Consider the following 55,549-nt stretch of genomic DNA (forward strand, 5'->3'; position numbering starts at 1 on the left):
ATGCCTAGGATTCTAAATAGTTCGTCGACCGCTTGGTCAGCAATTAATTTAGTTTTACATTCGGGATTAAAAGAATTTAAGCCAAGAAATAGTAGAGTATTATCAATCAATACTACATTACATAATAAAGATAAAACCGGATCGATTGCTGTTTTTCGAAGCAAAGATGCTATGAGTAATGCTTGTGGCTTTGTGATTACTTCTAAAGAAGCATTACGAGAGAATGGAAATCAATTAACTCATTGGACACCAAATATTTATAGTTATCTTGGTTACGATGAAAAGCGCAAACATATTAAAGGACATATAGAAACTAATTTGAATCAAATCAATACGTTTGTAGTTGATATTGATTTTAAAAATGCAGTGGAACGTGATCATAACTTAGAAAATTTAAAAAGTAGCATTGTTTTGGGGGATCGTATTTTACCGACCCTGATTTTAAAAACGGATAAAGGGTATCAAGTGTATTACATACTAGATAAGCCTGCTTTTTTAGCGAAACATAAAAATGGGACAATTCCTGTATTAACAGCTGCTAGAAAAATTGCTGAAAATATAAAAAGAAATATCCAGGATAAATTAATAGCAACAGATGTTGGCTGTAATAATTTTGGTATTTTCAGGATACCGCGTGAAGACAATATTATGTTCTTTGAACCAGATTTAACTAGTTCATTTGCTACTCTTTTAACCTGGAGTCAAGAATATAGTAAACAAGTAGATGCTGATAGAAAATTAAAATTAAAGGTTGTATCTAGCCAGGGGAGCCAGGGAATTTATCGTAAGCAATGTGATCAAGCCTGGTTCAAAATTATGCTAGGTAAGCGAAAAATTATGCCAGGCCAAGGCCTTGGAAGACATAATACAATTCTTACTTTAGCATTAGCATGTTATTCTTCAGGTAAAACAGAAGCTGAGACTTTTGATTTACTAGATGAATTTAATTCGTCCTTAGAAGCACCTTTGGAGCTTCGAGACATGCAAAGATGTGTTCGGGACGCCTTTTCGGGTAATTATAAAGGTGCCGCCAAGATTTACATTGATGAACTTATTGATACGTGGGCGACTTATGCTGAGAAACGCATTGTAAAGCAAGAAAGCCAGGTTAAGTGGTACAAGTATGCGAAGAGCCGATCAGAACGCATCTACAGTCATAAGAATGAATGGCTCCAGGACATTATTGACTTAATTAATCGTATTGGAATTGATAAAGATAGTGTTGAAATTTCCACCCGCAGAATTAGAGAGGAATTAAATATTTCAGCAGCGAGTTTGAATCGAGTACTTAAGCAAGCTGTCAAATCTAATAAGCTTGTGATCAAAAAAGGTAGAGGTAATAAGCCTTCTAAATTAGCAACATTGTCAATGGCATTAAAGGCTCTTTTTGATAAGAATCAGCAGTTAAAGGATCAGTGGATTAGTTACCTAAAGCAACACTTAGGGTTAGAAACAACGAAGTTTATAGAGGAATTATCGGTATTTAATCCGCTAGTAGAGGGCTATGACGAAGATATTGGGAGATGGAGATTTATTGAATAATTTGTGCTCTCAATTGCCATTAGATTTTTTATATATTTCATATATACCTAGTTCTTGAACCTCAGTATGGTCTTATTAGGTATACAATCTTGTAAAAAAAGACTATTAAGTTAGTTTAAACTTATTGATCTTCTTGTTTTTACTTTTTAGGGTTTAGGGTTGAATGTATGTTTGCAGTTTACACACTTGTAGTACATACCATGAGGTCCCTTGAGATGTATAGCGGGCTGCTGACAGGTCGGACATATTTCAGGTAATTTAGCTATGGATTGTTGATATTGGAGTTTGGGTAGGAGCTCTGGACAGAGGTTGTTGATGAAATTAAATAGTTCTTGTCGATCGATCACTTGAACACCGTATGTTAGGGCCAAATCGTAAGCTGGGTAGCGTCAAGAATCTTGTGTAAATGAAATGCCTTCGTACATATAATATGTATCTAACTTAAATAAATGATGCTTCCAAGGTGTCCTGGAGTCCTTTGAACCCTCGTTGGATCCGCTTCAGAGACTTCTCGTTATAAACATTAAACTGAGAAACCAGGAAGCGATCCAGTTAATCTTCCGTTGGAAATTGTTCTTTGTGGTGGGTGGTGCGCTTGAGATGCTTATTAAAGTTCTCAATCAGGTTAGTGGAGTATAGTGATTGCCGGATAGCTGGTGGAAAGTCCATGAAAGTGAGTAAATTCGGCATTTTAAGCAGATCTTTGATTAATTTGGGATAGGTCTGATGCCAGTTGTTGGCGAACTCATTCAGTTTCAGTTCGGCTGCTTCACGGTTGGCGGCCCGATGAACTTGTTTAAAGTCACTGATCACGGCCTTGCGGTCTTTTACGCGAACTTTGTTCATCAGATTCCGCCCAACATGAACCAGGCAACGTTGTCGTTTGGCTTTAGGGAAATGCCGATTCAAGCCTTCATCCAAACCAACTAACCCATAGGCCACAAACAACAGCACATCTTTAACGCCCTGCTTGATCAAGGTTCCCAGCAGTTCAGTCCAGATTACAGTCGATTCTGTTGGCGCCACTTGGTAGTTCAGCACTTCTTTCGTACCATCTGGACGAATGCCAATCGCAAGATGAACGGCTTCTTTTTGAACGGTATCCCGCTTTAACGGCAAGTAAGTGGCATCTAAGAAGATGGCCGCATATTGTGAAGCCAGTCGACGTTGCTGGAAAGCTTGAACCTGTTCATTGACGGCTTTAGTCATGTTGGAAACCGTGGCTTTGGAGTAGTGAGCACCGTACATTCACCGTACATTTTCTCAATGAGTTTGGCAATTTCAGCAGTGGTAATTCCCTTGGTATACAACTGAATGACCGTTGTTTCTAAATTATCACTATGCCGACCGTAGGCTGGCAAGGTATGATTTTCAAACCGGCCATTGCGATCTCGAGGAATGGTTAAGTTAAGTTGGCCGTACTTCGTATCAAACGAGCACTCATAACTGCCGTTGCGGTTATTACCAGTGTTAATCCCAGCGTATGAGTAGCGTTCGTAATCCAAAAATCTGCCAATTCGGTTTGAAGCAGCTGGTTAATCGCAATTTCGAGGTGGTGACGAAAAACTTCGTCCAAATCTTGCTTTTGGGCTAGTGCAGCGATAATTTCTGTGGTGAGTTCATTCATGGGGAATGCCTCCTGTGATGTTTTCTGTGATTACTAAATATCATAAGGGAAGGCATTCCCTATTTCTATACAATTCAGAAATCTTTTATGCATTTACACAAGATTCTTGACGCTACCAAAGATTTTACGAAACTGGTCAAATAATAAAATCAATAAGATTAAACACGAATTAATGGACGCAAACCTTTTGTATCAAAAACATATGGGTTTTAATCCAAGATCAGGCAAAAACGAACCAAATAGATTATATTTGGCAGATTTGGAAGTAACAGCAAAAGACGTTTATATTAAGCGAGAGCCAATAAAATCGCCTAAACCCCTTGGTACAAGCGGACTTCTCAAAAAGAGACAAGATCCAGACTATACTAATAATATAGATACTAATAGATATAATATAGATACTCAAAAGTTGGACTTTTCCACAGCCTAATTCTCACCAGCAGAACTAGAAAAGCAAAACAAGGATTTGGTGAACCATGCTAATGACTTCTTAACTGATGAAGACAGTGGGCTCCCCGTTTTCTTAGAACCCGAAGCCGTGCAACTACTTAGTTTTTGGTGCCGTACCCCGCAACAAATGCGGCGCTTCATTGGCATTATCTTAAATGCTAAGTACCGAGTTGAAAAGGATCATCAAGATATTGGCGTCATAATCCCACTTGACGACGAAGAACTAAAACCTTTGATGACTAAAGCCTTGAGACGCTGCTTTAACGCCCTAAGAAGCAATGAGAAGCATATCAAGAATGTGGAAAACTACTTGTACGGCACCATGCAAAACCTATTTGGCGTTTGGTGGGATAAACAAGCGGCTAGAGAATATGCGGCCAAACACCCCGAAGAACAGAACACTGACAATGGGCGTTCTTGGAATTAAACGTCACATGGACTCATTTAAGCCGTTTTAAGTGTTACATGCATAATTATTAAAATCGTTTTAAAATCGCTTAGAAGCAAAAATAGGCACCTTGAGTGGCTGAATTGGCGATGACTGAACTAAGGGAATGTGAAAGGAGCCTTTTAAATGATCAAACCCAGCGAAGAAGTCGAAAAAATAGAGCAATTGCTGGCTGACCCCTGGGTCGTCGATATTCAAGGCATTTGGGAACAAGCAGCCCATAACCCAGATCCTGATAAACGCAAGCTGTTTGACGCGTTACACACTTAGATAAACGCCAAGAGCAAATTATCAACGAAAAGCATTTTGTGATTTAACATGAGTGAGCCAAAGAGATACATCATCGTGGCTGGGATAAGCGGCGCTGGTAAAAGCACTTTATATCGCGCGAGACCCGAATTGTTTACTCACTTTAAACGATTAAATGCCGATGAAATCCTCCAAAAAATGGGTGGCGATTGGCATAAAAATCGTGATAACTTTAGGGGCAATGCGCGAAGAAATAAAACAACTCCACGCGGCTTTAAATGCTGGGCAGAGTATTCATGTTGAAACAACCTTATCTGGTCAAGGAAAGGCACAATTAAATTTAATCGAGCGGGCTCACCAAAATGGGTTTGAGGTCACGCTTTTATACGTGGCGTTAAAAAACAAAAAAGTAGCAATTAATCGGGTTCATGAACAGGTCAAAAAGGTGGGCACGGTGTACCAGATGAAGTTGTTGAAAAACGTTATAGTCAATCAAATCATAATTTAGTAGCAGTCGCATTCAAAGCTGATAATGTCGTGATCTATGATAATAGCCAAAAATTTGTGTCAGCTTACAGACGAGATCATGACCAGGTGATCAAAAATAATTTGCGTAACTTTCTTTGGATAAATCCAAAAATTACCTTTGAAGCCGCTATACAGAAACAACTAAATGACTTTGTTAAAAACAATCCAGTTCTGACATTGCTTGCATCTTGAGTACGCGCTGTTCACGTGGAATAAACATCCGAATCTCATCTTGGTTAAAGCCGCACAGAAGTCGGTGATCGTCAAAAATAATTGGCCGCCGCAATAATTGCGGTGTTTGGCTTAATACCCGAACAGCTTCGCTTAATGGCATATCTTCAATCGGTGTCGTCTTACTCAGTTGGTGATAAGCATTGGACTTAGTACTGATAAAATCATCAATGCCATTGTACGTGTACTGTAGCAGGTGCTTGATTTCAGTCTCCGTTAACGGCTATGCATTCATATTACGTTCATGAAACGGGATCCGATGTTCGAGTAACCACCGGTGGGCCTTGCGACAACTTGCGGTACTTGGTAACACACATAAGTTTATCATAAAATTATCCCCAATCTTGCTTGCCTAACAATGTAGCCCCCATTATTGTGCACTGTAATAGTTGACGTCATTAATTAATAACATAATCATAGCAAAATTCGCAGCTAATTGCTAGCGTTTTCAAAAAATAATTAAAATAATTCGATGGGCGCAGTTTATTGCAGGCCTAATCCCAATTTCATCTATACCAATATTACGCAATTTATATTAAGCGATTGGTAATTGCCCACTATCCTTCAGGTAATCACGCAGTACCACTGCCTGATTATGTTGTTCATCCTTGGCACCGAACAATAAGATCACATTCGTCTTCGTCAGTTGTTCAGCAACTTGACTAATAAAGCTGGCCGTCAGGGGATTCTCATCCAATTCAGCCCGGTAACGATCGACAAATTCGGGATATTTCGCTGGTTCATGATTGAACCACTTACGTAACGTAGTCGACGGGCCAATTTCCTTTACCCAATTGTCCAACTGAGCGTTAACCTTCGAAATACCCCGGGGCCACAAGCGATCTACCAACACCCGATAACCATCCGTATCAACTGGTTTCATGTAAATCCGTTCTAATTTTAATTGCATAATGAACACTCCTCCTATCGTACGCTGCGGTAAACAATTTATGACCATTTACAATAGCCTATCACATTTCATGACCATAAGTTGACTCCATTATAACGCAGGTGCCGGTATCGTTAAATCGAACCAACACTTTCCCGCAACCACATATTGATCAGTCCTCATGACAGCCACTATCATCAATTCAGTACAAAAAAGGCATCTAAGCCTCCCTAATTTTTCTTAAAATCTTGGTCGTAGCGATTGCGTGAATAGGTCATTTTGAGGACTCCTTTTGGATAAATCAATTCTCTTATGTTTCTGTCCGAAATTCTAGTACAGACCCCAGCCCAAAAGTTCAACCTTTAGATCAACGCCAAGCTCAAGTGATTTGAGGCCAGGGCTTTATCTATTGATAAGGTACTCAAAAGGTAGTATAATGGTAGTAGTAAAATAAAGGAGATGAGACAATCATGGCAGTTAAGGAAAAGAAACGGGTCCAAGTCAAGATTGATAAAGATTTGGCCGATGATACCGAAGCAGTTTTAAGCGAATTGGGCTTAAATCCAACCACGGCCATTAACATGTTTTACAAGCGGATTGTTGCTAATGGTGCTTTACCTTTTAATGCGTCTTTAAGCGAAGAAGAAAGAGCTAATCTACGCTTTTTAAAGGCGACCGAAGGGACACCAGTCACCGAGTTCAAAGACGCTAAAGAGGTCGCTGATTGGCTCAACGATCCAGATGAGGACTAATGACTTAGTCAGCCTATACGTTAGTTTTGTAGAAACTAACGGTGGCAAGTCTCGGCCAGTTTTAATTCGTCGGGTATCAGAACAGACGGTCGAGGCTTTTAAAATTACTAGTCAGTATGAAAAGAAGTCGGCTTATATCAAGCAACAATATTATCCGATTCAAGATTGGCAATCCGCTGGGTTGAAGAAACCTTCCTGGGTCGATCTTGGTAATATCTATCGCTTTCCCAAAGCCAGTTTAAACTTTAAAGAAATCGGTCATTTAAGTAAGCTAGATCAAAATAAAATTTCAGATTTTACGCTTGACCTAAAATCAAAAAGAAGAGGTAAGGGTCAAAAGATAATTCAACAGCGATCAAGTAAAAGGAAGCACAAAGAAAGTAAAGCAGAGCTTACACAAAGAATTCAAAAACAGTTAAAAGACTTTGCTAAACACAATCCATAAATTAAGCCAAAAAACAATCCTGAAAATAAAAACGATCGGCCTAGTTATTAGGTTGATCGTTTTTTAATTTATCCGGTTTATGGGCGTTAACATAGTCAGCAAATGTTTTTAAAAGTTCTTCGGTTTGTTCGACCGAGAGGTTATTAGCTTGAAAGTACTTTTCTAATAAAGCTCCTTTTTGAATTAATCGGCGAGAACGGGCTTTGCGGGCTTGCCGATTTTCATAGTATTTAGATTGCCGTAATTTAAAATCTTCCCGCTCAATTTTTTGTTTTAAACGCGCTTGTTGTTCAATTAGTTTTTCATATTGATTAGGCATGGAATTCCCCATCTCGTATGGCTAATGATCTACGGACTTTTCCTTTAAAAACTCGGATACTTTTTTGGATAAGGACTTGATATTGTCATTAGATAAATTAGCATAATCTAAATTGGCTTGACTGATGATTTGTTTACCTATCCGTTGTTCAATCTTATTTTTTTCGTCCTTAATTTTTTGATTAAGGGCTTTTAATTTAGCTTCTTGTTTTTCTAAGTTACTTTGAGACATAACGATCCCTCCAATAATATTAGAAATAATCACCGAAACTATATCATATAGGAAACGTTAATTCAAAGTATAAAATTTGAAATAGCGAAGCGGAAGGCATACACTAAATTAAAGTTAAGAGAATCAGAAGACCGAGTGAAACGAGGTTAATGCGCACTTACACATAGAATTAATTCTATGTTGTGCTAACCCCAAAATCCTGTATCAGAAGTCGCCTATGGCGACAACAAAAACCAAAAACCAAACCCTCAAAAGAAAGGAGACAACAGCATGGCAATTTTTCATATGAGTTTTCAAAATATAAGCGCAGGAAAAATGCGTAGTGCGGTTGCTAGTGCGAGTTATCGAAGTGGCGAAAAGTTGTTTTCTGATAAAGAGGGTAAGACCTATTCTTATGCAAGAGATGTTAAACCAGAAGCATTTATTTTAACACCAAAAAATGCCCCTGATTGGGCAAAAGATAGGCAAAAATTATGGAATGAAGTTGAAGACAAAGACCGTAAAGCAAATTCACGTTACGCAAAAGAATTTAATGTTGCTTTACCTATCGAATTATCAACGGAAGAACAAAAAGAATTATTGACAGCGTATGTACAAGAAAATTTTGTTAATGCAGGCATGGTAGCAGATGTTGCTATTCACAGAGATAATACAGATAATCCGCATGCGCATGTTATGCTAACAAACCGCCCGTTTAATCCTGACGGAACATGGGGATTAAAGGCAAAAACACAATATATTTTAGATGAAAATGGAAATAAAACATTTACTAAAAGTGGCTTTCCAAGACAGAAGAAAATTTGGTTAGTTGATTGGGATAAAAAAGAAAAAATAACTGAATGGCGTCACAATTGGGCTACCGCTGTTAATAAAGTTTTAGAGTCTAAAAATTTACTAGACCGTATTAGTGAAAAGTCATATGAAGAACAGGGAATAGATGAAGTTGCAACGCAACATGAAGGGGTTAATTCACAGAGAGAAAATCGCCAAGAATTTAACCGTAGTGTTAAGCTACAACGTCAAGCAAAATCAGAAGTAAAAAATGTGAATGATAAAATTCATAATGAACGTCGTATACAAACCCTACAACGTCATTATTCGTTTGATGAGAAACGTATGGTTTCTCAACTAAGTAAAGAATTAAAAACATTTGTTAGCCTAGAAAATTTAGACGAAAAACAACGTATGCTATTTAATTGGAAAAATAGCACTATGATTAAGCAAGCAATTGGACAGGATATGACAAAGCAACTAATAACTATTAATCAACAAGAAAATTCATTAGCAGAAGCTAATCAGTTGCTAGATAAAGTAGTTAATCGAACAGTTAGAAAACTTTACCCTGATATTGATTTTGAACGGGTAACAATGGCAGAAAAACGTGAACTAATTAAAGAAACAGATAGTGAACAAAAGGTATTTGCAGGAAACGAATTAAAAGATCGCTTGGCAATGATAAGAACTAATATTATAAATCAACAAATTCTAACATTTACTAAGCGTCCATTCGTTAGTTGGTTAATGCTTGAAAAGCAAGAACAGCGAGTCAAGGAAAATACTAGCGATATTTTGGCTAAAAAAGGCTACCGCTTTAAAGATATTAAGCTAACAAAAGGTGCTTTACTAAACGGTTTTGAAGAAAATGAACAAAACGTATTAAAGCGAAGCATTAAAGAACTTTCAGCAATTAATGAAGTTAAAAAAGTGGTTGATACACAATACAACAGCGTTCTAACTAAGTCTTTTCCTGATATAGACTTAAACAAAGTAAAAATGACTGAAAAAGAGCGATTATATACGGCAGTTATTTATTACAATCCTGAGCTTCAACCACTGGAGAAACAGGATATAACCCGTCTAAAAAACAATCCACCAGAAAAATTTACAACGCAAGAGCATGTACAAGGACTTGCTTATTTAAGCGGACAGGTTAAACCAGATGAGATTAAAAACGCTAATTTGTTACGTGTGTTGAACAATAGAGGCACACAACAGTTGTTTATTGGTGAAGCAGGACAAGATAAAAATATTTCTGCTAAGCAAATTGAACAGGCTAAGCAGGCAGTAAAACAACATAATTTAAGGAGTGATGATTTCCGAAAAGAGAATATAGAAGGGTACAGAGCCGTTAATTATAATGAAAATACCCCAATAAAGTATATGAGTACATTATTATCAGATGCCTTAACGAGCGTGCTTTATTCAAATACCCAAGATTATGAGCTGAACAAACAAAGGAAAGCACAAGAGGAATTGGAATACGAGTTAGATAAAAAGAAACGTCAACATCATAAACATGGACGTCGTGGTGGTACGCTTCATAGATAAAGTAGTAGGCGAATTCAAAAATGTAAAAATATATAGTTACACCGTAACCATTTTCGTGAAAAAGCCTAGAAATAGGTGCTTTTTTATGTTTTGATGTTTGAGAAACGCATTATAAGCACGCTTTCAGTTAATAGATTAGGTGGTTCTGTTGCAAAGTTTTCCAAAAAATCTATTTTAGTGTAAAATTTAGAAAAAAGGCAGAGAGGACAGAGTAATGAATCATTTTAAAGGCAAACAATTCAAAAAAGACGTCATTATTGTCGCTGTTGGTTACTACCTGCGTTACAATCTAAGCTATCGTGAAGTTTAGGAATTGTTATATGATCGTGGAATAAATGTTTGTCATACTACGATTTATCGTTGGGTGCAAGAGTACAGCAAAGTCCTCTATTATCTTTGGAAGAAGAAAAATAGACAATCCTTCTATTCATGGAAAATGGACGAAACCTATATCAAAATTAAGGGACGTTGGCATTATCTTTATCGTGCAATTGATGCGGACGGCTTAACCTTAGATATCTGGTTACGAAAGAAACGGGATACGCAAGCAGCCTATGCTTTCTTAAAACGACTCCATAAACAGTTTGGTGAGCCGAAAGCAATTGTGACCGATAAAGCACCTTCTCTTGGCTCCGCCTTTAGAAAGTTACAGAGTGTGGGTTTATATACTAAGACAGAGCACCGAACTGTGAAGTATCTTAACAATTTAATAGAACAAGACCATCGACCTATTAAACGACGAAATAAATTTTATCAAAGTCTCCGTACAGTCTCTTCCACGATTAAGGGCATGGAGACCATTCGAGGAATATATAAAAAGAACCGAAGAAATGGAACGCTCTTCGGCTTTTCGGTGTCTACTGAAATCAAGGTATTAATGGGAATAACAGCCTAAGATATTTGGAGTTCAGAGAGGGCGCGTTTGATTTTCAAACTTCGCAACAGAACCGATTATTTTATCATAAAATGAATGAACGTGAAAAAATCTGTATTTTTATGAAAATTATTATCAAATTGGATTAAAGGAAAGTTGAGGTCATATGGAAAATCAGCAACTTGCCCGTAAACTAAAACGCCGTCACGTGCAGATGATTGCGCTTGGTGGCGCGATTGGAACCGGGCTCTTTTTAGGATCCGGTTCAGCAATCAAACAGGCGGGGCCGTCGATCTTGTTGGCTTATGCCATTGGCGGTTTCTTCTGTTACTTGATGATGCGAGCACTGGGCGAGCTATTATTGTCGGATACGTGCTTACATTCGTTTCTAGAATTCATTAATCGATATTTAGGTAAACGTTTCGAGTTTGCCATTGGGTGGACCTATTGGCTCTGCTGGATCAGTTTAGCTATGGCTGACTTGACTGCGAGTGGTATCTACATTCGTTACTGGTTTCCGTGGATCCCGCAGTGGGTGACACCCTTAATAATTATTTTGATTTTATTAGTATTCAATATGCTCTCCGTCAGTGCGTTTGGCGAACTAGAATATTGGTTTTCGATGATTAAAGTGGTGGCTGTCATTGCTTTGATCGTGACGGGGGCTATCTTGATTGGTTCATCGGCCCATGTCGGTGGGCAAACGGTCTCGGTGACAAATTTGGTCAGTCACGGAGGCTTCTTCCCAACAGGTGTCCAGGGCTTCTTGATGTCGTTTTCGCTCGTTATCTTTGCGTTTACGGGCATCGAAATGGTTGGAATTACAGCTGGGGAAGCCGAAAACCCAGAAAAAGAATTACCACGGGCCATCAATAGCTTACCTATTCGAATCTCATTCTTCTACGTGGGCGCTTTATTCGTGATCATGGCAATTTATCCTTGGGATCAGATCACGACCAGTCAGTCACCCTTTGTGCAAGTTTTCAGCGACGTTGGGATCAAAGCCGCGGCCAGCATTATCAACTTCGTGGTTCTGACCGCGGCGCTCTCGGCTTGTAATAGTGCCATCTTCAGTACGAGTCGAACACTATTTACACTTGCGCACGGTGACAACGCGCCGAAATGGATGGGAAAGGTCAATCGTTACAACGTTCCCGCCCGCTCATTGTTATTCTCATCATTGATCTTACTGGTGATCGTGGCGTTGAATTACGTGATTCCAAGTACCGTCTTCACGTTGATCTCTAACGTGGCAACGACCAACTTCATCATTGTTTGGTGTGCCTTGTTGGTGTGCCATTACGTTTACAAACGAACCACTGACAGTACGCATAATCCGTTTAAACTGCCACTGTTCCCTGTTTCCAACATCGCGACCTTGGCCTTCTTTATCGCGGTGACGGTCGTCTTGTGCTTTGATCAAGTTAACCGTTGGGCAGTCATCGGTTCAGTCGTTTGGTTCGTCATTTTATTAGTCATCGAACGAAGTATGCATCGCACCGTTTAAAAACGATAATTGTAATCACCGGTCATCAGTCTTGGTAAACCCAATTAGTTTACCAGCTAATGGCCGGCGATTTTTGTTTGACTAAACCAATCTAGCCAATAGGGTATACCCTAGTGGCCGTTTTTGATCCATTATCAATGGCTTTTTAAATTAGGGCCTAGTACTTTTGGAATGGAAATACTTTCCAACACCAAAAATTCTAGACCCGATATTATTACCCTAAAAACGAGTACCCGGTAATACTGGGTACTCGTTTTTTTGATCCTTTGGATGATCAAGCAGGGACGCGCGGAAACTCATTTCGTAATGGTAAGTCAGCTAAATAATAGGTCATAATCAGTGAACCAAGGTCGGGACTATGCTACGATAAATTTAGATTGAATCAGCGAGGTGAGTGGATGGAGTGGCAACAATTATTAATGGAAAATAAGGCGTTGATCAATGCACAGGTTGTTCAGATTGGGCTGGAACGGGAAGGCCAGCGGGTAACGGTGACCGGTCATTTGGCGGATACGGCATTATCACCAACACTTATCAGCGAGTTGTCCGGCCTGCAACGGGACTTTGCGGAGACACAGTTGGAGTTAGTCACCCAACCGCAAGCAAGTGCGGTTGCTGCGTTGCACGCCTTAACGATGCTCACACAACAAGTCCGGCAAGGGCTTCTGCCTGAACTGATTTGGCCGCTAAGCATGCCGCCCACACTTCCACGAGAAGACCGGGATATTCCAATTGCTAAGTTGGATGCGGCCGCTGTCGCCTATCGACAAGGACTTGCTCACCGCTATGGCCGACGACGTCAAATGTTGTCAGGTGTTCACTGTAATGTAAGCTTAGCGGCTAGTCTGATGATGGGATTGTATCAGGCCCAGACAGATAGTCGTGATTTCACTACCTTTCAAAATCGCTGTTACCTGCACATTGCGCAGAATTATTTGCACTATCGCTGGCTACTGACGTATCTTTATGGCTGCTCACCACGCTGCTGGCCACAGTCTGGTCTTACGCCACCAGCCCAGCCCGTTCGAAGCTTACGCAACAGTTCTAGCGGGTATACCAATCGGCCGGGTGTTACGGTCTCGTACGCGTCGTTAAATGACTATTTTCAAACACTGCAAGCGGCCGTCGATAATGGAAAATTAAGTGCGACCAAGGAATTTTACGGTCAGGTTCGATTGCGTCATGCCGGTGGTCATTCACAACTATGTCAGGATGGGATTCAATACTTGGAATTACGTAACTTAGACCTGAACCCATGGGCCGGTGCGGGCGTTGATCTGTCCCAACTGACCTGCTTAACGTGGTTCGTTTTACTGATGCTCTGGTTACCAGTGCCAGCTAGTACGGATAATTGGATTCAGGCAGGTCAGCGCGCCAACGAACAAGTTGCCATCGAAACCCCCATGCAAGTGACTCGACAGCTAACTGAAGGCGAACAACTAGCTGACGCGCTACAAACTATGGCTACCAGTTTACATCAACCACACGCGTTGCAAGTCGCCCAACATATCTTAACTAGTCTGCACGACCCGGCCAACACACTCGCGGCCCGCTGGGAACAACAAACAAACGATTCGCTCGAACGTGCAACTCAACTTGCACTCCAGCTGGCTGCGACACCACATTTTAATGCTTGAATATACTGAAATCGGCGTACACACGTGTTGGCACGTTAGGACGCACATCGGCGGACGAACAACAAACCAACTAATAAGCACGTTTAAACCATGACTAACGTCAAATAACGCGTCGCATGTCAAGAATGATAATTTTTGAGACGATTATTTGCGCGGAAACTGAAATTGCGTTAAATTTGAGCTATACTATTACTACCACAAATATTAGAAAACCGTTAGTTATCGAAGGGACGCGCGTTTTATAATTAAGTTAGCCACGCAGCCAAAATGGTAAAAAAAAAACACCAAGACGAAAAATTCAGGTATCATTGAAGTTCCTACAACAAACAATGAAAGAAGTTTTCGTCTTGATGCAAGAACAGTCTATCACACCACGCCCAAAAGGTCACCATTTATCGGAAATCGAACGCGGTCAAATCGCCGCTTGGCACATTGAAGGATGCTCAGCACGGCAAATAGCGATTCGATTAGGCGTCTGCCACCAGACCGTCAATAATGAGCTCAAGCGTGGTCGAGTCACGCAAGTTAAACGCGTTAATAATCAGAAACACTACTTTGAAATTTACAGCCCTGAAGCCGCTCAGAATCGCTATGAAATAAAGCGGCAAAACTGTGGACGTCCATTAAAATTTAGCCAATTGACGGCCTTCTTAGCCTACTTTGATGATAAGTTCTGCCATGAGGGCTGGTCTCCGGACGCTGCTGTTGGTTATGCCCGTAAGCACCGGTTATTTAAGCCGGCCAAAATGGTCTGTACGAAGACTTTGTACAACTATATCGATGCGCAACTATTGGAGATCCGTAACCTTGATCTGCTGGAAAAAACAAAACGCCGGACGACCCAGCACCACTCGCACCAACATCAGCGCCTACTCGGTCGTAGTATTGAAGAACGGCCAAAGCGAGTAGAAACGCGCCACGAGTTTGGTCATTTTGAGATCGATACTGTCATTGGCAAACGTGCTGGTAGCGAGAGTGTCCTATTAACGTTTACCGAACGTAAAATGCGCTATGAGATTGTCCGCTTGATCGAGGGTAAAGACGCTGAATCTGTGGCTTATGCCATGCAAAATATTACGGCTGAATTCGGTGACGTTATGCGGACAGTTACGGCGGATAACGGAACAGAGTTCACCACGCTAACGGCTGCGCTTGAGGGTGTTGCCGAGACTTATTATGCCCACCCTTATAGCTCGGCCGAACGCGCCACTAATGAGGTCCACAATCGTATACTCAGACGTTACTTTCCTAAGGGGCAATCACTCGATCTAGCTACACCCAGTCTGGCCCGTCAAGCTGAATCTCGGCTCAACCATCTCCCGCGCCGCTTACTTAAGTTCTGTACACCAGCTGAAGTATTTCGAAAGGAATTAGCACGTGCGCGCAAAGGCCGCGCCGCCTAATCCTGATCCACCTGGAACTCCCATGAGCCCTTTCGTCTGTGTGCTTTATCGGCACTGGCTAACTTACTATTGCAATTTGCGAAAGCTAAAAATCATCAAAACATTGCAGATAAGTTGTGGCTAGTTAGAGAAAAATATGTAAGTTTACTAACAGATTTAAATCGCTTGAGTATTAACGATATTACAAACGAAAGAGATACATTAATGCATGAAACCCATGAAATATATATAAGTGCCTCAAAAACAGATAGTAAAAGTTATAAATTAGCACAAAGAGCATTAAAATCTGAAGAAGAACAATTTTTTACAGAAGAAGAATTAGATAAAATATTACCAGATCATCTTAGAAGAAAGAGTTCAGCAAGCTAAACTCTTTCTTCTAAGATTTTTTTAATCTTCTTGTCATTCAGATAAAAACGTGAATTTTTTATTGAACGCAACTACAACGCATTAATTTTCTTTGCATAATCCCGAATTCTATAAACTTGGATCCGTTCAATACCAACTTCTCGAGAAATTTGGGCTATACTTTTTCCTTCTTTTAAACCATTAACTACACCATTATATAGGAAGCGTTTAGACCCAGTAGGTGAATATTCTTTTTTTCTTCCCTTATATATTCCCTTCTTCTTCGCAATTTTAATACCTTGTCTTTGACGACTGAGAATTTTACGTCGTTCTTCTTCAGCAGTATATTTATATATTTCTAAAACCAAATTAGTCAACAATGCTCTTAAGTTACCATCTTCGACGCCTGCAAACGTGGGTAAGTCTAAAACATCTAGAACTGCACCTTTTCGTCTAATTTGGTCAATCACTTCTGTTAAATCTTTTGAATTACGTCCTAAGCGATCCAAACTCAATACTGTAACAACATCATCGTCATGGATATAATCTAGGAGCGCTTTTAATTGTGGTCGTTCTATATTTTTCCCGGATATTTTTTCCTCAAAAATCTTTTGTGCCCCTGAATTTTTCAGAGTCACAATCTGTCGATCTAAATTTTGATCCGAAGTAGAAACTCGGGCATATCCAATTTTCATTTTTCTCTTAAAATCTCCTCGTTTTTGTAACAACCCTATTGTAACACAATTGATTGCTTAATAATCAAAATTTCTTCATTGTTACATTAGGGTACACTCTATTGTTACATCTATACTGTTGGTTTAATATTATAATATAGCTTATAAATTTGATTTGAACTCTAATCCGGATTAAACAAATTAAAGTGTAATAGTTCACACGTTAGCACTATTAACCTCCACTTAAGGCAAGTTTTTATATCTTTTAAAGGAACCATAAATAATTATATTCCGTTACATTATTAAGGTAGCGTCAAGAATTGGATTGAAGTCAATATTTGAGACAGATTTTAAGAGACATTCAGAACCGCGTTTACCTTCCACAGCTCAAATAAATCATTAATCGCGATTAATAACTTATTTGAACCCTGGAAAGCATTAAATCAGGCGGCCATTTGGCTCGTAAGTGTTGCAATTTCAACTTGTAAGGGGGTCTGGTAGCCCAGTGAACTATGAATTCTCTTCCTATTGTAGAAAGCATGCACATATTCAAAAAGGACGGCAGCGACAGTTTCATAATCTTCAAAGACCGGCACTGGATAAACACATTCCTTTTTGAGGGAAGCGTGAAAGGATTCCATTGGCGCATTATCATACGGACAACCCTTACGGCTGTATGAGTGGCGGATATGTAGTTCAGTTAAACGTTGATTGTAATCATCGCTGGTATCCTGTGATCCTAAATCCGTATGGATAATCAGGTCCCCAGTAATGGTTCGATTTTTAACCGCGCTTTCCAGGGTCTTTAAGACTAAATCAGTATCCATCTTTTTTGAGAACGAATAGCCGATAATCCGTCGTGAGTGCAGGTCCATGATGGTTGATAAGTAACACCAGCCATTACGCTTCGTTTGAATATAGGTCATATTAGCGGTCCATTTTTGATTTAAACCAGTGGTCGAGAAATCCTGCTTAAGCAAGTTGGGACGCTGTTCAACCTTGGTTTTGGAAGCCGAAGCCGCTTTCCACTTATTGACGGTAACGGAGTGGATATCCAGTTCCTTCATGAGCCGGAAAATCCGTCGTGGACTGCACCGAAGCTGCAGTGGTTGAAGTTCCAGATTCAATTCATGGTGGATCTTCATAACACCGTATCGCTGCTTAAATTCCGCAAAGATCCGCAGAATCCGTTGTTTCAAGTCCGCATCTTCGGCCCGGCGTTTTGAAGGTTGGGGGGATCGATAACGATAATACTGAGCTCTGGAAACACCGAGGATTCGGCACATCTTGGTTACCTGGTGGTGATGGCCTTCTTGGTGAATGTAATCAAAGATATTGGTTACTTCTGCGCAAGGAAGCCCAGGGCTTTTTTTAGGATTCCTTTCTCCTCAGACAGCGAAGCCAGTCGCTTTTCCATCGCTTTGATTTCGTCTGGCGATTTACCGGATTGAGTTTTGGCCTGGCCCTGGATCCACTTATGAACTGTTGAATAGCCAATGCCATATTCTCTGGCCAGTTGGGCAGCTGATTCGCCTTGCTTATATAGGTTGATAATGTTTTGTTTGAATTCTTTGTCGTAACGAGTTGGCATGTAAAAATTTCTTCCTTTTGAGAGACGATTTATTCATTATACCCTCTCTTAAAAGTTGTCTCAGGAATCAGCTTACATCCATATGATGTCAGATTATTTTCGAAATACTGTTATGAAAAAACTTAGTAATGGTAATTTTGATTGTACTAAAGAATTTACAGTATCAATGTTTAGCGGTAAGCATAAATTATTAATATTATGGATCTTAATAAATGATGGGCCACATGGCTTTTCATATTTTATGAAAAATCTGAAGGGCATCAGTAAAAAAGTTTTATCAAACCAACTGAATGAGTTAATGGCGGACCAAATTGTTTATAAACGAGAATACTTAACTGGTAAAGTAAAACACACTGAATATCAACTAACGGATATAGGAGAAACTTTAATTCCCATCATAGTTGCTTTAAATGACTGGGGAGAAAATAGACTAAAGCAGGTTACTTTAGTGAAAACTTTTAATAATGATTTATAGATTTTTATCTGCTGTTTAAGATGCCAGCAGCTTGCCCACATTAAAATAATCGGTAAATGTAAGTGTATAATAAAATTTTGGCGGATTAACCTGCTCAGGAGTCAATAGATTGGGCTTTTGATCAACAGTCACCACAGTTTTGGGCTTGCGATAACGTTTTTGCATGCGGGATTTATTCCCTAATTCACGCATCAATTTGAGTGTCATATACTCAGATACTTTCGGCCCGTCGGTTTGTTGACTATAAGCAGCAATACGACGATAGCCATAAAATTTAAAGGTTTTCCAAACGTCTAAAATATAAGGTTTTAGGGATTCTCTACGCTTTGCTTGTCGACTGGGCTACCAATGGAGCCAGTTGTAATAGGTACTAGGTTTGATTTTAAGTGCACTTAAAATACTCACAAGCGAGTAGTCTAGTGCTAAAAATTGGTTAACAAGCGGCAATCCCACATTACGGACTATTTTTTGGCTAGTAAGATGGCCACTCGCTTTAAAATTTCGTTTTCTTCCTCCAAAATAGCGAGACGATTTTCTAATTGCTTGACCCAAAGAGCAATAGAATCTTTTGAAGGCCCAAATACCTCTGCCAATGATTTAAGTTAACGTCCTTCTTGGTGAAGTTTAACCAGTGAATCTTTAAAATCTTGTGAATAACGAATTGACATAAAAATACTCCTATACTTTCATTTTACGGACTGAACAAAAATAGTCCATTTTTTTAGTATAAGAGCATTAAAAACTTGAAAATATCCTGTATTAATTTGTGTAAGCATTATTAAACTATATTATTTAGTAAGTGATATAATTAAAATATTTTAGAAGCAAAAGGAAAATAGAAAATGGGGATTATTTGGACCTTAATAGTCGGTGCAATAATTGGAGCAGTAGCCGGAGCGCTTACTAGTCGAGGTGCTGCTATGGGTTGGATTAGCAATATACTTGCTGGATTAATTGGCTCATGGTTAGGCGAAAGTTTGTTAGGTAACTGGGGGCCTAGTCTTGCTGGCATGGCATTAGTGCCTTCTGTCATAGGAGCAGTTATTCTAGTAATTATTGTTTCTTGGATCACAACTCGAATCAAACATTGAAATAAAAGGGGAATTTTGATCATAGCAGAAGAAAATAATGAAGTAAAAAAGCAAAATAAAAAAGATGATCCTAAATCTAATGATAAAGTAAATATTTTTGATCATAATGATCAGACTGCAGATTATAAGAAGGCATACTAGAATCATGGGATTTTAGATTACTACGCGAGCCCTAAATTGCTTTTACAGTGTTTGGGCTTTTTTTTAAGCGAATATTTTTTGAAATTAGAAACTTTTTAGGAATTTGATGAAAAACAGTATAGAAAATTAAAGAAAGAAAAAAGAAAAATGACGAGTAAAAAACCTAATTTAAAATTTTTGAATTATTGTGTTTATGTAATATCTTTGGGAGGCTTTTTATTTGGTTACGACACAGGAGTAATAAATGGAGCGCTAGCTTTTATGAGCCGTCCAGATCAACTTAATCTTAACCCTTCCTTACAAGGCGTAGTATCGAGTTCCCTTGTAATTGGTGCTTGTATTGGAGCATTAGGATGTGGGAAGATAGCCGATCAAGTAGGGAGAAAAAGAACGCTACGCTTGATTGCAATTATTTTTACCATATCAACCTTTCTTTGTGCATTGGCTATTAATTTCTGGTTCATGACTATTTTTAGATTTATTTTAGGGATTGCCGTGGGAGCGGCATCGAGTCTTTCACCAATGTATCTAGCTGAAATATCGCCAGATAATTTACGCAGTGCGAATGTTAATAAGAATGCTATTTTTATTGTTCTTGGACAACTCAGTGCCTTTGTTGTCAATGCTATTTTAGGAAACATCTGGGGTGACTGGGGTCCTATATGGCGTGTTATGGTCTTATCTGCGGCAATTCCATCGGTGATTTTATGGATTAATTCATTTCGAATCAGTGGAAGTCCGCAGTGGCTTTTGTTCAAAAGACGAGTTAATAAAGCTAGACAATTATTTCGTCGGTTAGGGTTCAGCAATACTAAACAGCTCGTAATAAGTGAAACTGAAACGATTGATGAATCTGACGACCAAGAGTTTAGCTGGTCGGTTGCTTTGAAAAATAAAAAATTACTTTATTTATTAACTACCGGAATAGTTATTGCGTTGATTCAACAAATTTCTGGTGTTAATACCGTCATGTATTATGGCACGATTTTACTTGAAAATGTGGGAATGGGGGCCGGAGGCTCACTCTACGCAAATATTTTAATAGGTGTGGTGTCAGTTATTGCTAGTATCTTTGGTACGCGTACGATTGAAAAAGCTAATCATCATAAAATGCTAGTTATTGGTTTGATTGGCAATGTCGTTTTCTTAGCACTATTAGGTTTGATTATGAAAACAACGATGTTTTCGCAGACCATAACAAATGTATTGGTACTGATCGCTTTGACTTTATTCTTGGCCAATCATCAAGGTATTGTTAGCCCGGTCACATGGTTATTATTAGCAGAAATGTTTCCGGGAAAAGTTAAAGCACAATTTATGTCAGTCGCAACAACGACAACGTGGATTACTAACTTTATTATTAGTTTAATTTATCCGCAGCTTATTGCATTGTTAGGAACAGCTATTGTTTTCTTCGTCTTTGCACTAACCAACGGTTTTAGTATCTTGTTATCCGTTATATTTGTTAATGGTCGTAAAATGAAAAAAGCATATGAAAATGCTGAAGTATAAAAATAAAAGGGGTATTAATTCACATGGCAAATTTTTATGTTAACACAACAGAGGTTGTGCACAAACTTCCTAATAATGATCGACCAAAATTTTACATGTTTGGTGTTCCAAGCTACACGAACATGGGGGATCAAGCAGTTTCGTTAGCAGAACGAAAATATATTGAAAACGAATTCCCATAGTATCAATATATTGAAATTATTGAAGAAGACGATGACTATGCTATTCCCATTGTCCAAGAGCATTTACAGTCCTCTGATATTATTGCGTTTACTGGCGGGGGAAATATGGGTAATTTGTACCATAATCATGAGGAGGCACGGCGTAAGGTTTTTTCAACTTTTGTGAACAATCTGACAATTTCATTTCCTCAATCAATACATTTTGAAGACAATGAAGATGGTGAGATTGAAAAACAAAAGAGTCAAGAGGCTTACCGGAAAAATCCTAATCTCGTGTTAGTGGCACGTGATGCTCAAAGTTTTCATCGTATGCAATCAACGTTTGATAACCCAGTCATTTTCACACCTGACATGGTTTTATACATGAATTCTATCAACTGGAAGTTCAATCGAAATGGGGCTTTATTCGTTTTACGGCATGATTCAGAAAAAGTTGTTAAAAAAACTACGATTGACAATATAAAAGATATTCTAGGAAATGAACGCCCTGTAAAAAGAGTTGATACCGTTCTAGATGAACCACAAAAGATAACACCTGTTACTCGGGAGGCATTATTTGATTCAGAACTAGAACTATTCTCGCACCAGGAAATAATTATGGTTCTGTTGCAAAGTTTCAATACTGAGTACAAAAGTCCCATTCTGATACTTTGGCTATGCTGGTATACCCATCAAAACTTTAATTTCAGTAGATACCGAAAAGCTGAAGAGCGTTCCATTTCTTCGGTTCTTTTTGTATATGCCTCTCAATGCTTCTATGCCCTTAATCGTAGTTGATGCAGTACGAAGACTTTGATAAAGTTTATTTCGACGTTTAACAGGTCTATGATCTTGCTCAATTAAGTTATTGAGATACTTGACTGTCCGGTGCTCAGTTTCGCTGTATAGCCCCTGCTTTTGTAACTTCCTAAAAGCACTAGCAATTGATGGTGCTTTATCTGTCACGATAACTTTCGGTTCCCCAAACTGCTTGTATAGTCGTTTAAAGAAAGCATAAGCAGACTGAGTATTTCTCTTTCGTCTTAGCCAAATATCCAGTGTCATGCCTTCTGAGTCGATTGCACGATAGAGATAATGCCACTTCCCTTTAATTTTAATATAAGTTTCGTCCATTTTCCACGAATAAAAGGACTGTCTATTTTTCTTTTTCCAGATTTGATAGATCAGCTTACCATATTCTTGAACCCAACGGTAAATTGTTGTGTGAGAAACGTTAATGCCACGATCATATAACATCTCTTGAACATCACGATAACTCAAATTATAGCGAAGATAATACCCAACAGAGATAATAATCACGTCTTTTTGGAATTGTTTGCCCTTAAAATGATTCATCTGTTGTCCTCGCATTCTTTTTTATTACCTTTTACAATAAATCAGGTGTTATGGGGAACTTTGCAACAGAACCAAACAGAATGTCTTAATGGATTTCCACAGTGTAAAGCTATTGGAGAATTCAAGGAAATCACAAAGAATTACGTCGATTGGTTTAACAGTCGACGGATATCACAGAAAACAAAGGCATGACTCCCTGCGAATACAGGGAACATGCCTTAGCAGTTTAAAAATATTCAATTTTGTCTAACTTTTGTGTTGCACTTTAAATGAGGTGATATTTTTGAATCTTTTAAGAAATTATAGCTGCTAATGCAGCACCAGTCCGAGAGTTTTTATCGTTTAGGCTATCTTTTGGATGACCTTCAAAACAAACTTGACCGCCGAATTTACCAGCATCGGGTCCCATATCGACTAACCAATCGGCTCGTGAAATTAATTTCAGATTATGTTCAATCAGAATTAATGTATTGCCCTTATCAACCAATCCTTCAAATAAATCGATCAATTGTTGAGTATCCTGTAAGTGCAATCCGGTTGTTGGTTCATCTAAGAAATAGATTCGGCCGGTATGATTCAATTCCATTGCTAACTTAACACGTTGCACTTCACCACCAGATAAAGTGGTCATCGACTGGCTAAGAGTCAAATAACCAAGACCAACTTGGTGGAGTAGACTAACCTTTTTGTAGATATCTGGCACATCTTTGAAAAACTCTAAAGTGTCGTTGATAGAAAGATTTAGAACCTCAGAAATATCTTTGCCATGATAAGTGTATTGTAGTGCTTCTTGGCTATAACGTTTCCCATGACACAACTCACATTCTTGAACGATTGGATCCATGAATGCCATCTCGGTGATCATCACACCTTTACCTTTGCAACGGGGACAAGCACCTTTACCGTTATAACTAAATAGTTGTGTTGAAACGCCATTGTTGGCTTTACTGAAAAGCTTTCGTAGAGGATTTAAAATGTTCAAGTAAGTTGCAGGTGTAGAACGAATATTCAAACCTACAGAATCCTGACTCAAATCAATATAGTCTTGATCAGAAACTTGTTGTTTGAAAGCTTGGACTAAAGTACTTTTTCCAGAACCTGCTGGTCCAGATACCACGGTCATTACACCTTGAGGGATTCTGGTAGATACGTCTTTTAAATTATGAGAAGTTACATGATTAACATTTAGCCAAGATTGAGGTTCACGAGGCTTTGGGAAAGTGATTTTTTCTCGTAACATTTTACCCGTAATCGTATCTGACCGTAATAGTTCGTCGTAGGTACCAGTGAAAGTTACTTGACCACCATTTTTGCCGGCTTGTGGTCCCATTTCCACGACATAATCTGCTGTCGAAATAATGGCAGGGTTGTGATCAACTAGGATAATGGTATTGCCATGTTCCTTGAGCTTTTTTAAGGATTGGGTAATTAATTTAATATCGTGAGGATGGAGTCCTACACTTGGTTCATCGAGTACGTAAACTAAATCGGATAGGGAACTCGTCAAATATTTGGCAATTTTAATTCGTTGAGCTTCTCCACCAGATAGAGTATCAGTTCCACGGCCAAGGGAAAGATAACCTAAACCGATGTCGACCAAAGCTTGAACTTTACTATGTAGTTCACGCACCATTGTTTTAGCCTTGGGGTCCGAGATATTATCCAAAAATTTTAGGACACTTACTAAATCCATATCGCTGACTTCTGCAATATTTTTGCCAGCAATTTTAACAGTTAGAGCCTTTTTGTTCAGACGTGTTCCATGACATACTGGGCAAGTTTTTCGAGTGACAATCTTTGATAAGGCAGCTTCATGATGACGACCTGAGGCACTATGAATAACAGAGCGAAGCATACGTGGAACTAGTCCTTCATATAATGCCGTACGGCCCCAATTTGCCGGTGGATTTTTTAATTTTTGTTGCGGAGCGTGCATGAATAAATCATATTCTTCATCGGTGTAGTCTTTAATTTTTTTGTCTAAATCAAATAATCCACTGTTGCCATATTCCTTCCAACGCCAAGTTCCCGGTTGAAAACCGGCAAAAGTCATTGCACCTTCATTGAGTGATTTATTAGGATCAATTAATTGACGTTCATCTATGTCGTCAACAAAGCCTAATCCCTGACATTTTGGACACATTCCCTGAGGTAGGTTAAAGGAAAACCATTCAGAATACCCAATCCAAGGCTGTCCAATTCGAGAAAACATCAAACGTAATACGGAATAGATGCCGGTGTAGGTTGCCAGAGTAGATCGAGAATTACGACCAATAGGCTTCTGTTCAACCACAATTGCCACTGGTAAGTTGTCGATTCGGTTCACTTCAGGTTGACCGTATTTAGGCAAATATTGTTGGGTGAAACTAGGAAAAGTTTCATTCAATTCACGTCGGGAAACAGCGGCTAATGTATCAAAAACTAAAGAGGATTTACCAGACCCAGAAAGACCAGCAAATACAGTCGTTTTATGCTTAGGAATATCTAAACTGACATCCTTTAAGTTATTTTCTTGAGCTCCATGGATAGAGATAGTCCCATCTGCAAATAAATCAGTCATAAAAACCTCCAACAGCAAATTTATAATTCCATTATATATAGAAATCTCGTTTATCAAAAATAGTCGGGTCTAGAATTTTTGGTGTTGGAAAGTATTGCTCTTATGCTAGATTTACGGACAGATTTTCTTCTGCCCTGTAAACTGATAGCATAGGAGCATTTTTTAATATGATTCGATACAAAAAAAGAATTTAAGCAGTCTCTTGTTGAGATGCACAATCAAGGTCGTTCATATACTGATCTATCCGCTGAATAATTCAGAAATGATTGAGTTAAGGGACTATAATTATATTTTTAGCACTATTACTTAAGAGATTTTAGACAGCTTCTAACACTTTTAGTATAGAAGGGTAATGTTTTTGCTTGGTATTGATTGGGTAAAGAAATGGTAAAAAATAAGAGCGCGACAAGACCCAGGTTGACTCCAGAGCATAAGGCAGAAAATCCAGTAGCAAGTCACTCACCCATCACATCTTCCGCCAGACCTTCAGCATAATCAGCATCGCCACAATCAAGGCGACAGAAATCCCCAAAGTCAGCATCCAAGTATATTGCATCCCGGCTAACGGGAGTTTCACATTCATCCCATAGAATCCGGTAATGATCGTTGGCACAGCCATGGTCAGTGACCAAATTGTCAAAAATTTCATTGTATCGTTCAGGTTGTTATTAGCAAGGCTGTTGAAGGTATGATCAATTCGGTCAACGACTTGGGTTTCAATATCAAACATCCGTTGGACCTGTTCTCCTTCAATTTGCACGCCTTCGAATAAATCAATTTTATCTTGGTCAGCATCGACACCAAAATGGGTCTTTGGCAAACGATCGAGTTCACTGAGATTGGTTTGGACCGCGCTGTACAAAAAGGTCAACGTCTGTTGAAGATATGAAAGTGAAACCAAGTCACTGTTCTTCGTCTTCCGGTTCAACATTTTATCCAAATAGTTGCGTTTCTTGGTAATGGCGCGAGAAATTGGGATAAAGCTGTCAACAACTGTAAACAGTGTTTCCAGAATAAATGCATCGACGCTCTTAACCTCGGGATTATCCAATGCCGAGTAAAGTGCCGTGTTGACTTCAGGTATGTGGCTTTGATTAAACGTGAATAAAACGCCCTTATGGAGCAACATGCCAAATGGCTGGGTAATGTATCTCAGCGCATCTTTGTCGAGGGCATACGGCGCCAGAAAGATGAATAATTGGTCGTCCTCATTGATATCATAAACATAATTAGTACTTTCATCATTATCAGTGACGTACTCAATAATATCTTCATCGATGCCATACTGATCTTCGAGGGTTGCCCGTTCTTCGGCATTGATTTGAATCGTTTCAATCCATTTGGTTCCATTGATTGTCTTTTCGGATTTGATCATTTAGTAATCCCCCTGTTAGTTATTAACCTCTATTTTAGACTAAAAGAAAAGAAGCCGCAGACAAATTTTTAAATTGTCAACGACTCCCAACTGCTAAACACTTTTATAAAGAATATAACGGAAACCTACTTATTTTTTATAAAGGTCTTTAAACGGTTATTTCAGCAAGCCAACCGTCTGGAGAATCAAGTAGATGTTCAAGGTTACCAGCACAATGGTAGCAAACCAAGCAGCGTACTTGACCCAAGTATGATTGGCGAACTCACCCATCAACTTCTTGTTACTGGTGAACATGACCATTGGGATGATGGCAAACGGTAAAGCAATACTCAGGAACACTTGTGATGCCGTCAGTAATCCTTCAATCTTAGCCTCATTGCCATGATAGTAAATGGCAAAGATCAAAACTGGTGTGAGAAACTGTTTAGTATCTTTTGAGAAGTAACCTGATAAAAACTAACGAAACCATCATGAGACTATTGTTGAGCTTACGCTCACAGTTATGCCATAAACGATGATAATTTCCCAACCAACTAAATGAACGTTCAATGAGCCACCGTTGGGGGATAACCGAAAATTGGTGTAACTCATTTCTTTTAACGACGATTACCTTGGCTGAGGTTAAACTGCTAATCTCATTGGCAAAATTTTAGCCGGTATAACCACTATCAACCATCATGGTTCGAACCAATTTAAACTGCTCTAAATTAAGGGTGACGAGTGCAATCGCCCCGTTTCGATCAGAGACGTTCACTCGTGTCATGTGAACGTTCTTGGCAACCGCTTTCAAGGCACAGGATCGTACAAAAGACCTCTTAAAGGTCATATTTTCGAGGCTGGGTTCGCTTACGAAAATTTTCTAATGCTGGTCAAATTAATTCAAATTGTTGCCGAATAATATTGCTGGGATAATTTTTCATAGCTTAAACTCGCTTTTTGGTAGATTGTAAAATAAAAAAGATATAACTTGTGCCAGGCCGATAAGATACAAAAACACATAGGACATTGAGAAGCTAGCATAGAAAACTATGTGTTGCATTTTAGGGGCTATAACTATCAAATAGGCCTTTGATTATTTCTAAAGCCATTCTTCAGAACGTTATTATGATCTGAAGAATGGCTTTATTGGCTTGTGCAAGTAACATTTGCGTGACTAATGCTAGTAATTCTTGCTAGGATTGCCTTAGATCCTTGATTATGATTTAGGAGGAGTGAGATTTGAGCTTTAAAGACGATATCAAGACCTTGCGCAGGCAATCTAACTTAACCCAAGAAGCATTAGCTCAAAAATTACATGTGACCCGTCAAACGGTCTCAACTTGGGAAACTGGCAAGAATATGCCAAGTTTAGAGACCCTGCACGCTTTGAGTCAATTGTTTAACATCTCACTCGAAAAACTTCTATTTAACGAGGAGATTGCAATGAAAAAAGATAAAGAACCCTCTTTGGCTACCCAGATAGATCATGATGTTAAGCTTAAAAGTCGTTATCGTCGTTGGACTTTTGGTTTAGGTGGCTTGATCGTACTAGCACTGGTTAGTATTGGTATTTTATGTTTGGGATATTATAAAGGTATTGGGACGATTGATCGCTTTGATCCGTTTTTATCCTATAAAGTCGGGTACACTAAATTACCTAGTGAAAAGGAAATTTCTCCTAACAATAAGGCGACCAATGGTTACTGGACCGCTTGGTTCACCGATAATACGATGGGTAATGAATGGACCAAATTAACCTTAACGACGGGGCTTAATCCTGGGGTCAAAGATCCTTATGTGATGGCTTATCATAAGGGCAGCTATGTTAAAGTTGCACGTATTGTGCCTCGCACCTACATTAATCAGACTTATGTTAGCAACTTAGCAGCATTAGACGCCTTGTTAAACCATAAGGGAAATACAGCGACTAATAATCATGACCTCAAAAAATTTAAGACACAGATCCATGTATCTGACACGGTCCAGCAGTTAGGTGACTGAATAGAGAACCACCAAGTTACAATCCTGCAAGTAGTTTCAGGGTCTATAAGTTCCAAATAACGCACAAAAAATAGCAAGCAATTATTATCTACTTGCTATTTTCATATTTTGTAGATGCCATTACTTTAGAATCAGGACGGTTTTTATGAAGCTTGGTGACCGTTTTAAAAATGCATACCTAAAATATATTTGCTGATTAAGAACAAAAAAGCCAAACTGATAAGTACTCCCAAAAGGACACCCAAAATATATTGAACCCAGAATTTTCGTTTGTTTATCTCATTTTCCTGAGTGTACTTACCATTCAAATAATTCAATATCTGGTGAACATTATGCAAATTATTTCTATTGCTGAATTTGATTAAATAAAAGGTATTTTCGACTCCCAAAATAGTGAACGTAACCATGATCACTATGCTAATTGACAGTGGTAGCCAATGTAAGCTAATAACAACTAAATAAATCAGTACTAGACAAAGAATAAAAGAGATAATTTTAGCGGGCTCCTTTGCAATCCTAAATAAATGCTACAATCAAATCAACTGACATATTGATTATAGAGGCGATTTTATGACAACTATTGGATTCTGTTCAACGTCAACGCCTATTACGGCAATATCACCAAAACGCTTTGAGCGGGCAAAGGCGTTTCTAAAAAACAAGGGCATTCGTTTGGTAGCCGGATCGTTATCCGGTAAAAGGGATTATTATCGTTCTGGCAGTATCCTTGATCGGGCAAATGAGGTCAATCAGTTGATCCACAACGATGAGGTAGACATTATCATGGCAACAATTGGCGGGACAAACACCAATGCTGTTTTGCCTTATCTTGATTATGAGTATCTTAATCAACATCCTAAAACGATCGTCGGGTATTCAGATGCAACCGCACTGTTACTTGCGGTTCGAACGCAGGCTCCCAATTGTCGGACGTTGTATGGACCGGCGTTGGTAGCATCATTGGGTGAATGGCCGCCCTTTGTGAATGAGTCTTGGACAAATTTTGAAAAAATAATCCGGACACGTCCTGGAGAGGCTGTGACCGTTAGAGCACCCGAGTATTGGGACGACGAAGCAATTAACTGGAACGATTTTGAACGACCTAAAAAGCAACGTCCCAACAAATGGCACGCCATTGGTGAGACGCGGCTATCCGGGCGACTCATAGGTGGTAATTTGGACACTATTTATGGGATTTTAGCGTCGAAGTATTTTCCAAAATTGACTTTCGGAGATTTGTTATTTATTGAAGATGCCGAAAAGGATGCGGCAACTGTTGAAAAAAACTTTGCGATGATTCGCGATGCTGGCGCTTTTGATAAGGTTCGCGGCGTTATTCTTGGAAAACATGCTTTGTTTGATGATCTTGGTACTCAGCGTCGGCCAATTGATATTTTGCTGGAAGTATTAAATAATCAGCGACTCTCTATCATTTATGACTATGATTCTTGTCATACAACGCCGATGATGACAACACCCTTAGGAGCCCAGGCTGTGATTGATGTAGAGAAATGCACCGCTTCTTTTTCAGACTTTTAGATATGGAATATATGTAGCATACGGTTATTTAGACTTTGACACGTGCATATCAGCAAGAATACGTTTGTACCGGTGGCATTTAAAGCATACGTACTGAATAGGATGTCCAATACAAACATAAAGATATCGTTTAGAAGTCGACCCGCTTTAATCAACACCGCATGATCACAACTAAAAAATGATTTATAAAAGTGGTAGGTTGCCGGTCATAATACCATTATTAACGCTGAGTACCTTGTTCTTATTAAAGACTGTCAATTCGTAATTCCCCAGAAAATATGATTCTAGATACTAATAATAAAGAATTTTAAAAAATCAATCTGAGTATGTGAAAAAGTAATTATAAATTTAAGGGTCTATAATGATCAAATCACCCCTGTGAAAACCTATTAAAATAGCCCCCATTATCTACCGGTTAGATAATGGGGGTTGTTTTTTTGTTAGGTGATATAATAGTACTTAAAAAACGAGGGCAAAAAAATGATTGATTCAAAAATTATGGAGACAACAAAGTCCATTTTGAAAGATTTTGGCAACATATATTTTTCAGATAAAGGGACTTTAAAGCGCAATAAAGTAATAGAAGACCTTGATGCGTACACACCTACGTTCATGCATCAGGACAATACCTCTTTCATTGTTTGTGTTGGAACTTCAATGATATCAGTTTTTTTAGGATTTGACCACATCGACATTAGCATACAGGTTTGCAATGATCGCCAGCATGTCTTTTTCAGTTCGATCCCAGCCGATCGTTTTAAGAAAGGCTTGACCATTTTGGACTTGGTTGCTGATCGTGTCAGGGTTGGCACAAGCATTTGCAAGCGTTTTGGCCAGATCTCGTTCATCAAGATGACTGGCAAAATAGGTCCCGTCTTTTAAGAAGTAGCTTCCTGTGCCTTCCTTAAAATCAATGAGTGGCAGGCCAGTGCTCATCATTTCATAAGGGACAAGCGAAAAATTGGTCATAGATGGCGCGGTCCCGAAATCAGCACTTTGGTAAAGTCGATTTAATTCCGGGGGAGTCAGCTTACCAAGGTTTTCACCATTGATGAAGCGTTTGCTGCGGTCGGTACCGAAGTATTTAATTTTGAGATCGATTCCTTTGGCGCGCAGTAACTGGCGGCAATTTTCGAGGACAATCTGAATGTTGATGGGTGCGCGCCGCGGGCTGCTCCACTTGGTATAGACAGCAAGCTTGATTTGTTTTTTTTGTTCATAAGGTCCCATGTCGCGTTCCTTGAATGGATATCGTGCGACATCGACAGGAAAGTTAATCACATCAATAGGACTGTGAACCTTGCAATGCATGGTGATCATGTGGGCACACCATGGACCAAGCGATACCATGTGCAGACCTAGACTGTAAGTTCGTCGCGCCATCTGATAGCGATCGCCATATGGATAGAAATACGGTTCGTAATCTTGAACAAAATACATTTTGTACCCCGGTTTGTTCTTGATCACATAAACGGATTCCCATAACGTGGCGGCCCAAATATCGGAACGATGGGACTCAAGTTCGCCCATTGGCAGACAGGTTCCTTTGTAACCGGGATAATTAAATTCAGCATTCTGAATCATTTCGTCTTGGCTTTGTGGGACATAGCTTAAATAGTAGACATCGTAACCGGCGTTGGCCAGCAGCGTACCTAGATGCAGCATCGTTGTTTGACCGCCATCAAAACCGATAATGCCAGTTGTGACAAATGTGATCCGATTACCACGCGGTTTCGTTTGATCGGCTGGTTGATTATTAAAATATTTCAAAATCTGATCATATTGATGAATACTGCCATCAGGGACATCACTAAACTTAGTTTTTGCAGGTTTCAAAACGAGTCCTCCTTGTATGATTAATGGTACTTTGTGTCGCTTTAGGCGTTGCTTAAATTTGAGTAGAAAAAAGAAGAGCGGACTAATGTCATCTCGCGTTTGGTGTGACGATCCGTGTAGGCTCAAGCAGCGTACAAAAGCGGCTACTTTATTTTAGTTTACATAATAACCGTAGACTTCTTTTTCCCAAATTGCAAGAACAAGTTAGCCGGGGTGTTGAGACACTCCCAAGAACAGCCTGTTATCTTATGAGTGGTTCATTGTTTAGCTTACGTGTTGTGCTGAACGCCGAGTCCGGCGCACTTCGGTCTCAAAACACTCCTGGGGGCCACGGTAGTCTAGCTTTCTCCGGGGAAGCCCGTTAAGACGGTCTTGGGTAGCCAGCACCTGGCTGGGACTAACATCATCCAGCGACTCGCCTTTTGGGTAGTCACGTCTAATCATGCGATTGTGGGCCTCGTTGGAGCCGCGATCGCATGAGGTGTATGAATGCGCGTAGAAGATGTCTGTATCTGTGTCCTCAAAGGCCTTATTCAGAGTCGAGAACTCCGGGCCAGTGTCTGCGGTAATCGTGCGCAGACAGTCACCCCCCTCAAGCTTGATTTCTCGTAACGCAAACTCCACAGAGTCCGAGTCTCGGCCGTCGATCAGTATATGAACGGCCTTGATTGTGCATCTCAACAAGAGACTGCTTAAATTCTTTTTTGTATCGAATCATATTAAAAAATGCTCCTATGCTATTAGTTTACAGGGCAGAAGAAAATCTGTCCGTAAATCTAGCATAAGAGCATTCATTTAAAAAACTTTATTTATATTCTTCCGTATTTTGTATCTGATGAAACTGTTGACTTATTCCGATATGAAGTTAAAAAAGGGTTATTGTATATGAGCCACACTAAAAAAGTTCCTAATAAGCATATACAAAGATTAGAAAAGCAACTAGGTATTTATATTTTTGATTCTTAAATCACTTTTTGTTATAGGGTCTATAAGTATAAAAAAGCCCATTATCACGTTATTTATATCTCTAAAAATCCTGTCACAGCAGAAAGCTTTCGCTTGAAAATCAAGCGTGCTTTAGGCGATAAGAGTGTTGCTAAAGTACAAATTGTTGTCCAGAGCATGGAAAATATGTATTTGTATCTGACACATGAATCTAAAGACGCTATTGCTAAAAATAAGCACAAGTACAGCAAGCATGACATTGCTTTACTGAACAATTTTGACATTGATCGCTATATTACGCTTGATGTTGAAGATAAAGACGACATGCTGAATGATGTTTGCGATTTGATTGATGACCATAATTTGGCGAATATTCGTGAACTGAGACGATTTTTAAAAGCTCATGGTTCAGAATATGGCATGCCCGGTATTAAAGTCGTTAATTCGGTTTTACGTGCTCATACTGGACTGATAAGGCTGTATTTCGATGCTGTTTATCAGGAACGCAAATATGGCAGAGGCGATATAAACAAAGAGACTGGCGAGATACGAGATTAATTAGCGAATGGAAAATGGGTGCTCAATTGAGCACCCATTTTTATTGTCGGATAGCCGACTTCTGATACAGGAAATTTAGAACAAACACCAGCAATTTTAATTGTGGTGTATAAGTGCGCATTAACCTCGTTTCACTCGGTCTGCTGATAACCATAAAATCAATTTCTGCTGTTGTTGAATTGACTGTATTTTTAATTCAATTTATGTTTGCACCTAACTAAGATTGTTATGTTTTAAATATTTAAAAAGTGTTGCAGATTACGCTGTTTTAAACCAAAATTTTTTAATTGCTTTGTGCAGAGAATTTTTATAAGCTTGGTAACAAATTTTGAATAACGGTGTTGTAAGATCTGTAAATCTAAACTGAAATCATTATTTTGATGTTAGGAGTCATTAAGATGGACGAAAAGAAAGTATTAAAACCCATTGATGAAATGCTTGCTGATCCTTGGCAAGTTGATATTCAAGAATTGTTTGAAGCTTTTGTCAATGAACCTGGCGAGATCAAAAGGAGTCTGTATGATTCCTTATACACTTATATTTTGCAAAAAAGACAAGAAAATATTATTAATCGTCCTAGCTTCGTTATTTAGCCCTTTAAAAGCCTTTCTAATAGCGAATCAGCTGTCGGGCCTGGTTTATCTCGCCACACATCGTAATAGCGGTAGACAGTGTGCCATTCCGGGAAATCGTGCGGTAATTCACGCCATTGACACCCTGTAGTAAGCGAGTAAAGGATGGCATTGAATACGTCATAAAGATCATAACGACGCGGTCTTGTATGCTTGCGGAAGTTTTCTAAATCGGTTGTATTAACGCAAATTGCGCTCGAGAAATATTGCTTGGATAATCTGGCATGACAAACTCCTCAGTCGGTTTTCCACAATTCTACCAGATTCAGCAGATACTAGACAGGTTCTAAGATGCATTTCACCATACTAACAAGAAAACCAAAAATTCCCAGATCATTAATTTAACATATCGTATCAAACCACGCCTGGAATATTATCTAGGCGTTTTTTTAATGTCATGGTATTTCCTGGCAGAAAGGTTGCATTATTGTGACTACAGTTGTAAACTAATAAGTGTTAAGAGGCTACAAACGTAAACTTAGAATTCAATTAATGGAGGAAGCCAATTGAAGGAGGCAAAGAATGTAACCATCACCGATTCTGAATGGATGGTTATGAGAGCAATTTGGACAATGGGACATGCGACTAGTCGTGAACTAATCGATGCTATGAACGAATTAGAAGGCTGGTCAGCTTCAACAACCAAAACGCTACTTCACAGGTTGATTCAAAAACAGGCGGTTGCGCAGCATGGCGGCAGTCGACCGTTCACATATAAGCCGGTTATTGGCGAGAAGGAATCAATGGCGGCAGCGGCAGATGATTTGTTCGACCATATGTGTGCGATGCGGGCTGGTTCAACAATTGCCGGCGTTATTCAGTCAAGGGAACTCTCACGGGCGGATATTGCAAACTTACAGACGATTCTAGCTGAAAAGGCCAAAACAGCGCCCGAGGAAGTTCAGTGTAACTGCTTGCCAGGTGATCAAACGTGTTAAGACTGTGGTGTTCTGTTTACTTTTAGGATTGCTGCACAAAAATCCAGAATCTGGGATTTCTGATGGCGGAAACTTATGAATTTTTGTCGTAATTCTCATTCATATAGTGGCATGGTGCTCCGCAAAGCAGAAGCCTAAATATAAGAACCTGGTGGAAAAATCCCGAGCCCGGGGATTTCCACACAAGGAACTTATATTCCGGCTTCTAACCGCTTTGCTACGCACACTTATTTTTAGGGGGTCGATAATCATGGCAAATAAAGAGGACCATATGAACATGAAAAACATGAGTGCTAAGAATATGGAAAATAATGAATCAAATATGAGTCATATGGGGAATTTGAAAGTTAAATTTTGGGTCTCCGTTGTCTTAGCGATTCCAGTTTTACTGTTAGCACCAATCATGGGTTTAAACGTTTCCATCCTTAGTTTCAGTTCACCGCTAATTGTTGGCATTATCATCGTTTTGTTTGATACAGCACTTTACTTTTATGGCGGAATGCCATTTTTAAAGGGGGCTAAAGCGGAAATTCAGGATAAATCTCCTGAAATGATGACGCTAGTAACCCTTGGAATTTCCGTTTCGTATTTCTACAGTTTGTACGCATTTATTGCCAACAACTTCTTGAAACCGGCAAATCATGTAATGGATTTTTCGTTCGAACTTGCAACCCTGATTTTAATTATGCTTCTAGGACACTGGATTGAAATGAATGCATCGATGGGGGCTGGGGCTGCTTTACAAAAGATGGCGGCCCTGTTGCCTAAGACGGCCCATCTAGTTACAGATAATGGTGAAACAAAAGAAGTGCCAGTATCTGATTTAAAAGTTGGTCAAGTTTTCCAAGTGCGTTCAGGTGAGAGTATTCCAGCCGATGGTGTTATTACGGCTGGGGAGTCGACCGTGAATGAAGCACTGGTAACCGGTGAATCTACTGCCGTTACCAAGAACGTTGGCGATAAGGTCATTGGTGGTACAACCAACAATAACGGGACGCTAACGGTTAAAATTAGTGGTACTGGTGACTCCGGCTATCTTTCTCAAGTAATGAAAATGGTTCAAAATGCCCAGCAAGCTAAATCTAAAGCAGAAGATAAAGCTGATTTAGTTGCCAAGTATCTATTTTACGCGGCATTTGGTGTTGGGATTATTGCTTTCTTTGCCTGGTTACCCCAGGGATTGGCGACTGCAATGAAGATCATGGTGACCGTCTTCGTGATTGCTTGCCCGCATGCATTAGGATTAGCGATTCCATTAGTGGTTTCTCGTTCTACTACGATTGGCGCTCAAAATGGGCTATTAGTTCGAAATCGCCAAGCCATTGAAGCAAGTCAACATGTTAGCCACGTTCTCTTGGATAAAACTGGCACGTTAACAGAAGGTAAATTTACGGTGAATGCATTGATTCCAAATGATGGGATTGACGAAACAACGTTATTAAGCCGACTGGCCGCCCTTGAAAATAATTCGACTCATCCGCTGGCCCAAGCAATCATTACTGAAGCCCAAGCGAAGGACATTGAAGTCGTTGCGGCTGAAAAGTCTCAAAATATTCCGGGCGTTGGTATTTCCGGTAATGTTGATGGCACTGACTATACGATTGTTAATGGTAACTATTTAACGAAGCAAGGGATCAGGTTTGACGAGGCCGCTGCTGATAAATGGGCTGCTAAGGGTAATTCCGTCAGCTTCCTATTGCAGGGCACCCAAGTTCAAGGAATGGTTGCTGAAGGCGACACCATCAAAGCGGGTGCTAAGGAATTAATTAGTGGTCTTCAGAGGCGAGGAATTACCCCCGTAATGCTCACTGGCGATAATCCAAAAGCCGCGGAACACGTTGCTAACTTACTAGGATTGACTGAATTCCATGCAGGCCTATTACCAGATGATAAGCAAAAGGTTATTGCTGATTATCAAGCAAAGGGCAATCACGTCATCATGGTTGGTGACGGCGTAAATGACGCACCAAGTCTTGCCGCGGCCGATATTGGAATTGCAATTGGCGCCGGAACCGATGTTGCCATTGATTCCGCTGATGTTGTGTTGGTTAAATCAGAACCCAGCGATATTTTACATTTTCTTGATTTGGCTAAAATCACAAATCGGAAAATGGTTCAAAATCTCTGGTGGGGAGCAGGCTACAATATTGTCGCAATTCCACTCGCTGCCGGTGTGTTGTCATTTATTGGAATCATTCTAGACCCAGCCGTTGGTGCTGCGGTCATGGCGATGTCGACAATTATCGTGGCAATTAATGCGATGGGATTGACTGGTGAAAAGATTAAAAACGTGTAATTAAGTGATGACAAAAAGAGGAGAAAGATCAGCTGGTAGTCTGGTCTTTCTCCTCTTTATGATCATCATGTCAATTACTTATCTGGTTGCTCAGTTAATTTCGCCAATTTTTGATGCAGCCTAATGTCATATTGCCTGGTAATTGGCATTAACACCGCGACCACCCCGCAAATGGCAGCACCGATTCCTGCAATCACAAATAGGCGTTCAATGCCAATTACATCAGCTAGGGGACCGGCAAAAATTAAGCCAATTGGTCCAGCTAGATTCAACAAAGAATTCAAAACGCCTAGAATCCGCCCTAACTCTTCTGCTGGATAACTTTGTTGAATCATTGCCATTAAAAGCGTTGTAAAAAATGGGGTCGCAATTCCTTCAATGATGTTTAAAGCTGCGAACCATAAAAATCCGGTTTGGTTACCTGGCAAAATGCCGCTAATACCGGTTGGAATGCCAACCAGGAAAAACGCGATGATTACGGGCTTCATCCGGTCCTGCCACTTACCAAAGAGGCCAATGATAGTGCCGCCGATTAGCATGCCAGTTGAATAAATGGCTTCAATTAAGCCAGCCTGACTAACGGTTCCCTGAAAGTATTTCATGGTCATGAGTGGATACATGCTGGCAGCAGGCATGTAGGTTAGTGTGAAGACGGCGCCGATCAACGTAATGTACCACAAGCCCTTGTTGTTCGTAAGTTGTTTGATCCCCAAGCGGGTGTTGTGGAGCACATGCATTGGCTGATCAATTTTTTCATTGTTAGGAATTTGAACCCACGTTAAAATACAAATCCCAATGATGGCCCCAAGTACGTCTAACAGAATCAAGTACTCGATGGGGATAAACGCAAATAAAAACGCGCCCAGTGCTGGGGCAATAATCATATTCGCGGATTGCACCATTGTGGGCATTACCGATTGAATCGTTGGCATCTGGAAGGTTTGCGCACAAGACCACATCAGTAATGAAATAAAAATGAGCCAAAGTGGAAATACATGAAAGACCGTTCCGGATACGGAAAGAATAATAGCGAAACAGGCAGCAAAAACGTCCGGGAAAATTAGGAGGCCTTTTTTGTTCCACCGATCAACCATAGGACCAACAAACGGACTAAGAATCACCATTGGCAGCATTCCTAAAATAGTAGCAATGCTCAATACCGTTGCTGAACCGGTTTTCTTGGTCAAATACCAAATAGTGGCGGCCTTCTTGATTATCAAATAATTTTTCACCATTTCTATAAGTGGCGCTGGCAATGGCACTGCATCCTTTACCAGCACTAATTACAAAATAACCCCTCGAAAACATTGAAAGAATAACCCCCAATATCTATAATGTAGACATTGGGGGTTATTTATTTTGATATTATAATTTATAACGCATATTAAATCACTAGTTTTTTTGGGAATTAGATTTACCGCTCATTTCAAGAGCACCACTTTCATAATGGGCCCAACATGAGTAGATTTCGACTATTTTAGTTGCTTTATCAATGGTATAGATGACGCAGTGTTGACCATTTATCCTTCGAGAATAGTAACCAGCCGCAGGTAGTGCTTTTCATGGTAGCGCCTCCTACCCGCTAGACTATATTCAATACTTATTAGCGCAACGCTTTACTAGTTATCACGGCCTCTGTCAGCGACAGGCACCAGCAGCTGATCAACAAAGTGTTGTGATCCTGCAGACTGAAAAGAATATTTTAGTCCACCTATTCATCACCGCCAAAACACCACTACCTAGCAGAATGATCATTTATGGCAGTCATGGTAAAATCGTGATTCCTGACTACTGGAAGGCCAGCAGCGCCACTTTATATGATAATACTGACCACGCCACTTCGTTACAGGTCACTCAAAATAGCGAATTTGTTTTTGAGATTCAGCACTTTAATCAACTCTGGTCCCAACATCAACTGACTAGCCCCGTTATGACGCCGACACTCACCTGCCACACCGTAGCAATTATCGAAGATTTATACCGCCAATGGACCACAAGTATTTGATTTGAAAAACGCTTTCACAACTGTTACAGTATTAGTGTAACCAATAGTTATGAAGAGGGGGTTCATTATGACAACTTACAATTATGACTTTCCAAAATCAAAAGCACAACTCAATCAACTGATTGCCGATATCAGCCAATTAAAGGTCAACGTTCAACAAACACACTGGTATATGCGCGGTGAAAACTTCTTCCGCCTCCATCCGCTGATGGACGAATATGGCGATCAACTAAGCGAACAGCTCGATCAAATTGCAGAACGCTTGATTGCTTTAAACGGCAGCCCACTGGCAACAACTCACGAATTCATTGAAAATACTGGCCTACCAGATGACAAAGTCGCTTTTGATCAATTAACGATGACTAAATTCATGCAACGGCTAGTTGATCAATTCAAGTACCTACGTGACCAATACCAAAAAGGAATCGAAGTTACTGACGAAGAAAAAGACTTCCCAACTCAAGATATGCTTAATGGCTTCAAGGATGAAACCGATAAAAATATTTGGATGATCAGTGCTTATCTAGGCAAAGCACCATTCGCTGACTAATATAAAAGACCATATGGCTATAAACGAGTTAAAGTGCTCCATAATTGTTAGACAAGAAATCTAACAGTTATGGAGCACTTTTTCTATGGTCAAATATAGTTCAGAATTAAAAGCAGAAGTCGTTAGTGAATATCTTCAAGGTGACATTAGTATCAGTCTTCTTTCAAAGAAACGTAACTTACCTCGAATACAAGTAGGTAGATGGATACAAAACTTTCGTTTGAGCGGCGCAGACGCTCTTAAGCGAAGAAGAGTTAAACGAAGTTTCTCAGTTGAGTTTAAAGTTGATGTGATAAACTACTATCAAACTCATGATGAAACTTTAGCCGAAGTATCCGCAAAATTTGATGTTAATTCTTGTCAAATCAGTCTTTGGAGGATAGCCTTCAATCAGTATGGTATAGAAGCCTTGAAGCCTCATCCGAAAGGCAGAAAAACCAAAGTGAAACATAATAAGAAGAAATTACGTAAGTTAGTAAACAAGAACGAAATCGATCAACTTCGTGAAGAATTGACGAAAAAGAATCAAGAATTATATGATGCAAAATTGGAGAACGAAATCTTAAAAAAATCAATGACCCTATTCGGAACCTCAAAGGACGAAAGAAAACACAAATAGTTGATCAGATCAGGGTCGAACAAGAGTCTCTTCCGAAATCTAACCGGTATAAAGTCGGCGATATTCTTAAGACCATTGGACTTAAGAAAGCGACTTATCATGATGAACGTAAACGTATCAAAAATTATGTAGATAAGTATGAAGATGTAAAAGTAGAGATACTAAAAATTGCCGAAAGTGGAAGATATCGCGGACGTCTAACCTACGGTTATCGTCGCGTTCAAGAAGAGCTCATTAAATTAGATATCCATCTATCAGACGCCGTAGTCGTCGTTTGATGGATGAATTAAATGTTCAAGTAAGCCTTTATAACCGCCACAGAAATGGTAGATATTTATCTTATAAAGGTACAGTTGGAAAAGTGGCCCGTAACGTTCTACATCAGCATTTTAATGAAACCGTACCTTTCAAAGTATTACATACCGATGTTACACAAGTACGCTTGGCCGATACTAAGTGGGCTTACGTTTCAGCTATTACTGACGAAGCAAGCAAGGAAGTTTTAGCATTTCAAGTAAGTAATAGTCCTAACAGTAAACTAATTATGGATACACTCGATGAACTCACAGAAAATATTCCGGAAGGAATAAAACCAATAATTCATTCAGATCAAGGTTGGCATTATCAATTGAATTACTATACCGATAAACTCTCTGAAAAAAATTTATACAAAGCATGTCTCGTAAGGGAAACTGTCTGGTAGCGTCAAGAATCTTGTGTAAATGAAATGCCTTCGTACATATAATATGTATCTAACTTAAATAAATGATGCTTCCAAGGTGTCCTGGAGTCCTTTGAACCCTCGTTGGATCCGCTTCAGAGACTTCTCGTTATAAACATTAAACTGAGAAACCAGGAAGCGATCCAGTGAATCTTCCGTTGGAAATTGTTCTTTGTGGTGGGTGATGCGCTTGAGATGCTTATTAAAGTTCTCAATCAGGTTAGTGGAGTATAGTGATTGGTAGATTGCAAATTTAATCCGAATTTTTTGACAAATTGGTCAGCATGACCTGATAAGGTGTTTGCCAGTCAAGTATTTTAAGTGGTCTCTGATTAATTTCGAGTAAGGTGGTTTTCAAGCCTTGAGCACTAATGTGCTCAAAATAAGTCCCCTTAGGATAAAAATAGCGTAAGTTCCGATTAAATCGTTCATTACTGCCGCGCTCAGCTGGCGTATAAGCATGGCAGTAATAGGTCTTAATACCGTATTGTGCTTCAAGTGATACTAGACCGCTAAACTCAGTGCCACGGTCCACCGTAAAACTATGCACCGGGCCATTAAAAGTTGCTAGAAACTTATTTAGGGCTTCATTAACAGTCGCTGTCGTCCGGTTTTTTAATCGGTAGGCCCAAAGGAAACGTGATTTGCGATCGATTAAGGTTAATAAAACTGCCTTACTATGCCCACGAGGACCAACGACTGTATCTAGTTCAAAATCGCCGATGCGATTACGTTGATTAATCATCATGGGACGCTGTTCAATTGATCGCCCCAAAGATTGATTATATTTAGAACGTTGGTCAATGTTACGCCGTTGGCACACGCCATGTTCAGGCAAATCATTTAAAGAAAACTCAATTTTCCCTTGATTTAACCAATTATAAATTGATTTAGTCGCTAGTTTAAATTCGTGAGCTATCATTTCTGGTGACCAACTTAGCCGTAAATGGTTTAAAATTATTTGCCTTAATTTGTCATTCAATTTAGTCTTTCGGCCACATCGTGACCGCTTGTATTCGGCATCTGTTTGTGCTAATTCAGCCTGATAAGGTTCACATCGAGCTAATTCATAAGAAATTGTGGCAGGTGATCGTTTTAGGCGATCGCTCATTTGGATATTGGACAGGCTTAGTTCACAAAAGGTTTCGATTTTAATTCGTTCGGAATAGGTTATACTAGACAAAAGATCAGCTCCTAAAAGATGGGTTTGTGGCAAACACCCTTTTAAAGGAAGCTGATCTTTTTTGTCCGAACAGCGTTCGGATTAATTTTACAATCTACCGAGTTGGCATGTAAAAATTCCTTCCTTTTGAGAGACGATTTATTCATTATACCCTCTCTTAAAAGTTGTCTCAGGAATCAGCTTACATCCAAAGTCAAAATTCGACTCAGCCCTGACAATATTTAGCGAATGTTAACAAGTTTCGGATTGATGCATCACTAGTTCACGCATTTGCAGAAGTCCTTTGTACAAGCGTTTTCATTCATACTCGCGCCAAAAAGCCGGCAACACTTTTACGTGCTCCCGACTTTTATAAATCAAACGCTGCCTTAATAAGACTAGCCGCAAACGCTACTGAAGCAAGCGAATCCTCATTGTGTTAGTCCGCAGCTGTTCCAGCCGACGTCTTATGGTCCTCTTCAGCCTCAGCCTTGTACGCTGCCACCTCATCGTCAGCAGCATAAATGAAGTGATCAGGATAAACCTCGACCATTTTACGTTGCTTGTTGTCGCCTTCGAATTTGCTGGCATCGTAGGGGATCGGAATACGCTTCCGCTCGACATCCGGGTCAGGGACAGGAATGGCGGACAGTAGGCTCTTCGTGTACGGATGTAGCGGATGGGAATAAACCTCGTCGGCACTAGCCAGCTCGACCAGGCAGCCATAGTGCATGACCGCAATGCGATCGGAAATATACTTCACCATCGACAGATCATGGGCAATGAACAGATAGGTCAGCCCTTGGCGATCCTGAATGTCCTTCAGCAAGTTAACCACCTGAGCTTGAATGGACACGTCCAACGCACTGATCGGTTCGTCCGCGATAATAAACTTAGGCTGCACCGCAAGCGCCCGGGCAATGCCGATCCGCTGGCGTTGGCCGCCGGAGAATTCATGGGGATAACGGGTCGCATGGTCGGCGTTCAAGCCAACTTCCTCCAGCAACTGTTCGACTTGGTGATCACGATCCGCCTTGTCCTTAGCGAGATGGTGGATGTCGATGCCTTCCGCGATGATGTCTTTGACTTTCATCCGGGGGTTCAACGATGCATACGGATCCTGGAAAATCATCTGCGTATCCCGCCGGAAATCCAGCATCTGCTTGGAACCATTTTTGAGCTTGGCGATGTCCTGACCGTTGTACAAAATTTCGCCACTAGTTGGGTCGTAAAGACGGATGATCGCACGGCCGGTTGTGGTTTTCCCGGATCCGGATTCGCCAACAAGGCCAAGGGTTTCGCCTTCGTAGATATCAAACGAGATATCCTGAATTGCTTTAACTTCATCTTTCTTGCCGGCGTTAAACGTCTGAACCAGATGCTTAACGGAAACAAGGACTTTTTTCTTATCGTCGGCCATGTCAGTTCACCACCTTTTCGTTTGGATGCTTACTTGCCCACAGCGCATGCCGCCGCGCGATTTCCGGTGGTAGCTCCACTTTCGGCGCACCCGGCGCTAACAGCCAGGTCGCAGCCGAATGCGTTGGCGAGATCTTGAAGAAAGGCGGTTCCTGTTCAAGATCAATGGCCATTGCATACGGATTACGCGGCGCAAACGCGTCTCCTTTTGGCGGATCAAGCAAATCCGGTGGTGTACCAGGGATTGCGTACAGCCGATCACTCTTCGTCTCCAGAGTCGGCATTGCCTCCAACAGCCCCCAAGTATACGGATGCTGGGCATTATAAAAGATTTCGTCAACGGTGCCGTATTCCACAATTTTGCCGGCATACATAACCGCCACGCGATCAGCTATCCCAGCAACAACACCGAGGTCATGGGTGATGAAAATGATCGACGTATCGATTTTGGACTGGATTTCTTTTAACAGATGAATGATCTGTTCCTGAATCGTCACATCCAGCGCCGTTGTCGGTTCATCGGCTAACAGGATTTGCGGGTGATTGATGATCGCAATCGCAATGACGATCCGTTGGCGTTGGCCGCCGGAGAATTGGTGCGGATAATCTTTTAATCGTCCACCTGCGTCCTTGATGCCAACCAATTCCAGCACCCGTTCGGCTTCTTTCAAGGCGTCGGATTCACTAATCTTATTGTGCAGCATTAGCGGCTCGGCTACCTGTTTGCCGATAGTCATGGTCGGGTCCAACGATGTCATCGGATCCTGGAAAATCATGGCAACATCATTGCCACGCATGGCATTCAGCTGTTTTTCCGATTTCTTGAGAATATCGACGCCATCAAAAAGCACTTCACCATGGGTAATTTTGGCATTGGGCGCCAACAAGCCCACCACGGTCCGTACGGTGACAGATTTTCCGGAACCAGACTCACCAACAATCGCCAGCGTTTCGCCTTTGTTAAGGTCAAAACTGACATCCCGAATGGCGTGCACCGGTCCGGCATAAGTGGCAAAGTCGATTTCCAAATCTTTAACTTCCAGAATTTTAGTCATTTTGCCACCTCCTAATGTTCACTGCGCGGATCAAACGCGTCACGCAAGCCATCAGCCAGCAAGTTAAACGCCAGCATCAAGACAACGATGACAATCGCCGGACACAGCAGTTGATATGGTAGAACTTGCAGGTTCTTTTGCCCATCGGATAACAACGTCCCAAGACTGGCAGTTGGTGCCGGCAGCCCGATCCCGATGTAACTCAGGAAGGCTTCAAAGAAGATGGCCGTTGGAATCGTAAACATGGTCTGAATAATGATGATAGAGCTCAGGTTCGGAATCAGGTGTTTAAATGCGATTTTGACACTCGACTCACCAAGCGTTCTGGCCGCCAAGACAAATTCCTGATCTTTTAACTGCAGTGTTTGCGCCCGAATCAGGCGGGCCATGGTGACCCAGCCAGTCAACGCAATTGCCAAAATGATGGACGTCATCCCTGGCTTAAATACCTGCAGCATCAAGATAACAACAACCAGGTTTGGCACACTGGAAATGATTTCAATGACACGCTGCATCAAGGTATCGGTCATGCCACCGCGCCATCCGGAGATGATGCCATAGAAAACCCCGATAGTCAGATCGAAGAAAGTTGCGACAATCCCGATGAACAGTGAAACGCGGGTGCCGACCATAATACGGGATAGCAGATCACGGCCGAGGTAATCCGTGCCGAGCAGGTAGTAAACATTTTTGCCCATGCCAGCGTATTTATTTTGGCCGTTCAGGTAACCGTTTAATCCTGGTAAATCAACGCCTGGCCATTTTGGTGGCAAATTGGAATAGTTCAGGTTCTGCTTGTTAGGATTTGATGGTGACAGCCACAAAGATAGAATCGAAATGACCGCAATGATAATCAAGATCCAAAGTGAGATGAGCGCGGCTTTGTTCTTTTTCAATCGCCGCATCGCATCTTGTGAGAACGTCAGCGCAGGCTTGGCAATGCGTTCCTGTTCAGCCGTATTCACTTTGACATGCTTGAATGCGTCTGGACTTAATTTTGTTGTTTCCATTAGTTTACCTCCCCGCTCAGTCGGATTCGTGGATCAATGAAGCCGTAGAGAATATCAACGATTAAGATGGTGACGGTCAACATTGCACTGTAAAGAATTGCCAAAGCCATGATAACCGGATAGTCGTTGGTCGTGATCGACTTGACAAATTGTTCACCAATGCCAGGGATCGCAAAAATATTCTCGACAACCAGCGAGCCGACCATCAAGTCAACCGCCATTGGTCCGATGATGGTAACAATCGGAATCATGGAGTTACGCAGTGCGTGCTTGGCAACGACCTGCCAGTGTGATTCGCCTTTGGACCGCGCAAGCTCAATGTAGTCCGAACTCAGCACATCCACCATTTCGGTACGCATAAACCGCGCCGTTTGAGCCAGTGGTGCAATGGCAAGGGCGATGGTTGGCAAAATGCTGTACGTAAATCCGCCCCACAATGCGACTGGGAAGGCGCCGGTTTTGTAAGCAAATAGTTGCAGCAACGCAGCGAACACGAAGTTAGGAATGGACCGACCGAGAATCGCGAAAATTGTCGCGGTGGCATCTACCCAGGTATTCTTCCGAATCGCCGCAATCGCACCGAGCACGATGCCGGCGAGTGTGCCAACAACCATGGCTTGCGCGCCGATTTGCAGTGACGGTCCCATTCGCGAAACGATCAGCCCGGACACGGTTTGACCGGGATACTGGTACGACATCCCGAAGGCACCATGCGTGATCCCTGCCATATACGTGAGATATTGCATCCAAACCGGCTTATCCAGTCCATACTGTTTCTTTAAAATTGCCAGTTGGTCTGCCGGAATTTTAGGATTATTAAACGGGGTTCCGGGCAGTAACTTCATTAGGAAGAAAGTAATGGTGGCAACAAGAAACAGCGTCAGAAGCAAGAAGCCGATCCGTTTTAAAATATATTTAGCCATGTTTCACTCCTGTTTTTTTGGTTTTTACTCAAACGGCGTTGTCACGTGTTTTGTGGCGGGACAACGCCGTTCATGAGAACTAATGATTAAAGTGTTAAGCCTTTATTTTTATTTCAGCGAATTACTTACTCTTTGCATTGACAAAGTCATAGGAATTCGTCGGATTGTACTTCAAACCGGTAATGGTCTTACGTTGCAGTGTAGTTTGAACACTTTGATACAGTGGAACAACACCTTGTTCCTTTGTCAGAAGTTCTTGCGCCTTTAACAAAGTATTCCAACGAGCAGTCGGGTTAGAGGCGTCCGTCGTCTTGGACTGTTTAATCAAGGCATCATATTGCGCATTTGACCACTTGCCATCGTTATACGTATTGTCAGTGGTGAACAAATCGAGGAAGGAAATTGCATCTGGGAAATCAGCACTCCAGGCTGAGATGACCATATCGAACTGACCATTTTGAGAACGAGACAAACGGGTCTTAAATGGTACCGTGGCAATTGTCACTTTCAAACCTGGTAAATTCTGCTGAAGGGTACTCTGAAAGTACTCAGCCGAACGCTTGGCATTGGTAGTATCATCCGTTAACAGTTCCAGCTTTGGTGCGGTCTGACCGGTTTCCTTTAATCCTTCTGTCCAAAGTTCTTTGGCCTTGGAAGGGTCATACGTAACCGTTGATGATTCTGCTTTTGCTGCTGTCTCCGAAAAATCTTTACCGTCCTTGGTAAACAGTCCTTCAGGCGTAACGTTCTTAGCCGCAATAGAAGAATCATTCAAGACTTTCTTGATGTATTCTTTCCGATTAATTGCCATGGAAATTGCCTGCCGAACTTTGGTGTTCTTAAAGATAGGATCTTTTTGTTCGTTTAATTCCAGGTAGAATGTGGAAGTTTGCTTACGGCCTTTGAAGTCAGCGTTGGACTTGGCTTGTGCGGCCTGCTCGCCAGTTAGCTGTGCAATATCCAACTTCTTGGATTGATAAAGGTTCATCGCAGTTTGCGGATCCTTAACCACTTGACTGTTCAAGGTATCAATATGCACATTCTTGGCATTCCAATAAGTCTCGTTTTTGGTTTCTTTCCAAGTATTGCTATCGCCGTTCCAGTTCTTCAACTCATAAGGACCGTTTGACAAGATGTACTTGGAGGTTGTACCGAACTTTTTGCCGGCTTTTTCAACGAACTTCTCATTTTGCGGGAAGAATGCTGGGTTAACCAACATGGTCTTGAAGTATGGAATCGCATGATCCAAGGTCACCTTCAAGGTTGTCTTGTTAACCGCGGTAACGCCTAAAGTACTGGCAGCTTTCTTGCCAGCCATAATATCATCGGCATTCTTCACGCCGGAAAAGAGATACGCATATTGGGACTTTGTCTTAGGTTCAACTGTACGCCGCCAACCAAATACGAAATCCTGTGCCGTAACCGGGTCACCATTACTCCATTTGGCATTTCGTAATTTGAAAGTATACGTCTTCCCACCGTTAGTCACGGTTGGCTGACTCTTGGCAATTGCCGGATGTAAATCTTTGCCAGAATACCGATACAAGCCGTCCATCGTGTCAATCAACGCTTGACCGCTAATTGCATCGGTATTCGTTGACGGATCCATCGTGGAGATAATATCGCCTACCATGCGGGTGATGGAGGTACCTTTACTGCTTGCTGAATTAAAACCACAGGCTGCTAACATCCCGGCGAGCGCAATTATTGTGCCCGCAACCATTGTTTTTCTAAATTTCATCTTGATCCCTCCTAAAATGATTGAACTTACTTTACATTAAAATCTCATTAATGTAAATAAGTAATCTCTCATTTTTGGATAAAAAAACCGCGATGTTAGAAAATGTTTCGTAAAAAGGTTAAGCATGGTATCAAATAACAAATCGTACAAGGCTTATACGAATGTTTTAGATAGCGCATTAAATCCAGAAATAGCAAAGTTTGTCTAACTAGCAAGGCGTGACGTTGAAAACTCGCTGCAATATTGGAAGTTGCAACAACCCAAATATTAAATAATACACACTTTTTGCATAATTTCTTCCAGTTTTCATGAAATTGTTTGTTTTGTTTGAATAATTTTTGCTTCTGTCAAACAGCTTGCTAGTCATGTGCTCACAAAAAGAGCAAGAACCAAGGCATTTGCTCAGTTCTTGCTAATTATTTTCAAAGCAATTACTTATTATTAGTGAGTACCTTACCATTTTTGTGGCTGCGGATGCTCCGGAACACCACAATCACCAGACCAACGACGGAGACTAAGGTGGCTAACCAAAAGACTGTGGCTAATGCATGTAAAAATGGTTCCCCGGATTGTGGCGAGATGCGCTTCACGTCGGGCAACTGGGCAGATAGCAAGGTAGCGCCGAAGCTGATACCAATGGTCAACCCGATCGTGCGGGCCAGTGAGTTCATGGAACCGGCAACCCCGGAAAGGCTACTGTCCACGGCACCCATGGTTAAGAACATGTTTAGGGTCTTTTTAAAAGCAATCGAATGAATGCCAAAACCAGCATCGTGGCGCTTGTCTGTAACTGCCGTTCGCAATTTCGCCAAAGACGCCGATAGTTGCCAAGCCAACTGAAACTACGTTCCACAATCCATCGTTGCGGTGTGATGATACCTTGCTTTAGATCGCTTTGTTTAGCGATGATGACATCGGCACCACCAATGATAGCTTTTACCGGTTCGGCGAAATCGTTACCCGTATAGCCACTATCCGCCATCACGTTCAGAAACGTTTGCGGTTGTGATGTGGACTGCCATCGGCAGTCCGTTAATGTCAACACCGATATGACGCTTGATACCGGCGAGCTTTTTGCCTCCGTCGTAACCCTTGTGTTCAGCTGGGTCAATATTGCGAACACTTTGAGCGTCAATGATTAAAAATGACGTTTTAGCTGAACGGTTTTGGTTCAGTCGATGTCGTGCGACAGTTTTTTTAAAACTCGATCGAACGTGGTTAGTTCATCAGGGCTGGTAGGTTCTTTCCAGGCCAACAAGTAATAGTAAACGGTTTGCCATTTAGGAAAATCAGCTGGTAAGTCACGCCAAGTACAACCATTTTTCAGGGTATAAAGTATGGCGCAGAAAACATCATAAAGGTCTATTTTACGTGGCTTGGTGCACTTTCGCGCACCTTCAAGGCCTGGGCGTATCAGCTCAAATTGTTCACGGGAAATGTCGCTACTGTAGTGATGGGTAAATGGTTGCATTGGGTGATAACTCTCCATTTTTTAACTAGAATACCTGAAAAATAGCGACATGTCTAAGAACCCAAACATGTTCTAAGGCTAGCTCAAAGGCCAGTTTTAACAATAGTACGACGTTAAGCTATGTGGGTATGGGAATCGCCTTGCTGGTGATTTATGCGATTTACGCCATTTTCCGTAAGAGTCAGGCAGTGGTGCCGTTATTTCTGTTCAAACGGTGCAACTTTACCGGTTCAATGATTGGACTAGTTTGGGCGGGGATTGTGAATAACGGGCCAATGCTATTACTGCCACTGTTTTTCCAAAATCTACGTGGTCAAAATGTTGCTGAAGCGGGATTATCCCTTATTCCACAAGGGATCAGGATGCTGATTGCCCGGCCAATCATTGGCCGCTTCATTGATCGAATCGGGGCGCGTTGGGTTCTGATTGTCGGCTTGTTAGTGACCCTAATTAGAACCGTGCCGTTCATGTCCTTTGATCAGCACGCTAACTTTTGGTTACTGATGGGTATTTTATTTGTTCGGGGAATCGGGGCCGGAGCCATTATCAGTCCGCTCATGACCGATTCGTTTGTCGGCCAAGATCCCAAGTATTCCGGCCAAATTTCAATTGCGGGGCGGATTACACAAAATGTAGGTGGTACGTTTGGTTCAGCATTGATGGCGACGGTTGTGTCGGCGTACCTCACTAGCCACACGCATGAACTGATGACTAATTATTTGACAGCTGTGGCGCACGCCTATCAACAGGGGGTTTATCTGGGCGGTGGTCTGCACTGCCGTCATGATTATCCCAACGTTCTTGCTGACTAACAAGTTTGATCACCAGTCGGACAAGGAAGGTGTGCCGGCACCAACAACTGAAAAGTAAAAGAAGTGGTATGACAATTTCTGTCATACTACTTTCTTTGAAATCAGTAAAATGAAGGCTGGTCGCCTTGCGTGCCGGGCTGACCACTCTGAATCGTTTCGTAGGTTAACTTGTGCTGATCGTTGAAGAGCTAAGCTACTCGTAAGAGAGTTTTGGTGACGACAACGACAGCTGTCTTCTTTCGTTTTACGCCGGAGCTGGCAATCATCATAGTGTTCCGGTTGCCAAGCAGCCTATGTGTAATCGACCTTGATCGACAATTTTTTTAAAATTAAATCTAACTGACTATGGCCAACCGCATCAATCGGTTCTGACCAACGGTGGAAATAACTGTAAACCGTTTCGTTTGCCATTTAGGAAAATCATGGGGTAACTGACGCCATTAAGAGCCAGTACGCAGAATATAAAGAACGGCATTAGATAATCTCGTAGAAATCAACTTGGCGCGGTCGTGTGCATCGGCGCACGGCTTCTAAATCAGTTTAAATTAGTTCAAATTTTTGTCGGGTAGTGTCGCTTGGATAGCTAATCATCTATTAATATCCTTTTTGATTAAACTACATCAAAAACATTTTGGGTTGTTAACAAAGATTAAAAGCAAGCTCTAATGGCATACGTCACACAACCTTAAAAAAATCCTATGATTGGAAGACAATCAAGAAGAACTCAAATGAGTTTTATATATGGCAGATTGCAAGAAATAACTTGAACGAATTTAATGACGTAAATTAAGCAAGAAGATCTCGATTGGTGTATGCCAATTAAGACATTTAAGTGGCCGGGAATTCAAATACCAATTAATTTGAACCAATTGGTGATCACTTAGTTCTTCAATGGCTTGGCCTTTGGGAATAAAGCGCCGCAAAACTCGGTTACGGTTCTCATTACTGCCTCTTTCATGCGGTGAATAGGCATGGGCAAAATAAACCTGTGTACAAGTTCGCCGTTCAATTGTCTGATAGTTAGCGAACTCTTTACCATGATCTACGGTAAGCGTCTTGAGCTTGTCTTGAAGTTGACTAGCTAGTTCAAGTACGGCTTGAGTCATGGACTGACTGTCGCGACCATGGAGCCGTTTAACAATTGTCAGGCGATTCTTACGTTCCACAAAAGTAGCCACAGCTTGACCTTTACGTTTACCAGAAAGTACGGTATCAGCTTCAAAGTGGCCGAATTCCTGGCGAGTTTCGACTTTATGAGGCCGCTCCTCAATGGAGCGGCCGTGATTGAACGTACCACGCTTTTCTTTAGCACGGTGACGACGAATTCCATGATCAGGCAAATCGGGCAACTGTATATCAAGTCATCCTTGATCAATCCAGTTATAGACCGTCTTGTAGGCAATCCCCACCACATGGGCAACTTGTTCAGGGGACCACTTCTGGACTTGAATTTTTTCCTCGATCAAGTGTTTAAGGTTTTTAGTGAGCGAAGACTCCGCCCCCGTTGACTAACCTTTCGTTCAAAGTCAGTTTGCGCTAACCCAGCCTGGTACTCACTATTTAGCCGGTGAAGTTCGTTAAAGATGGTGGTCTTACTAAAGCCTAAGTAGTTAGCGATGTATCGCAAGGAACGTCCTTCATTATGAAGCGTTTCAATAACAACACGGTTCTGGAATGATAAAATAGTGGTGCTCATCAAGGTCCTTCTTTCTAATGGATTGTGTGGTAACACCATTAAAGGCATTGATGGTTTTTTCTGTCCACTTAAATGTTCAACTTAAATTTTACAATCTGACTTAATTAAAGGTGGTTCAAAAAAGTCTTCACTACCTAAATCAACTCCTCCTTTCCCTTGACGTAATTCTCCCGGTACTAAGGCGTCTTCCGCTGCCACAATCTTGTTGAGCGGTTATTACCAGTGTTAATCCCAGCGTATGAGTAGCGTTCGTAACCCAAGAACTCTGCCAATTCGGCTTGAAGCAGCTGGTTAATCGCAATTTCGAGGTGGTGACGAAAAGCTTCGTCCAAATCTTGCTTTTGGGCTAGTGCAGCGATAATTTCTGTGGTAAGTTCATTCATGGGGAATGCCTCCTGTGATGTTTTCTGTGATTACTAAATATCATAAGGGAAGGCATTCCCTATTTCTATACAATTCAGAAATCTTTTATGCATTTACACAAGATATTTTACGCTCTCTACAATTAATGATATTAAAGTCGATACCCCTCATGAAAAGCTTGACCTCGCTCAAGTATCATATAATTATGTTGATGATAAATTCAATGATAAGAATGAAGTAGACCAAATGCTAGATTTAGTTTTTCCTAATCAAAAAGAAGAACAAGGTGATTACGAAGAGCCTTTTAATGAAGAGGAATATAAAGCGTTGGTAGCTATTAATAAAGAAGTGAAACAACGACAACAAAGTGAAAATACAGTTGATACGTTGTTAGACATTGCAAGTGAGTGAAAAAATAAAAAAGCAGGCGATGTAATATAGCCTGCTTTTTTAAACCCTTGTACATACTTTGCATATGTATACCTTGTTTACTATGTATACGAAGTATACATAGTAAACAAATGAAATTGATTTATAGAATTTTATTTTTATTGGTAAGAAAAATTACTGTATCTGTACAGAAATGAGTACTTAGCAAACCATGTAAACTTAGTAAACCAAGTTTACATGGTTTGCAGTTGCAAAGTTTATAGAAATTATTTTAATCTTTTTATGTTTATATCGTACATTCCTTCAAAAACGTCTTTTTGTCGGTCGGGTAAACCTTGATTAATATAGTAGTCTGCAAGTGTTGAAATAATATCATCAATAGACGCTTTATCTGCTCGCTCTAATTCTGTCATAAATGGTTGTAATGTCCTACATTTAAGAACCGTTGTTTCAGAAAGACGTTGAGTTTGTGTACGCTTCTTTTTATGTGTCTTATCTTTGTTAGATTCTTTATTTGCAGTATTATCTGTGTCAGAGATATTAAAGTCAGGATTTGAAAAGTCGTTACCGTTTGAAAACTTTACTTTTTTATCATCTAAAGTGTTTTTTTTATTGGAAGTTAAAATTGGATCAATAGCCATGTTAATTCCCCCACCTTATAAATTTGTTTCAAGTTCAAGTTGATGTTGATCTAATTCATTCAAAACATTCTTAAAGACAGTATGTGCTTTAAGATCCCATTGATCAGGAGTGTTATTGATATTCTTTTTAAGGTGGATTCCTTCAACATCATAGACTTTTAAGCGTTCCTGGTATTTAACTATAGTATCCAAAACGTTATTGCCATAAGCATTTCTAGCATCACTTAGCACTTTGTCATCAACACGGCCACCAGGTCGAAGCATACATGGAACTATTCCTAATACTTGAAGCTGCTTATCATAAGTATTGATTAGGTATTGCATGTAATCTATATACGTTTGAGCGCCATCTAAAGATAATTCTTGAGTTTGCAATACAATAATACAATAATCAGCTGCCATCATAGCATTATCAGAAAAATCTGAAATTGTAGGTGGAACGTCAATATAGATAGTATCGTATTTCTCTTTTAGAGGCTTAAGTAATTCGTTAAGGTAATTGATTTGTGCTGTATCATCATTTGGAAATTTTGACATTAGCAATTTAGGTAGATTTTTAAATTGAGTTACACTTGATAATAAGTCCAAATTTTCCATAATCGGGGTAATTTGAGACGCTAGTTCTCCATTGACAAAACCTTTATAAATATTCTTATCAATAATTTTAATGCCTCCTGTTTTTGCTAAAATACTGGAAGCATTTGCTTGGGGATCAAGATCAATGACTAATGTCTTACGATGCTTATAAACGGCTGACGTATAAGCAAGCATAGTTAATGTTTTTGTTTTTCCTACTCCACCTTTGAAATTTCCTACCACATTTACAGTACAATCCGTTTTTTCTTTATCTTCTCTTACCATAAAAACACCTCATATTTATTTTATAAGTTCATTATAGTACACATACTATAAACATTGCAAATGTATACAAAATCGACCACCTTAAATTTTGTGTAAACAATGTATACTAAGTTTACACAGTTTACATATGCCATTTTTATCAAAAATGACTATAGGATGTTGATATAATAGGTATTTTTAAAAGTTCGCAATTGTATACCTAGTTTACAAAGTTTACAAAGTTTACAAAGTTTACATTGTAAACTTTGTAAACTAACAATTTCATATGTATACAATCGAAAATGTTTATTTACATTTATATCGGGTTATGTTTTACTTAACATAACAAATAAATAAAAAAGCCGTCGTGAACTGGCATTCACAACGACTCACAAAACCAAAACGGTTTATATTCTTAAACTTCAATATAAGTATTATAGGATAATTTCCTTTCAAACTCAATGTTTAAATATTGTAAGTAATTAAAAAGTTTTGTGAGTTGACGGCAATATTGGTTTTTATGCTAGCTTACTCACTTTTATGAGTTGATCAGCATTACCTGATTAACTCTTTTTAATTACCAAGATTTAAATAGCAGGTTTCATCGGGCTTGGTCGTTTTTAGGTAAGCTAATGATGAGTCTGAGGAGAGGGGATTAAGTAG

At 40.3% G+C, this 55,549-nt stretch carries 45 protein-coding genes and 19 pseudogenes; 30 read left to right on the top strand and 34 right to left on the bottom strand.

Annotation, left to right across the window (positions count from 1 at the left end; translation table 11 throughout):
* Positions 1-1,542 carry a primase C-terminal domain-containing protein gene (locus NL111_RS10030; protein ID WP_024863170.1) on the top strand — a complete coding sequence of 514 codons (1,542 nt, stop codon included), beginning with the start codon at positions 1-3 and terminating at the stop codon, positions 1,540-1,542.
* Between the two features lie 441 nt (positions 1,543-1,983).
* Here the strand turns inward: NL111_RS10030 and NL111_RS10035 are convergent.
* A pseudogene (locus NL111_RS10035) lies at positions 1,984-3,169 on the bottom strand (IS256 family transposase).
* Between the two features lie 124 nt (positions 3,170-3,293).
* Here NL111_RS10035 and NL111_RS10040 point away from each other — a divergent pair.
* The 3 pseudogenes from NL111_RS10040 to NL111_RS10665 form a co-directional block, all read left to right on the top strand.
* A pseudogene (locus NL111_RS10040) lies at positions 3,294-4,046 on the top strand (replication initiator protein A); the annotation flags it as partial.
* Between the two features lie 147 nt (positions 4,047-4,193).
* Positions 4,194-4,384: pseudogene (locus NL111_RS10045) on the top strand (hypothetical protein).
* Position 4,385: 1 nt separating this feature from the next.
* Positions 4,386-5,036, top strand: a pseudogene (locus NL111_RS10665) (ATPase).
* Here the strand turns inward: NL111_RS10665 and NL111_RS10670 are convergent.
* Together NL111_RS10670 and NL111_RS10060 are read right to left on the bottom strand one after the other, a co-directional pair.
* Complete coding sequence (locus tag NL111_RS10670) at positions 4,999-5,280, bottom strand: ArsC/Spx/MgsR family protein (protein ID WP_317052471.1); 282 nt, start codon at positions 5,278-5,280, stop codon at positions 4,999-5,001. The pseudogene NL111_RS10665 and the gene NL111_RS10670 overlap by 38 nt on opposite strands.
* Positions 5,281-5,610: 330 nt before the next feature.
* Positions 5,611-5,985 (bottom strand): DUF488 domain-containing protein, encoded by a 375-nt coding sequence (locus NL111_RS10060; protein ID WP_024863171.1) that lies wholly within the window; start codon positions 5,983-5,985, stop codon positions 5,611-5,613.
* Positions 5,986-6,434: 449 nt separating this feature from the next.
* On the opposite strand from NL111_RS10060, the gene NL111_RS10065 reads away from it, so the two are divergent.
* Both NL111_RS10065 and NL111_RS10070 read left to right on the top strand, forming a co-directional pair.
* Positions 6,435-6,716 (top strand): type II toxin-antitoxin system RelB/DinJ family antitoxin, encoded by a 282-nt coding sequence (locus tag NL111_RS10065; RefSeq protein ID WP_002819873.1) that lies wholly within the window; start codon positions 6,435-6,437, stop codon positions 6,714-6,716.
* Positions 6,706-7,161, top strand: a complete 456-nt coding sequence (locus tag NL111_RS10070; RefSeq protein ID WP_036668025.1) for an mRNA interferase PemK — start codon at positions 6,706-6,708, stop codon at positions 7,159-7,161. Before NL111_RS10065 ends, NL111_RS10070 begins: the two co-directional genes overlap by 11 nt.
* A gap of 40 nt (positions 7,162-7,201) precedes the next feature.
* Here the strand turns inward: NL111_RS10070 and NL111_RS10075 are convergent, their stop codons facing one another.
* Together NL111_RS10075 and NL111_RS10080 are read right to left on the bottom strand one after the other, a co-directional pair.
* Positions 7,202-7,480, bottom strand: a complete 279-nt coding sequence (locus NL111_RS10075; RefSeq protein WP_003680647.1) for a hypothetical protein — start codon at positions 7,478-7,480, stop codon at positions 7,202-7,204.
* Positions 7,481-7,501: 21 nt separating this feature from the next.
* The gene (locus NL111_RS10080) at positions 7,502-7,729 is read right to left on the bottom strand and encodes a hypothetical protein (RefSeq protein WP_075140359.1); all 228 of its coding nucleotides are present in this window, start codon (positions 7,727-7,729) and stop codon (positions 7,502-7,504) included.
* A 252-nt stretch (positions 7,730-7,981) separates the two neighbouring features.
* Between NL111_RS10080 and mobQ the strand changes: the two genes are divergently transcribed.
* The 6 genes and pseudogenes from mobQ (at position 7,982) to NL111_RS10110 (ending at position 15,829) form a co-directional block, all read left to right on the top strand.
* The gene (gene mobQ / locus NL111_RS10085; RefSeq protein ID WP_159210328.1) at positions 7,982-10,039 is read left to right on the top strand and encodes a MobQ family relaxase; all 2,058 of its coding nucleotides are present in this window, start codon (positions 7,982-7,984) and stop codon (positions 10,037-10,039) included.
* Between the two features lie 214 nt (positions 10,040-10,253).
* A pseudogene (locus tag NL111_RS10090) lies at positions 10,254-10,934 on the top strand (IS6-like element ISS1N family transposase).
* Between the two features lie 145 nt (positions 10,935-11,079).
* Positions 11,080-12,420, top strand: a complete 1,341-nt coding sequence (locus tag NL111_RS10095) for an amino acid permease (RefSeq protein WP_024863175.1) — start codon at positions 11,080-11,082, stop codon at positions 12,418-12,420.
* Between the two features lie 398 nt (positions 12,421-12,818).
* Positions 12,819-14,057, top strand: a complete 1,239-nt coding sequence (locus tag NL111_RS10100) for a glutamate--cysteine ligase (RefSeq protein WP_159215670.1) — start codon at positions 12,819-12,821, stop codon at positions 14,055-14,057.
* 329 nt (positions 14,058-14,386) lie between these two features.
* Positions 14,387-15,460 carry an IS30 family transposase gene (locus tag NL111_RS10105; RefSeq protein WP_159224643.1) on the top strand — a complete coding sequence of 358 codons (1,074 nt, stop codon included), beginning with the start codon at positions 14,387-14,389 and terminating at the stop codon, positions 15,458-15,460.
* A 69-nt stretch (positions 15,461-15,529) separates the two neighbouring features.
* Positions 15,530-15,829 carry an SLATT domain-containing protein gene (locus tag NL111_RS10110; protein ID WP_024863178.1) on the top strand — a complete coding sequence of 100 codons (300 nt, stop codon included), beginning with the start codon at positions 15,530-15,532 and terminating at the stop codon, positions 15,827-15,829.
* A gap of 71 nt (positions 15,830-15,900) precedes the next feature.
* Here the strand turns inward: NL111_RS10110 and NL111_RS10115 are convergent, their stop codons facing one another.
* From NL111_RS10115 to NL111_RS10125, 3 genes are all read right to left on the bottom strand, one after another.
* The gene (locus NL111_RS10115; RefSeq protein WP_024863179.1) at positions 15,901-16,503 is read right to left on the bottom strand and encodes a recombinase family protein; all 603 of its coding nucleotides are present in this window, start codon (positions 16,501-16,503) and stop codon (positions 15,901-15,903) included.
* A gap of 422 nt (positions 16,504-16,925) precedes the next feature.
* Entirely contained in the window at positions 16,926-17,816 is an 891-nt protein-coding gene (locus NL111_RS10120; RefSeq protein ID WP_350355571.1) for an IS3 family transposase, read from the bottom strand.
* A gap of 5 nt (positions 17,817-17,821) precedes the next feature.
* Entirely contained in the window at positions 17,822-18,073 is a 252-nt protein-coding gene (locus NL111_RS10125) for a transposase (RefSeq protein WP_159215666.1), read from the bottom strand.
* 112 nt (positions 18,074-18,185) lie between these two features.
* Between NL111_RS10125 and NL111_RS10130 the strand changes: the two genes are divergently transcribed.
* The gene (locus tag NL111_RS10130; RefSeq protein ID WP_235016651.1) at positions 18,186-18,548 is read left to right on the top strand and encodes a winged helix-turn-helix transcriptional regulator; all 363 of its coding nucleotides are present in this window, start codon (positions 18,186-18,188) and stop codon (positions 18,546-18,548) included.
* 15 nt (positions 18,549-18,563) lie between these two features.
* Here NL111_RS10130 and NL111_RS10135 read toward each other — a convergent pair.
* Together NL111_RS10135 and NL111_RS10140 are read right to left on the bottom strand one after the other, a co-directional pair.
* Positions 18,564-18,860, bottom strand: a pseudogene (locus NL111_RS10135) (IS3 family transposase); the annotation flags it as partial.
* Between the two features lie 149 nt (positions 18,861-19,009).
* Positions 19,010-19,141: a hypothetical protein gene (locus NL111_RS10140; protein ID WP_256891467.1), complete on the bottom strand. Its 132-nt coding sequence runs from the start codon at positions 19,139-19,141 to the stop codon at positions 19,010-19,012.
* Positions 19,142-19,390: 249 nt separating this feature from the next.
* Here NL111_RS10140 and NL111_RS10145 point away from each other — a divergent pair, with 249 nt between their 5' ends.
* From NL111_RS10145 to NL111_RS10160, 4 genes and pseudogenes are all read left to right on the top strand, one after another.
* A complete protein-coding gene (locus tag NL111_RS10145; RefSeq protein ID WP_056979536.1) occupies positions 19,391-19,639 on the top strand; it encodes a GlsB/YeaQ/YmgE family stress response membrane protein in 249 nt (82 codons plus the stop codon).
* Between the two features lie 15 nt (positions 19,640-19,654).
* On the top strand, positions 19,655-19,780 hold the full coding sequence (locus NL111_RS10150) for a hypothetical protein (protein WP_268814412.1): 126 nt from the start codon (positions 19,655-19,657) through the stop codon (positions 19,778-19,780).
* A 147-nt stretch (positions 19,781-19,927) separates the two neighbouring features.
* Positions 19,928-21,292 (top strand): sugar porter family MFS transporter, encoded by a 1,365-nt coding sequence (locus tag NL111_RS10155; RefSeq protein WP_159215664.1) that lies wholly within the window; start codon positions 19,928-19,930, stop codon positions 21,290-21,292.
* Positions 21,293-21,315: 23 nt separating this feature from the next.
* Positions 21,316-22,074, top strand: a pseudogene (locus NL111_RS10160) (polysaccharide pyruvyl transferase family protein); the annotation flags it as partial.
* A 54-nt stretch (positions 22,075-22,128) separates the two neighbouring features.
* On the opposite strand, the gene NL111_RS10165 reads toward NL111_RS10160, so the two are convergent.
* Positions 22,129-22,809, bottom strand: a complete 681-nt coding sequence (locus NL111_RS10165) for an IS6-like element ISTeha2 family transposase (protein ID WP_285110612.1) — start codon at positions 22,807-22,809, stop codon at positions 22,129-22,131.
* On the opposite strand from NL111_RS10165, the gene NL111_RS10675 reads away from it, so the two are divergent.
* The gene (locus NL111_RS10675; protein WP_350355570.1) at positions 22,801-23,001 is read left to right on the top strand and encodes an IS3 family transposase; all 201 of its coding nucleotides are present in this window, start codon (positions 22,801-22,803) and stop codon (positions 22,999-23,001) included. The two genes, NL111_RS10165 and NL111_RS10675, sit on opposite strands and share 9 nt — an antisense overlap.
* 100 nt (positions 23,002-23,101) lie before the next feature.
* Here the strand turns inward: NL111_RS10675 and NL111_RS10170 are convergent, their stop codons facing one another.
* From NL111_RS10170 to NL111_RS10185, 4 genes and pseudogenes are all read right to left on the bottom strand, one after another.
* Positions 23,102-25,369, bottom strand: a complete 2,268-nt coding sequence (locus NL111_RS10170; RefSeq protein ID WP_159215661.1) for an ATP-binding cassette domain-containing protein — start codon at positions 25,367-25,369, stop codon at positions 23,102-23,104.
* Positions 25,370-25,835: 466 nt separating this feature from the next.
* Complete coding sequence (locus NL111_RS10175) at positions 25,836-26,744, bottom strand: magnesium transporter CorA family protein (protein WP_159215660.1); 909 nt, start codon at positions 26,742-26,744, stop codon at positions 25,836-25,838.
* Between the two features lie 156 nt (positions 26,745-26,900).
* A pseudogene (locus NL111_RS10180) lies at positions 26,901-27,161 on the bottom strand (divalent metal cation transporter); the annotation flags it as partial.
* A gap of 7 nt (positions 27,162-27,168) precedes the next feature.
* Positions 27,169-27,664: pseudogene (locus tag NL111_RS10185) on the bottom strand (transposase).
* A gap of 298 nt (positions 27,665-27,962) precedes the next feature.
* On the opposite strand from NL111_RS10185, the gene NL111_RS10190 reads away from it, so the two are divergent.
* Both NL111_RS10190 and NL111_RS10195 read left to right on the top strand, forming a co-directional pair.
* Positions 27,963-28,724 carry a helix-turn-helix domain-containing protein gene (locus NL111_RS10190; RefSeq protein WP_095354879.1) on the top strand — a complete coding sequence of 254 codons (762 nt, stop codon included), beginning with the start codon at positions 27,963-27,965 and terminating at the stop codon, positions 28,722-28,724.
* A gap of 570 nt (positions 28,725-29,294) precedes the next feature.
* Positions 29,295-30,263: a S66 family peptidase gene (locus NL111_RS10195; RefSeq protein WP_159215659.1), complete on the top strand. Its 969-nt coding sequence runs from the start codon at positions 29,295-29,297 to the stop codon at positions 30,261-30,263.
* Between the two features lie 672 nt (positions 30,264-30,935).
* Here the strand turns inward: NL111_RS10195 and NL111_RS10200 are convergent.
* Both NL111_RS10200 and NL111_RS10205 read right to left on the bottom strand, forming a co-directional pair.
* On the bottom strand, positions 30,936-32,099 hold the full coding sequence (locus NL111_RS10200) for a glycosyltransferase family protein (protein ID WP_285110598.1): 1,164 nt from the start codon (positions 32,097-32,099) through the stop codon (positions 30,936-30,938).
* Positions 32,100-32,363: 264 nt separating this feature from the next.
* Positions 32,364-32,753, bottom strand: a pseudogene (locus tag NL111_RS10205) (IS30 family transposase); the annotation flags it as partial.
* Positions 32,754-33,089: 336 nt separating this feature from the next.
* Here NL111_RS10205 and NL111_RS10210 point away from each other — a divergent pair.
* Positions 33,090-33,602 (top strand): annotated as a pseudogene (locus NL111_RS10210) (replication protein); the annotation flags it as partial.
* Positions 33,603-33,982: 380 nt separating this feature from the next.
* A complete protein-coding gene (locus NL111_RS10215) occupies positions 33,983-34,195 on the top strand; it encodes a hypothetical protein (protein WP_200834133.1) in 213 nt (70 codons plus the stop codon).
* A gap of 2 nt (positions 34,196-34,197) precedes the next feature.
* Here the strand turns inward: NL111_RS10215 and NL111_RS10220 are convergent.
* Positions 34,198-34,460: pseudogene (locus NL111_RS10220) on the bottom strand (transposase); the annotation flags it as partial.
* 280 nt (positions 34,461-34,740) lie between these two features.
* Between NL111_RS10220 and NL111_RS10225 the strand changes: the two are divergent.
* Positions 34,741-35,172 carry a CopY/TcrY family copper transport repressor gene (locus NL111_RS10225; protein WP_159215656.1) on the top strand — a complete coding sequence of 144 codons (432 nt, stop codon included), beginning with the start codon at positions 34,741-34,743 and terminating at the stop codon, positions 35,170-35,172.
* A 250-nt stretch (positions 35,173-35,422) separates the two neighbouring features.
* A complete protein-coding gene (locus NL111_RS10230; RefSeq protein WP_159215655.1) occupies positions 35,423-37,468 on the top strand; it encodes a heavy metal translocating P-type ATPase in 2,046 nt (681 codons plus the stop codon).
* 74 nt (positions 37,469-37,542) lie between these two features.
* Here NL111_RS10230 and NL111_RS10235 read toward each other — a convergent pair whose 3' ends face one another.
* Positions 37,543-38,703, bottom strand: a complete 1,161-nt coding sequence (locus NL111_RS10235) for an MFS transporter (RefSeq protein WP_327437093.1) — start codon at positions 38,701-38,703, stop codon at positions 37,543-37,545.
* Positions 38,663-38,776, bottom strand: a pseudogene (locus NL111_RS10690) (MobA/MobL family protein); the annotation flags it as partial. The pseudogene NL111_RS10690 and the gene NL111_RS10235, both read right to left, overlap by 41 nt.
* A gap of 283 nt (positions 38,777-39,059) precedes the next feature.
* On the opposite strand from NL111_RS10690, the gene NL111_RS10245 reads away from it, so the two are divergent.
* The 4 genes from NL111_RS10245 to NL111_RS10260 all read left to right on the top strand — a co-directional run bounded on the left by NL111_RS10245 (position 39,060) and on the right by NL111_RS10260 (position 41,345).
* On the top strand, positions 39,060-39,473 hold the full coding sequence (locus tag NL111_RS10245; protein ID WP_397321356.1) for a hypothetical protein: 414 nt from the start codon (positions 39,060-39,062) through the stop codon (positions 39,471-39,473).
* 67 nt (positions 39,474-39,540) lie between these two features.
* Positions 39,541-40,023 carry a Dps family protein gene (locus NL111_RS10250; protein WP_024863157.1) on the top strand — a complete coding sequence of 161 codons (483 nt, stop codon included), beginning with the start codon at positions 39,541-39,543 and terminating at the stop codon, positions 40,021-40,023.
* 85 nt (positions 40,024-40,108) lie between these two features.
* Entirely contained in the window at positions 40,109-40,642 is a 534-nt protein-coding gene (locus NL111_RS10255; RefSeq protein WP_024863158.1) for a helix-turn-helix domain-containing protein, read from the top strand.
* Positions 40,643-40,919: 277 nt separating this feature from the next.
* Positions 40,920-41,345, top strand: coding sequence for a DDE-type integrase/transposase/recombinase (locus tag NL111_RS10260; protein ID WP_155248881.1), 426 nt, complete (start codon positions 40,920-40,922; stop codon positions 41,343-41,345).
* Between the two features lie 54 nt (positions 41,346-41,399).
* Here the strand turns inward: NL111_RS10260 and NL111_RS10265 are convergent.
* The 9 genes and pseudogenes from NL111_RS10265 to NL111_RS10305 all read right to left on the bottom strand — a co-directional run.
* Positions 41,400-41,612, bottom strand: a pseudogene (locus tag NL111_RS10265) (transposase); the annotation flags it as partial.
* Between the two features lie 4 nt (positions 41,613-41,616).
* Positions 41,617-42,546, bottom strand: coding sequence for an IS30 family transposase (locus NL111_RS10270; RefSeq protein ID WP_159215654.1), 930 nt, complete (start codon positions 42,544-42,546; stop codon positions 41,617-41,619).
* Positions 42,547-42,964: 418 nt separating this feature from the next.
* On the bottom strand, positions 42,965-43,945 hold the full coding sequence (locus NL111_RS10275; RefSeq protein WP_075140350.1) for an ABC transporter ATP-binding protein: 981 nt from the start codon (positions 43,943-43,945) through the stop codon (positions 42,965-42,967).
* 1 nt (position 43,946) lies between these two features.
* Entirely contained in the window at positions 43,947-44,999 is a 1,053-nt protein-coding gene (locus tag NL111_RS10280; protein WP_024863161.1) for an ABC transporter ATP-binding protein, read from the bottom strand.
* A gap of 11 nt (positions 45,000-45,010) precedes the next feature.
* A complete protein-coding gene (locus NL111_RS10285) occupies positions 45,011-46,009 on the bottom strand; it encodes an ABC transporter permease (protein WP_024863162.1) in 999 nt (332 codons plus the stop codon).
* On the bottom strand, positions 46,009-46,932 hold the full coding sequence (opp3b, locus tag NL111_RS10290; RefSeq protein WP_024863163.1) for an oligopeptide ABC transporter permease: 924 nt from the start codon (positions 46,930-46,932) through the stop codon (positions 46,009-46,011). The genes NL111_RS10285 and opp3b overlap by 1 nt, the downstream gene beginning before the upstream one ends.
* Before the next feature lie 121 nt (positions 46,933-47,053).
* On the bottom strand, positions 47,054-48,673 hold the full coding sequence (locus tag NL111_RS10295) for a peptide ABC transporter substrate-binding protein (protein ID WP_075140351.1): 1,620 nt from the start codon (positions 48,671-48,673) through the stop codon (positions 47,054-47,056).
* A gap of 431 nt (positions 48,674-49,104) precedes the next feature.
* Positions 49,105-49,401 (bottom strand): annotated as a pseudogene (locus NL111_RS10300) (MFS transporter); the annotation flags it as partial.
* Positions 49,401-50,144, bottom strand: a pseudogene (locus NL111_RS10305) (IS5 family transposase). The pseudogenes NL111_RS10305 and NL111_RS10300, both read right to left, overlap by 1 nt.
* 128 nt (positions 50,145-50,272) lie before the next feature.
* Between NL111_RS10305 and NL111_RS10310 the strand changes: the two are divergent.
* Complete coding sequence (locus tag NL111_RS10310; RefSeq protein WP_051462099.1) at positions 50,273-50,956, top strand: MFS transporter; 684 nt, start codon at positions 50,273-50,275, stop codon at positions 50,954-50,956.
* 773 nt (positions 50,957-51,729) lie between these two features.
* Here the strand turns inward: NL111_RS10310 and NL111_RS10315 are convergent.
* The 3 pseudogenes from NL111_RS10315 to NL111_RS10325 form a co-directional block, all read right to left on the bottom strand.
* A pseudogene (locus tag NL111_RS10315) lies at positions 51,730-52,652 on the bottom strand (IS30 family transposase).
* Positions 52,653-52,754: 102 nt separating this feature from the next.
* Positions 52,755-52,862, bottom strand: a pseudogene (locus tag NL111_RS10320) (filamentation induced by cAMP protein fic); the annotation flags it as partial.
* Positions 52,859-53,035, bottom strand: a pseudogene (locus NL111_RS10325) (transposase); the annotation flags it as partial. The pseudogenes NL111_RS10320 and NL111_RS10325, both read right to left, overlap by 4 nt.
* Before the next feature lie 226 nt (positions 53,036-53,261).
* Between NL111_RS10325 and NL111_RS10330 the strand changes: the two are divergent.
* Positions 53,262-53,426, top strand: coding sequence for a hypothetical protein (locus NL111_RS10330; protein WP_164878552.1), 165 nt, complete (start codon positions 53,262-53,264; stop codon positions 53,424-53,426).
* 245 nt (positions 53,427-53,671) lie between these two features.
* Here the strand turns inward: NL111_RS10330 and NL111_RS10335 are convergent, their stop codons facing one another.
* Positions 53,672-54,046, bottom strand: coding sequence for a hypothetical protein (locus NL111_RS10335; protein WP_024863168.1), 375 nt, complete (start codon positions 54,044-54,046; stop codon positions 53,672-53,674).
* 15 nt (positions 54,047-54,061) lie between these two features.
* Positions 54,062-54,907, bottom strand: a complete 846-nt coding sequence (locus NL111_RS10340) for a ParA family protein (RefSeq protein WP_024863169.1) — start codon at positions 54,905-54,907, stop codon at positions 54,062-54,064.
* Positions 54,908-55,549 lie beyond the last annotated feature (642 nt).

The sequence above is a fragment of the Pediococcus sp. AC40 genome (assembly GCF_030252485.1).
GTDB classification, from domain to species: Bacteria; Bacillota; Bacilli; order Lactobacillales; family Lactobacillaceae; genus Pediococcus; species Pediococcus acidilactici.

Bases quoted from the DNA above. Each gene is read 5' to 3' on its own strand.
- NL111_RS10340 (WP_024863169.1), bottom strand. From the start codon at position 54,907: ATGGTAAGAGAAGATAAAGAAAAAACGGATTGTACTGTAAATGTGGTA.
- NL111_RS10250 (WP_024863157.1), top strand. From the start codon at position 39,541: ATGACAACTTACAATTATGACTTTCCAAAATCAAAAGCACAACTCAAT.
- NL111_RS10215 (WP_200834133.1), top strand. From the start codon at position 33,983: ATGTTAGGAGTCATTAAGATGGACGAAAAGAAAGTATTAAAACCCATT.
- NL111_RS10070 (WP_036668025.1), top strand. From the start codon at position 6,706: ATGAGGACTAATGACTTAGTCAGCCTATACGTTAGTTTTGTAGAAACT.
- NL111_RS10235 (WP_327437093.1), bottom strand. From the start codon at position 38,703: ATGGTGAAAAATTATTTGATAATCAAGAAGGCCGCCACTATTTGGTAT.
- NL111_RS10095 (WP_024863175.1), top strand. From the start codon at position 11,080: ATGGAAAATCAGCAACTTGCCCGTAAACTAAAACGCCGTCACGTGCAG.
- NL111_RS10280 (WP_024863161.1), bottom strand. From the start codon at position 44,999: ATGACTAAAATTCTGGAAGTTAAAGATTTGGAAATCGACTTTGCCACT.
- NL111_RS10155 (WP_159215664.1), top strand. From the start codon at position 19,928: ATGACGAGTAAAAAACCTAATTTAAAATTTTTGAATTATTGTGTTTAT.
- NL111_RS10125 (WP_159215666.1), bottom strand. From the start codon at position 18,073: ATGCCAACTCGTTACGACAAAGAATTCAAACAAAACATTATCAACCTA.
- NL111_RS10310 (WP_051462099.1), top strand. From the start codon at position 50,273: ATGGGAATCGCCTTGCTGGTGATTTATGCGATTTACGCCATTTTCCGT.
- NL111_RS10130 (WP_235016651.1), top strand. From the start codon at position 18,186: ATGAAAAAACTTAGTAATGGTAATTTTGATTGTACTAAAGAATTTACA.
- NL111_RS10060 (WP_024863171.1), bottom strand. From the start codon at position 5,985: ATGCAATTAAAATTAGAACGGATTTACATGAAACCAGTTGATACGGAT.
- NL111_RS10260 (WP_155248881.1), top strand. From the start codon at position 40,920: ATGGATGAATTAAATGTTCAAGTAAGCCTTTATAACCGCCACAGAAAT.
- opp3b (WP_024863163.1), bottom strand. From the start codon at position 46,932: ATGGCTAAATATATTTTAAAACGGATCGGCTTCTTGCTTCTGACGCTG.
- NL111_RS10170 (WP_159215661.1), bottom strand. From the start codon at position 25,369: ATGACTGATTTATTTGCAGATGGGACTATCTCTATCCATGGAGCTCAA.
- NL111_RS10115 (WP_024863179.1), bottom strand. From the start codon at position 16,503: ATGAAAATTGGATATGCCCGAGTTTCTACTTCGGATCAAAATTTAGAT.
- NL111_RS10195 (WP_159215659.1), top strand. From the start codon at position 29,295: ATGACAACTATTGGATTCTGTTCAACGTCAACGCCTATTACGGCAATA.
- NL111_RS10030 (WP_024863170.1), top strand. From the start codon at position 1: ATGCCTAGGATTCTAAATAGTTCGTCGACCGCTTGGTCAGCAATTAAT.
- NL111_RS10330 (WP_164878552.1), top strand. From the start codon at position 53,262: ATGCTAGATTTAGTTTTTCCTAATCAAAAAGAAGAACAAGGTGATTAC.
- NL111_RS10230 (WP_159215655.1), top strand. From the start codon at position 35,423: ATGGCAAATAAAGAGGACCATATGAACATGAAAAACATGAGTGCTAAG.
- NL111_RS10675 (WP_350355570.1), top strand. From the start codon at position 22,801: ATGATTCATCTGTTGTCCTCGCATTCTTTTTTATTACCTTTTACAATA.
- NL111_RS10255 (WP_024863158.1), top strand. From the start codon at position 40,109: ATGGTCAAATATAGTTCAGAATTAAAAGCAGAAGTCGTTAGTGAATAT.
- NL111_RS10165 (WP_285110612.1), bottom strand. From the start codon at position 22,809: ATGAATCATTTTAAGGGCAAACAATTCCAAAAAGACGTGATTATTATC.
- NL111_RS10275 (WP_075140350.1), bottom strand. From the start codon at position 43,945: ATGGCCGACGATAAGAAAAAAGTCCTTGTTTCCGTTAAGCATCTGGTT.
- NL111_RS10295 (WP_075140351.1), bottom strand. From the start codon at position 48,673: ATGAAATTTAGAAAAACAATGGTTGCGGGCACAATAATTGCGCTCGCC.
- NL111_RS10175 (WP_159215660.1), bottom strand. From the start codon at position 26,744: ATGATCAAATCCGAAAAGACAATCAATGGAACCAAATGGATTGAAACG.
- NL111_RS10065 (WP_002819873.1), top strand. From the start codon at position 6,435: ATGGCAGTTAAGGAAAAGAAACGGGTCCAAGTCAAGATTGATAAAGAT.
- NL111_RS10100 (WP_159215670.1), top strand. From the start codon at position 12,819: ATGGAGTGGCAACAATTATTAATGGAAAATAAGGCGTTGATCAATGCA.
- NL111_RS10105 (WP_159224643.1), top strand. From the start codon at position 14,387: ATGAAAGAAGTTTTCGTCTTGATGCAAGAACAGTCTATCACACCACGC.
- mobQ (WP_159210328.1), top strand. From the start codon at position 7,982: ATGGCAATTTTTCATATGAGTTTTCAAAATATAAGCGCAGGAAAAATG.
- NL111_RS10335 (WP_024863168.1), bottom strand. From the start codon at position 54,046: ATGGCTATTGATCCAATTTTAACTTCCAATAAAAAAAACACTTTAGAT.
- NL111_RS10145 (WP_056979536.1), top strand. From the start codon at position 19,391: ATGGGGATTATTTGGACCTTAATAGTCGGTGCAATAATTGGAGCAGTA.
- NL111_RS10285 (WP_024863162.1), bottom strand. From the start codon at position 46,009: ATGGAAACAACAAAATTAAGTCCAGACGCATTCAAGCATGTCAAAGTG.
- NL111_RS10075 (WP_003680647.1), bottom strand. From the start codon at position 7,480: ATGCCTAATCAATATGAAAAACTAATTGAACAACAAGCGCGTTTAAAA.